Origin of the sequence: Hymenobacter antarcticus, from assembly GCF_039539545.1 — a bacterium.
GTDB lineage: Bacteria > Bacteroidota > Bacteroidia > Cytophagales > Hymenobacteraceae > Hymenobacter > Hymenobacter antarcticus.
Window position 1 is genome coordinate 1 of sequence record NZ_BAABDI010000007.1, and the last position, 56,800, is coordinate 56,800.

Consider the following 56,800-nt stretch of genomic DNA (forward strand, 5'->3'; position numbering starts at 1 on the left):
CAACTCACGGCCCGCTTTCCCAAGCAAATTCATGCCGTTACGGCCCAAGGTTTCTTCCTCAAAATCGTCCTCTTCATCTTTGTGCACGCCCTCGACCAAGCCGGCATATAGTCCGCAACTTGGGTTAAGTAGGTCGTGGGAATTAGTTTGACTTAATAGCACGTCATGCTGAGCCCGTCGAAGCATCTCTACCGCTTCGCTGAACGGCCCTACTGAAGCGGTAGAGATGCTTCGACTGCGCGGACGCCAGATAGGCATGACGTTCTTTTTTATTGCAAAGTAATTTGCCTGACCTACTTACCCCCAAGAAAGTAGCGTAGTACTGCCGGCTTGTTACGGCGGTACACACCTGCACAACGAGCGCCGTGCTAATTGCCGCTCCCGGTGCGGTACTTCCAGCGTGATGGGAGGCAGCTGAATGCCTGAACAGGCGCGATAGCCGCGCCGGGCCACGCGGTCGCGGTTGTTGCCCAGGGTAGCGCCGGCTCTCGCCGACCCGGCAAAAAACAGCTGTATAAAGGCTAAAAAGGCGGAAAATCGTAAGAGTACAGCCCTGAAAAGGAAGGGGGAAGCGGTGAAAGTAAAAAATCAGGGGAGCAGATGGCGTAGTAGAGCATTACAGCGGTAATTGATTTTGAACGGGAACGAGGCGGGGAGTTGGGCTTTGGTGTATATAAGAATTGTTTTATAAAATAGCATTCACAATATTTTAATGAAAAGGACAAAATGTTGTAATTGAACAAGGTATATCGTTCTTAACAATTGCGTAATGTTGTAGTAGCGTCGAGGTAATCCAATAAAAGGAATTTTGCGGCACCATTCAACACATTCACGTTTTTACATTTTTTCATGAACTTCACCTTTACCCGCATCAGCAGCCTAGTGCTGCTGGCTGCCGTAGCAGTTTCCTGTTCGCGTGATGAGCAGGGCATTGCCCCCGCGACCCCTACGGCCACCAGCGTGAGCAGCGATGTCGCTTCCCGCGACAACAACCTGGCCATGGGCAACCCCAGCGGGGCCGTGACCGACGCTACCAACTCGCCCAACAATTACCTGATGACCAAAACCCAGTACACCATGTCGTATAGCCGCGACAAGGGGAAGCCCAACTGGGTGAGCTGGCACCTGAGCAGCGCCTGGCTGGGCAGCACCCCCCGCCAGGACAATTTCGCTTCCGACGCTACGCTGCCCTCGGGCTGGTTCCGCGCCGGCAGCACCAGCTACAGCGGCTCGGGTTTCGACCGCGGCCACGTGTGCCCCAGCGCTGACCGTACTGGCTCGGTGGCCGACAACTCGGCTACGTTCCTCATGACCAACATGATGCCCCAGGCCCCCACTAATAACCAGCAAACCTGGGCCGGCCTCGAAAACTACGCCCGCACGCTGGTAGGCCAGGGCTACGAGTGCTACATCGTGGCCGGCAGCTACGGCAGCGGCGGCACCGGCACCAACGGCTACGCCACCACCATCAGCAGCGGGCGCATTGCCGTGCCCAGCAACTGCTGGAAAGTACTGGTAGTGCTGCCCGAAGGCACCGGCGACGCCAGCCGCGTGACTACCGCTACCCGCATCATCGCCGTGAATATGCCCAACACCAATTCCATTGGCACGGCCTGGGGCGCGTACCGCACTTCGGTGGACGCCATCGAGGCGGCCACGGGCTACAACATCCTCTCGGCCGTGAGCAGCACCGTGCAAAGCACCATCGAGTCGCGCGTGGACAGCGGCCCGACTTCCTGAGCAGCGCCGGGGCCCTGAAAGCCAGCACTACATGAAAAAAGCCCGTGGTACTCAGTCGAGTGCCACGGGCTTTTTTGTGGCTGGAAGAAGCGAGTGCTTCGGTAGCCGAATAAACAGTCAAAGTTACGGCTGCATCCGAATGCGGAGCAAGCGCAAAATTTTGTTAGAAAAAGATTATCAAGCGTATACAGGGTAAAAATCACGGCTATCTCTTTCAAATCGCAGAAAATAGTAGGTGAAATATTTCTCAAAAAAAACGCCAACAAAAAGGTAACATTACCAATGTTTGTCCGGCGTAAACATTCCGTAATTTTGCATCGTGCTTCAACCAAAAAACTTGTTGATGAAGCGCGGGACACTCCTCAGCAGTGACCCGCGAGAGGACCGGAAGGTCTTCACCGCCATCGGTTTTTCCGATTTTGCCTCCGGTATTTCCGCTGTTTTTTCTGGTTGTTGCCCTGCCACCGTTTCGGATTCCGAAACGGTTTTTTTGTGCCCGTGCTGGTCGGATGGATAAGTCATTCTGCGCTTAGGCGCCGCTCAATCACCCGGTCACTCATTCACTCCCAATGGACACCTACACCCTCGCCCCAACCGTAGCCGCTGCTACCCTTGCCTCGGCTCACGCCGGCAACCGCAACCTGAGTACCGACCCCAGGCGCATGGCGGTAATCAAAGTATGGGACGCCATGATGCGCGGCGCCCGCAAGTACTGCGAGCAGGAAGGCTTCGTGACCATCCACAACATGCCCCACATCGTGGGCGTGACCGGTGCCTGCGAGAACACCGACACGCTGTTCACCCTCGACTGGTACGACGGCCGCAAGATGTTCCTGCCCCAGAGCAACCAGCTCTACATTGAGATGCTGACCCAGGCCGTGGAAGGCGGCCGCGTGTGCGGCGAAATCCAGAGCTTCCGCAAGGAGCTGAACGCTGATAACCGCCGCCTGGCGCAGTTCACCCTGTTCGAAATTGAGCACCTCGGCGACCTCGACGAGCTGCTGGGCCACCTGAGCGGCATCGTGCGCACGGTGGCCAACGAAGTAGCCACCAAGTGCGCCAAGGAGCTGGCCCTGTTCGGCCGCGACGCGGAGGACATCAAAGACCTTACCTTCAAGCGGATGACTTATGCCGACGCCATTGAGCGGCTCAAGCCCGAGGGCTTCCCCGACCTGCAGTGGGGCGACGACCTGGGCGCGACCGAGGAGAACCGCCTCACCGAGCTGGAGGGCCCGATTTTCATCACCCACTACCCCGCCGACATCAAGTTCTTCAACATGCGCAACAACGATGAGGACCCGCGCGTGGTGAACTCCTCCGACCTGCTGCTGCCGCTGGCCGGCGAGTCGGCCGGTTCGGCCGAGCGTGAGTTCGACGGGGCCAAGCTGCGCCACAAGCTGGAAACCAGCTCGATGCTGGCCGGCCTCATCCGCCAGGGCATGAAGTTGGAAGACTTCGAATGGTACCTTGGCTTCCATGAGGAGCACGACGTGAAGCTGCACTCGGGTGCTGGGGTGGGCATGGCCCGCGTGGCCCAGTTCATCCTAGGTCAGACGGACATCCGCGACTGCGTGCCCTTCCTGATTAACCGCGACAACGTTATTTAATTGTCGTTATCAGCTGCTGGTTGTCAGTTGTTAGTGAGTGAGTTGGGCATGGCCCGGCTCAAGACTGGCGACTGACAACCAGCAATTGTTTTCCCGCTGTGTTAACTTCAGGAAGCGGAATTTCCCGGTTGAACGCGCTAGTAATAGCCTGACAACTAACAACGAGCAACTGACAACCAGATACTATGAAACTCGGCGCCATTACGTTACAGAATTCGGTGTGCCTGGCCACCGCTCCGTGGGACCTCGACGGGGCCGGCTACGAGCAGCTGGGCGCGATTTTTACCAAAACCGTGACCATGGAGCCCCGCGCCGGCCTGCCCGACGACGACGGCATTCTGCAAGTGGCCGACCAAACCCTGCTCAACCGCACCGACATGCGCACCGAGGGGGCCGAGCTGCTGGTGCAGGAGCACCTGCCGCGCCTGCGCCGTTTCGGCGTGCCGGTATTTGTGAGCATTACGGCACCCGGCGTGCCGGGCTTCCGCAAGATTGCGCGCTATTTGCAGCGCGAAGCGGGTGAGCAGCTGGCCGGGCTGGAAGTATACATCACCGTGCCGCCCGGCGGCTCGGGGGCCGACGTGACGGCCCGCTTCGTGCGCGAAGCCACCGAGGCCGTGCGCAACGAGCTGCACGACGAGGCGGCCGTGATTGTGAAGCTACCGCCGTGGCCCGACCACATCCGGGGCCTGGCCCTGGGTGCCCAGGAGGGCGGGGCTACGGCCCTGGCGGCTACCAATACGCTGAAGGTGCTGCACCTGCCTACTGACCGCAACGCTGCTCCGCTGGTGGGCGGGCTCTCGGGCGAGGCACTACGGCCGCTGGCTTTGCGTTGCGTGTGGGAGCTGGCGCACGATGAGCTGCTAACGCTGCCCATCTTCGGCACCGGTGGTATTTTCACGCTGCGCGACGTGGAGGATTACCTGCGCGTCGGGGCCCAGGCCGTGCAGGTGGCGAGTGGCGAATGGCTCTCGCCGGGCCTGTCGGCGCGGCTGGCGTCGGAAGTCGCCCGGAATGCTTCAGTAACTCATTAACTTTTGACTACCCGGAACGTCATGCAGAGCGCAGCGAAGCATCTTTACCTCGACACTAATCAATGGTAATTCAACGAAGCGGTAAAGATGCTTCGCTGCGCTCTGCATGACGTTCTAAGATGCAGTTAATTACCTCGTTTCTTCTCTTTTTATCTAGTCCTGTCGGCCGCTATGCAAAAGCTCCTCACCCGCGTTCAAACCGCTAATTCTCTGCTCTGTGTGGGCCTGGACCCCACGGGCGACGATGCTACCGTGGCCCGGCGGCTGCGCGAAGTAATTGCCGAGACGGCACCCTTCGCCGCCGCTTTCAAACCCAACCTTGCGTTCTTTCTGAGTCGTGAAAACGGCGTGGCGCTGCTCCAGGAAACCGTGCGCAGCATTCCGGCCGACATCCCCGTGATTCTGGATGGCAAATTCGGCGACATCGCCAACACCGCCGAGCAGTACGCCCGCTTCGCCTACGACGTGGTGGGCGCCGACGGCGTGACCGTGAACCCCTACATGGGCGACGACACCATCCGGCCTTTCGCCCGGCCCGGCAAGCTGGTATTCTCGCTGGCAAAAACCTCCAACAAGCCCCAGCACGGCCTGCAGGACGCAGCCATGACCCGCGGCGGCTCCATCAGCGACTGGGCCGCCCGGCTGGCCCGGCTCGTGGATGAGGAAATGCCAGAGTCCACCGTGGGCCTCGTGGTGGGAGCCACCGAGCCCGCCACGGTGGCCAAGCTCCGGGCCGCCTGCCCCGACCAGTGGTTTCTGGTGCCGGGCATTGGGGTGCAGGGTGGCGACTTGTCGGCCACGCTCCGGGCCGGGCTGCGGGCTGATGGCAGCGGGCTGCTCATCAACTCCTCACGGGGAATCTGGCAGGCCCAGGATGCCGGCGCGGAAGCCCGGAAATTGATGGAGCAGATAAACGAGCACCGCACCGTAACGCACTCAGCCCACGCCTGAACAAAAAAGCCGCCTCACCGCGGCTTTTTGCATTCTAGCCTCTTAAAAAATGCCTGATTCTGAAGTACCAATGGCTTCTCCCGTTCGTGGTCGATTTCAAGCAATCGACAGCTTCGCGATAAGGCGGAGAAATGAGTTTTACATCATCGGCCTTCTGCAGGAAGGAGAAGTGCAGGAGCAATGGTTCGCTCATATTGCCCTAAATCCTGGCTTTGCCATTACGTTCAGAATCACTCAGATTGAAACGGTGCAAATAGCTAATGAGACACAGGAATACCAACTGCTCATTGTTGCTGGGGATGCCGAAAGTATCGATTTGATGCTGGGCTTAAACATCGGCTTAGAACCTATAGTGATTTCGACTGAAGGAGAAGACTAGAAAATGACTAATATGACCCCCGAAACCCATTTGCCCATTGCCCTCGATGCCGAGTTGCTGGAGCAGCAATTGCTTCAGGAAGACGCGCTGCTGCGTGGGCACTTCCGGCTGTCGTCGGGCCTGCACTCCGATACCTATGTGCAGTGCGCCCGCTACCTGCGCCGGCCGGAGCTGGCCGCGCCCGCTGCGGCTGCGCTGGCAGCTCAGATTCAGGCGGCCGGCTTGCAGCCCGATGTGGTAGTCGGCCCCGCCATGGGCGGCGTAGTCATTGGCTACGAGCTGGCCCGGCAGCTGGGCGTGCCCGGTATTTTCACGGAGCGCGACGCTGATGGGCAGATGAGCCTGCGGCGCGGTTTCACCATCGAGCCCGGCGAAAAAGTCATTATTGCCGAAGACGTGGTGACGACTGGCAAAAGCACGTTGGAAGTAGCGAAAGTGCTGCGCAGTATGGGTGCGGAGGTTTTGGCCGTGGCCTCGCTCATCGACCGCACGGGCGGGAAAGGCGGACTGGATTTCCCGCATTTCGCGCTGCTTCCGGTCGTGGCCGCGACCTTTGCGCCTCAGAGCTGCCCCCTGTGCGCCGCCGGCGTGCCGGTAGTGAAGCCCGGCAGCCGGCCTGAAAAAGTGTTTTGATTAAGCAGGTGAAAAGCCAAAGAGCCCAGCCTGAACGTCATGCTGAGCGCAGCCGAAGCATCTCTACCGCTTCGTCGCAATTGATAAGATTTACTAATGAGGTAGAGATGCTTCGACTCCGCTGCGCGCCGCTCAGCATGACGTTGTTTCTCTGACGTTCTGAATATCATCAATGCCCGATAACACCACCCACACCATCCAGCTCACGCTGAAACCCGGCCAGCACGACGGCGACGGCCAGCGCGTGGCCGAGGCCGCCGCCCGCCACCTGGGCCTGACCACCGGCCGCGTACGCAGCGCCGCCGTCTACACGGTGCGCTACCCGCTCAGCGCAACCCAGCTGAGTGATTTTGCCACCCGCTGCCTCGCCGACCCGGTGCTGCACGAGGTGCGCCTGAATGAGCTGACCGCCGCGCCCGGCTTCGCCACCTACATCCTCGTTGCCCGCCGCCCCGGCGTGACCGACGACGAAGGCACCTCGGCCCAAAATGCGCTGGCCGATATTCTGAATGAGCCGCTGGACGTGCATACGCAGCATATTTTCAGCAAGAAACTCTACCTGCTCGAAAACGACCTGCCTGAAGCCGACCTGCGCCGCATCGCCGAAGAATTGCTCGGCAACAAGCTTATCAACTGGCTGGAAGTGGGCCGCGTGGCCGACGGCATCCGCGACTACACGCCGCGCCCCGGCGGCGGGGCCGAGGCCATTACCGAAGTTATTTCGCTGACCGGCCGCAGCGATGCGGAGCTGCTTCAGCTCTCGAAGGAGAATATCTACGCGCTGAACCTGGAGGAAATGCGGGCCGTGCGTGACTACTTCGCCGCCGCTGATACGCAGGCCGAGCGGCAGGCCGCGGGCTCACCCGTTGACCCCACGGATTGCGAGCTGGAAATCATCGCGCAAACGTGGTCGGAGCACTGCAAGCACAAGGAATTTTCGGCGCTCATCAACTACAAAGACCTGGAAACGGGCGAGGAAAAGCAGGTCGATTCGCTCTTCAAAACCTACATCAAAGACGCCACTTCCGAAGTAGACCGCCAGCTGCGGGCCAACGGCAACGACTGGCTGGTGAAAGTCTTTTCCGACAACGCGGGGGCGGTGCGCATCAACGCCGACTCTCTGTTTGTGTGGAAGGTGGAAACGCACAACTCGCCCAGTGCCATCGACCCGTACGGCGGGGCAATTACGGGCATTTTAGGGAATAACCGCGACCCGCTGGCCACTGGCATTGGCGGGGCGCGGCTGCTGTTCAATACCAACGTGCTGTGCTTCGGCAACCCGGAGTACGACGGGCCGCTGCTGACCGGGCAGCTGCACCCGCGCCGCATTCTGGAAGGTGTGCGCAAGGGCATCGAGGACGGCGGCAATAAATCGGGGGTTCCTACCGTGAACGGGGCCATCGTGTTTGATGACCGGTACGCCGGCAAGCCGCTGGTGTACTGCGGCACCGGCGCGGTGATGCCCATGCAATTTGCCGGGCTGGACTCGTGGGAAAAGAAGATTGACGCCGGCGACCGTATCGTCATGGCCGGTGGCCGGGTGGGCAAGGACGGTATCCACGGTGCCACGTTTTCGAGCATCGAGCTCGATGAGACCGCGCCCGCCACGGCCGTGCAAATCGGCTCGCCCATCACCCAGAAGCTGGCGATGGATTTCCTGCTACTGGCCGCCCGCCGGGGCCTGCTGAAATGCAGCACCGACAACGGCGCGGGTGGCCTCTCATCGTCCGTGGGCGAGCTGGCCGGCATTTCGGGGGGCGCGGTGGTTGAGCTGGAAAAAGTGCCCCTGAAATACCCCGGTCTGCGGCCCTGGGAGATTTTCGTTAGCGAGTCGCAGGAGCGGTTTACGCTGGTGGTGGAGCCCGGCAAAATGGCCGAAATTACGGCGCTGGGCCAGGAAATGGAAGTGGAGCTGACCGATATCGGCCACTTCACCGCCGACGGTTTCCTGGACGTGCGCTTTGATGGCGCGCCGGTGGCCCGGCTCAATATGGAGTTTCTGCACGAAGGCGTGCCGCGCAAAATCCTGGAGGCGGAGTGGACGCGGCCGGCGCTGGTGGAGCCGGTGCTAACCCCATCCCCTAGCCCCTTCCCCGATGGGGAAGGGGGACTAGTTTCTAGCGCTAATTCTAATCTTGATGTGGATTCTAATCTAAAATTAGAATCTAGTTCCCCTTCCCCATCGGGGAAGGGGCTAGGGGATGGGGTTTCCATCGAAGTGCCGCTGGACCTGACGGAGACGCTGACGCGGCTGCTGGGCTCGCTCAATATCTGCTCGCGAGAGTCCGTCATTCGCCAGTACGACCACGAGGTGAAAGGCCGCACGATTGTGAAGCCTTTGATGGGCGCGACCGGGCAGGCCCCGCAGGACGCGGCCGTGGTGCGCTTCAATTTCGAGAGCTGGGAAGGCGTGGCGGTGAGCAACGGCATCATCCCGCGCTACGGCGATTTGGACGCCTACCACATGTCGGCCGGCGCATTTGACGAGGCCGTGCGCCAGATTATCGCAGTGGGAGGGAAGCTCCCCAACCTGACGCCGGGTGACGGGATTTTCTGGTCGGTGAACGACAACTTCTGCGTGCCTGATTCGGTGTATGACCCCGCGACGAACCCCGATGGCAAGCAGAAGCTGGCCAAGCTGGTGCGCATGTGCGAGGCCCTGCGCGACGCCACGGCCGCCTACTGCATCCCGCTCACCAGCGGGAAAGACAGCATGAAAAACGACTTCAAGGCCGACGGCGTGAAGATTTCGGTGCCGCCCACCGTGCTCTACTCGATGACGGCCAAAATGGAGGACGTGCGCCGCGCCGTAACCAGCGACTTCAAGCAGAACGACGACGTAGTGTACCTACTCGGCGAAACCCACGACGAGCTGGGCGGCTCCGAGTTCTACGCCCTGCACGGCCAGCTGGGGGCCAATGTGCCGAAGGTGGATTTTGCCAGAGCCAAGGAGCTGTACACGCTCATCGGCAACGCTAACGACCAGAGCCTCATCCAGTCCTGCCACGACCTGAGCGACGGCGGCCTCGCCGTGGCGCTGGCCGAAACGACGTTTGGCTACGGCTACGGGGCCGAAATCGAGCTGCCCGCTGGCGGCTTGCCACTGGCTACGCAGCTGTTCTCGGAGTCGCACTCCCGTTTCTTAGCAACCGTAGCGCCGGAAGACGTAGTGGCGTTTGAGCAGCTGCTCGGCAACCGCGCCACCCGCCTGGGCCGCGTAACGCTGGATGGCCAGCTGACCGCGCGCCACGCCGGCCAAACCGTTGTTTCGGCCAGCACCGCCACCCTGCGCGCCGCCTGGACTAACGGGCCGGTGAATCGATTACTCGGCGTAGTTTCCAGGGACAACCTAAGCCACTCAAATTCGCTCTAAAAGCACAAGACCCTTTTCCATTGGCCCAAAAGACTTTTGAAATGGTACAAGAAGCTGCTCAAGGAGCACATAAAGTTCAATCGGAGGCACAAGCCGAGGGTTCGGAACCGGCGGGCGCGGTGCGGGCGCTGATTCTGACCGGATTCGGCATCAACTGCGAGGAGGAATTCGCCGCAGCTTACCGCCTGGCCGGGGCCGAAGCCACCATTGTGCACCTCAACCAGGTGCTGCACGGGCAGGTGAGCATCCACGATTTCGACATCCTGAATTTTCCCGGCGGCTTTTCGTTTGGCGATGATTTGGGCTCGGGCGTGGTGCTGGCCAATAAGCTGCGCTACCGCCAGAACGGCCCCGACGGCCGCACGCTGCTCGACGACATCAAGCAGTTCATCGCCGATGGCAAGTTCGTGTTTGGCATCTGCAACGGCTTTCAGGTGCTGGTAAAGCTGGGGCTGCTGCCCAACCTGGGCGGCAGCGTGACGCCCGAAGTCACGCTCACCCACAACGCCAGCGGCCGCTACGAGGACAGGTGGGTGACGCTGCGCGTGAATCCGTTGTCGAGCACACCATTTCTGAAAGGAATCGACACGCTGGAAGTGCCCGTGCGCCATGGCGAAGGCCGGCTGGTAATTCCCGATGCCGCAACTCAGGCGGCCATCGAAGCGGCCGGGCTGAATTGCCTGACCTACGCCGATTTCGACGGCGGTGCAACGGATGTTTATCCCTTCAATCCCAACGGCGCGGCGCTGAACTGCGCTGGTCTGACGGATACCACCGGGCAGGTGTTCGGGCTGATGCCGCACCCCGAGGCGTTTTTATCGGCTTATAACCACCCCGACTGGGCGCGGCGGCGGCGCGCCGGGCAAACCGATGAGGAGGGGCAGGGGTTGCAGATTTTTAGGAATATTGTGGCGCACGTGGCACTGTGCCGCGCACCCCACCCCCCGGCCCCCTCCCCGATGGGGAGGGGGAGCCTGACGACTGCTGAAGAGCCGACGGGGTTTTATGGAGGTGATGGTGAAAAGAGGATGCGACCTGCTCGGGAGCGACGGGCTGACTTAGATGAAAAAGGCGGCACGGTGCAGGATGATGTTTTTACCACCTCTGGTAAAAATTGGGAGTACCTGAAAGAGTTTGGCCGGGCCATGCGCAAAGTGCCAACCGAGGCGGAAGAACTATTATGGAACGAGCTTCGGGGGCAAAAAACCGGGGCTAAATTCCGTCGGCAGCATGCCATTGATTCCTTTATTGTGGACTTCGTGAGCATTCCCGACAAGCTGGTTGTTGAAGTAGACGGTGGAATCCACGACGAAGCCAACCAAAGAGAATATGATGCCGGACGGACAGAAATTTTGCAGGAATTAGGCTACAAAGTCCTGCGCTTCTCCAACTACCAGGTACTACATGAAACCCAAACGGTAGTGCGCGAAATCCAGAGAAACCTGCTGCAAATCAACCCCAAAGACTAACTCTCCAAACCAGCTCATCGTCGTCAGGCTCCCCCTCCCCATCGGGGAGGGGGCCGGGGGGGTGGGGTTATAACGCATGAATACGCTCACCCACTTCGCCTCCCCCCAACTCCCCCTGCTGCACCGCGGCAAAGTGCGCGACAGCCTGCGCGCGCCCAGCGGCGACCGCCTCATCATCGTCACCGACCGTCTTTCGGCGTTCGATTCGGTGCTCGAAACCGCCATCTCGCACAAAGGCGCGGTGCTGAACGGCCTGGCCAATTTCTGGTTCGACAAGACCCAGCACATCATCCCGAACCACGTCATCAAGCTTGTGGATGCCAACGCCATGCTGGTGAAAGAGGCCGAGCCCATCAAGGTGGAAATGATTGTGCGCCAGTACCTCACTGGCTCGATGTGGCGCGGGTACCAAGCCGGGCAGCGCACGTTTTCGGGCGTGACGGTGCCCGACGGACTGACCAAAAACCATCCCTTCCCGCAGGCTATTGTCACGCCCACCACCAAGGAAGAATCGGACCGCGAAATCACGCCCGACAACCTGGTGAGCGAGGGTTGGGTGACCAAAGAGCTGTACGACCAGATGGCCGTGAAGTCGCTGATGCTGTTTGCCGTGGGTTCGCAGCTGCTGGCCGAGAAGGGCATTGTCCTGGTGGATACCAAGTATGAGTTTGGCCTGCTCAACGGCAAGCTGATTCTCATTGATGAGATGCACACGCCCGATTCGTCGCGCTTCTGGAGCGCCGAGGACTATGCCCGCAACCCCGAAACGGCCGAGCAGATGGACAAGGAGTACGTCCGCCAGTGGCTTATAGCCAACAAAAAAGACGGCCAGTACCCCCGCGCCCTCACCCCGGAAGTAGCCCGCGAAGCCAGCCGCCGCTACCTCGACATCTACCAGCGCATCACGGGCGAGGCCCTGCCCACCGCCGAGCCCGAAACCACCGATGCCCCCGGTTCCGGCCGCCACGATGCCCGCGCCCGCCTGCTGGCCAACCTCGTGGCCGCCGGCCTGATTAAGGATGCCTGGGTGAACATCGTGATGGGCTCGCCCGCCGACAAGGAGCACTGCGAGAAAATCCGTCAGCAGTTCGAAGGCTACGACGTCTTCACGCAGCTGCGCGTGACCTCGGCCCACAAAAACGGCGAAGCCATCGTCGGCATGGCCGAAATCTGGAACAACAGCATCGAGCCCGGCGTCATCATCGCCGTGGCCGACCTGAGCAACGGCCTTGGCGGCGCGCTGGCGGCCAACGTGAACGTGCCCGTCATCTCCTGCCCGCTCTACCAGGACTACGCCGAGCTGGCGATGAACCTGAACTCCTCGGTCGTCATGCCCAGCGGCACGCCCAACCTGACGGTAGTGCGCCCCGATAACGCTGCCCAAGGTGCCCTCCGCGCCCTTAACCTGCCCCGCCTGCGCGAGCGCCTGAGCCAGGATATTCTCACCACCAAAGCCAAGCTGCGCGCCGCCGACGAGGAATTTAAACAACTATAATCCGCGCCGCCTCGGCTCCCCCTCTCCACGGGAGAGGGGGCCGGGGGGTGAGGTTATGCCAGAACGATGTCAAATACTAAAACCCTTCTCCTCCTCGGCTCCGGCGCGCGCGAGCACGCCCTGGCCGAAAAGCTGACCCGCGACGGGGCCACGGTGCTCGTGCTGCCCGGCAACGCCGGCATCCCCAACAGCCACCCCGAAGTCAACCCGCTGGATTTTGAGGCGGTGAAAAACTTCGCCCAGGCCCACGAAGCCAGGCTGATTGTGGTGGGGCCCGAAGCGCCGCTGGCGGCCGGCATCACCGACTTTTTCGCGGATTCCGACATCCAGGTTTTCGGCCCTACCCGTGCGGCGGCGCGGCTGGAAAGCTCCAAGGTGTGGAGCAAGGAATTCATGCGCCGCCACGGCGTGGCGACGGCGCAGGCCTGGCCTTTCCGGAGCGATAACATTGCCGATGCCCGCGCCAAAGCCGCCGAGCTGGGCGGGCACGTGGTGGTGAAATACGATGGCCTGGCCGCCGGCAAAGGCGTGTACGTGTGCTCGTCGCCGGAAGAAGCCGAGGCGGCTTTCGACGACCTGCAAACAAGCTACTCCGGCTGGTTTTCCTTCCTGCTCGAAGAAAAGCTGACCGGCCCCGAAATCAGCATCATCGGCCTCACCGATGGCCACGTTATTCGCCTGCTGGCTACCTCGCAGGACCACAAGCAGCTGCTCGCCGGCGACCGCGGCCCCAACACCGGCGGCATGGGCGCCTACTGCCCCGTGCCCTTCGCCGATGGCAATGTGCTGGCCGCTATTGCCCGCGACATCGTGGACCCCACCCTGCGCGGCCTGCAAAATGAGCAGTTCGAGTTCCGGGGCTTCCTGTATTTCGGCATCATGCTCACGCCCATCGGCCCCAGGCTGCTGGAATACAACGTGCGCTTGGGTGACCCCGAAGCTGAAGTCCTGCTCCCCGCCCTGGACAGCAGCCTGCTCGATTTGATTGAAGCCACCCTGGATGGCACGCTGGCCCAGCAGGGCGTGCGGCAGCGGCCGGGGGCATTCGTGGGTGTGGTGCTGGCTTCGGGCGGCTACCCGGCCCCGAAATTCCCCATCGGCTTTCCCATCTCCGGCCTCGATAATCTACCGGCCGGCGTGCGGGCCTACCACGGGGCCACCCGCCGCGACGAAGCCGGCCAGCTGGTGACCAACGGCGGCCGCGTCCTCGTCCTCACCGCCCACGGATACGACCTGGAAGAAGCCACCGCCCTGGCCTACGAAGCCTGCGCCCGCGTCACGTTCCAGGAGTCGTATTTCCGAACCGACATCGCCCAGCGTCCGGCCCCGGTTCTGACGGCCAGCGTTGTAAATTGAAGCCAGAAGCTCAGCCCTACCAAATGAACGTCCTCACCTCCCTCGAGCAATTTCGTCAGGCTCCCCTCTCTTTTGGCGAGGGGCTGGGAGGGAGAGCAGCCCGCCTGGCCATCCTGCTTTCGGGCCGGGGTTCCAACATGATGGCCCTGGTCGAAGCGACAAAAACGGGCGTGTTAAAAGGCCTTGCCGAAGTGGCCGTGGTATTCAGCAACAAGCCCGATGCTTTTGGCCTCGAAACGGCGGCGGCCCTTGGGTGCCCCGTAGCGGCGCTGCCCAGCCAGGGCCGCAAGCGCGAAGTTTTTGATGCCGAAGCGGCCCAGCTGCTCCAGCAGTATCAGCCCGATTTTGTGGTGCTGGCGGGGTATATGCGCATTTTGTCGCCGGCGTTCATTCAGCCTTTTGCGGGCCGAATTCTCAATATTCATCCCGCTGACACTCATCAGCACCAGGGCTTGCACGCTTACGAGTGGGCCTTTGACAACAAGCTGACCGAAACCAAAATCACTGTGCATTTGGTGGATGAAGGCCTGGATACCGGCCCCATCCTCGCCCAGCAAACGGTGGATTTGCGCGGGGCCGATACGCTGGCGGAAGTAGAGCGGCGCGGGCTGGCCGTGGAGCATGAGTTATACGCGTGGGCTTTGGTCGAATTAATTAAAAGCAAACAGCCCGTCATGTCGAGCGCAGCCGAGACATCTCGCGTGCTGAAGTAATTAAACCGTTGCGACGAAGCAAGCGAGATGCCTCGACTGCGCTCGGCATGACGTTCCTATTGACAAGTAAAAAATCGAAGCTTATGTGCGGAATAGTAGGTTTTCACGGTCCCGATAATGTTGCGGCCGATATGATTGTCGGCCTCACCGCCCTCCAGCACCGGGGGCAGGATGCGGCCGGCATCGCCACGTTCGACGATTCTTTCCACTTGCACAAAGGGCAGGGGCTCGTCAACGACGTGTTCAAGCCCAAGCATGTGAAGAAGCTGAAGGGCCACACCGGCATCGGCCACGTGCGCTACACCACGCAGGGGGCGAATGACTCGGACCTCGCCCAGCCCTTCACCACCAGCTACCCGTTTGGCCTGGCCATGGTGCATAATGGCAACGTCATCAACTTCCGCGAGGTGGCCAAGCGCCTGCATGAGAAGTACCACGTGCTGCCCAAAACCACCAACGACCTGGAGCTTATCATGTACACCTTCGCCTCGGAGCTGCGCGTGAAAGACCTCGACCACCTCTCGGTGGTGGATATTTTCGATGCCGTGGAAACCACCCAGGAGCTGGTGAAGGGGGCCTACGCCACCATCACCATCATCGCCGGGCACGGCCTGCTGGCTTTCACCGACCCGCTGGGCATCCGGCCGCTGGTGCTGGGCCGTCGCGACACGCCCGCCGGCCCGGTGTTCGCCTTCGTCTCGGAAAGCACCTGCTTCGATTACCTTGACTTTAAGTTCATCAAGAACGTGGGGCCGGGCCAGGCCATCTTTATCGACAACAACTTCCAGGTGCATTACAAAAACCCGTACGCGGTGCCGAAGCACTTCTGCGCGTTTGAGCACATCTATTTTGCCCGCGAAGACTCCGTGATTCACGGCCGGCTGGTGGCCCGCGAGCGGGTGCGCCTGGGCAAGCGCCTGGCCCGCAAGGTGGCCGATGCCGGCCTGAAGCCCGACATGGTGATTGACGTGCCCAGCAGCGGCTACTTCGCCGCTTCCGGCCTGGCCGAGGCCATTGGGGTGCCCTACCGCCGCGCCCTGGTGAAAAACAACCACATGGGCCGCTCGTTCATCGTGCCCACCCAGGCCGGGCGCGAGGACGTGGTGAAGAAAAAGCTCAACCCCATCCGTGAGTTTGTGGAGGGCAAAAAAGTGGCCGTGGTGGATGACAGCATCGTGCGCGGCACCACCTCGCGCCGCATTGTGCGGCTGCTGCGCGAGGCCGGGGCCACCGAGGTGTACTTCATTTCCAGCGCCCCGCCCATCGTGTCGCCCTGCATCTACGGCATCGACATGGCCATGAGCACCGAGCTCATCGCGGCCAACTACACGGAGGACGAAATCTGCCGCTACATCGAAGCCGACAAGGTTATCTACCAGGATTTGGAAGATTTGGAGGAGCTGTTTGCCGAAGACCAGGACCACGGCGGCAGCTGCTTCGCCTGCTTCTCGGGCAAATACCCGACGGGCGACGTGACCCACTACCTGCGCCACGTGCAGGAGGAGCGGGCCAGCCACCGGGGCGATAAAAAAGGTAAGAAAAACCTGTCGGTGAGCGCCAAGGCACCCGAGCCGACGGAGCATTAAGCAGAACGAAACTCCCCTCCTCAGATGAGGAGGGGACGTGGCCGCGAGGCGGACGCTGGGGTGGTTGACGCCGTCCGCGCCGTCAGGGGCCGTTGTTTGTGCTGTATCGTTTCGCCATCGTTCAACGAATTCAACCACCCCCGTTCGCGCTAAAGCGCGAACATCCCCTCCTCATCTGAGGAGGGGAGTTGTCGTTCCAACATCATGTCCACTTCCCCCGCCAACCCCGCCGGCTACTCCATCGAAGAAGGCAACGCCGCCTCCCGCAACGCCTACAGCTGGTCGAAAAAAACCTTCGCCAACCGCGCCGGCAAGCCCGGCGAGCCCGCTCAGGACCTCGACGGCGGCTTCTCCAACGAAATCCGCTTCGGCAGCGAGCGCCTCGGCATCAGCTCCGACGGCATCGGGACCAAGATTGAAGTGGCCGAGCGCCTCAATAAGTACGATACCCTCGGCTACGACCTCATCGCCATGACGGCCGACGACCTCATCGCCGCCGGCTTCGTGCCCACCAACCTCTCCAACATCATCGACGTGAACCACCTCGACTACGACGTGGTGGACCAACTGATGCGCGGCCTGCACGACGCCGCCAACTTTACCCAAATCGCCATCACCGGCGGTGAAATCGCGGAGCTGGGCAACCGCATCGGCGGCTGGCCGGGCGCGAAGATGAACTTCAACTGGTGCTCCACGGCCATCGGGGTGCTGCACCCCAGCCTGGCCCAGCCCCTGAGCGGCAAAACCGCCCGGGCCGGCCACGTCGTGGTGGCCCTGCGCTCGCCCTCGTTTCGCTCCAACGGCTACTCGCTGGCCCGCAAAACCCTGCAAAAGGTATTTGGCGATGACTGGCACGAAGCTCCGTTTGAGTTAAAAGTTAAAAGTGAAGAGTTAAAAGGCCACGATGAGCTTTTAACTTTTAACTCTTCACTTTTAACTGAACCCAAAACCTGGGGCGAGGCCCTGCTCGCGCCTTCGCTCATCTATTCGCCCGGCATCACGGCCCTGCTCGATGCGGGTTTGCCGCTGCACGGCATCGCCCACATCACCGGCGGCGGCGTGGCCGATAACTTCTCGCGGGTGCTCAAAAACGGCCTCGGCGCGGTGCTCGACAACCTCTTCGAGCCCCTGCCCGCCATGCAGCGCCTGATGGAAATCGGCGACATCAGCCCCGAAACCGCCTATCTCTACTGGAACATGGGCACCGGTATGCTCATTGTGACGGAAGAAGCTTCGGCCGCTGGCGTGGTGGCCTCGCTGCAAGCCAGCGGCTACGATACCCAAGTGGCCGGCCGCCTCACCGCCGAACCCGGCGTGACGCTGCGCGTGGGCGCGGGCGAGCTGCGGTACGCGTAGAGCACTGCTGATTCACAAATTCGACCCAAAACCCGGCCAGGATGATACATCGGGCCGGGTTTTAGGTATGATTTCGATAAAGGGCAGTACATTCAGTGCAGGCAGCAGACTATCAATAACTAAAGCAGAGCTACTTATGCGATTAAGTAGTCTGACAAGAAAACAGATAGGTCCCCAACTGGCAATTAGTAGCCTATTGCCAATGCAGTCTGGAACATTGTAAGCGTTAAGTAGTACATCGGCAGAAAAAGCAGGCATATCTTAGCACTGCCGAACCTGACCCAAAGCCCTGCCCGATGAAAGAACCCGCTGTGACTACCGTCGAGCCCTTGCTGGAAGGCCTGGCGGCCCGTATTGCCCGGCGCGACCTGCCGCCCGCCGCTGCCGATGCCAATCGGTTTGAGCCCGGCCAGGTACTGCGCCGCCTCGATGACTACCTCGCCCCCCTGCTGCCCGGCCGCAACCGCCTGAGCCGCGCCAGTCGGGTACGAATGCTCTACCAGTTTATGCAGCACGAAGCCCAAACGGCCCACGACCTGGCCCGCGCCGCCGGTGTAGCGCGGGTAGCGGGCAGCCGTGCCCACGCCGAGCTGGTCCGCATCGGCCTGCTGCGCGGAGCCTACGAAGGCCCACGCCGGGTATACCGCCTCACCCGCTGGGGCGAGGATTGGCTGCTGGCCATCGGCCGCTGCGAGGTGCCGACCACGCGGCTGGCGTAAGTGTTTGGACGGGGTAGGTAGGGGCGGGGCTTGCCCCCGCCCGTCGTTCGCGCCGTTGCCACGATTCCCGTTCAACGGGGGGCGGGGACAAGCCCCGCCCCTACGCCCCGCGCACCGGGCGCTTCTCCAGAATCAGCTGGGTGCGGTACTCGTAGAGGCTCATTTCGAGGCCCACGGGGAAGGTGTGCGGGTTGAGGAAGCGGCGGATGCCGGGGTCGAGGCTCTGCACTTCGCGCTGGGCGAGGGCGCGGCTTTCGGTCAGGGTCGGCAGGTCGAGCACGCGCTTACCGCGCTGAAATACGGGCTCCAGCAGCTCGCGAAACCTGGTTTCGGGCTTGATGGTCAGGCGGCGGGTGAGGTCAAGCGGGTCGACGATGGTGAGGTGGTCGGGGAGGGGCTCGGCGGTGTTGTAGAGCATGTCGGCGCGGGGCTTGCCGTACTCGTTCAGGTAGCGGCGCACCTGCAGGATGCCGGGGATGCTGGTTTTGGCCACCTGCTCGGAGAGCTTGAGGGTGAAATCCCAGCCCGAATCGTCGGCCTTGCGCAGGGCGGCCAGCTTGTACACGCCCCCCAGCGCGGCCTGGTTGTAGGCCGTCACGAGCTGGGTGCCCACGCCCCAGGTATCGATGCGGGCCCCCTGCTGCTTGAGGCTGGTGATGAGGTTTTCCTCCAAATCGTTGCTGGCCACGATGCGCGTTTCCGTGAAGCCGGCCTCGTCGAGCACCGCCCGCGCCTCCCGACTGAGGTAGGCCAAATCACCCGAATCGAGCCGGATGCCAGCCAGCTCGTGGCCGTTGGCGCGCATGCCGCGGGCCACCTTAATGGCCTGGCGCACGCCCTCAATGGTATCGTAAGTATCGACCAGAAACACCGAGTCGTCGGGGAAAGCCTGCGCGTAGGCCGAAAACGCCTGCGCTTCATCGCCAAACGCCTGCACCCAGCTGTGGGCGTGGGTGCCGCGCACCGGAATGCCGAAACGCTGCCCGGCCAGCACGTTGCTGGTGGCATCGGCCCCGCCGAGGTAGGCGGCCCGGCTGGCCCCCAGGCCGCCATCGAAGCCCTGGGCGCGGCGCAGTCCGAACTCCAGAATCTGGTCGGCCGGGCCAGTGGCTTCGCGGATGCGGGCCGCCTTGGTGGCCACCAGGGTTTGGAAGTTGATGAGCGTGAGCAGGGCCGTTTCCAGCAGCTGGGCTTGCAGCAGCGGCCCGCGCACCCGCAGCAGCGGCTCGTTGCCGAATACCACGGTGCCTTCCGGAATGGCATCGATGTCGCAGGTGAATGTCAGCTGGCGCAGGTATTCCAGGAACTCGGGCGGGAACATGGCCGTGCCTTTGCTGCCGCGCAGGCTGCCGAGGTAGGCCAGGTCATCGTCGGAAAAATGCAGGTTTTCGACCCAGTCCACGGCCAGCGCCAGCCCGGCCGCCACCGCGTAGCCGCCCTGAAAAGGCGCTTTGCGGAAGTACAGGTGAAACACGGCCTCCCGGTCCTGCATGCCCTGCTGCCAGTAGCCGTAAGCCATCGTGAGCTGATACAAATCGGTAACGAGGGCGAGCGACGGCGCGTAGAGGCCGGAGAGCGGGGCTGAATTCATGAGCAAAGGCGGGCGGGCCGGTAGTTAAGTGCCACAAAGGAAGCCCCCGCCGCAGGATAAGTCTTTACCTTTCCCGGCTTTCTCCATCCCTTTTCTCGTGTTCGTGCCATCAACGCCCGCTTCTTCCGCGCTTTTTCGCCTCGTTCACCGCGTGGGCCAGCTTTCGGCCCGGTACCGGCTGCTGATGGGCGTTGCGCTGGGGGCGGTGGCCTGGGTGCTGGCCCCGCCCGACGCGGGGCTCATCAGCCGCTGGGTAGCGGCCTGGGATGTGTACGCGGCCAGCACGCTGCTGCTCATCGGGGCCGGCATTTTCACGGCCGATGCCGACAGCATCCGCAAAGTGGCCAACAACGAGGACCCCAGCCGGCTACTGGCCTTCATCTTCGTGCTGGTGGCGGCCCTGGCCAGCCTGCTGGCCGTGGTCGCCCTGATGGGGACCATGAAAACCCTGTCGGGCGGGCTGCTGGCCCGGCATGTCACCCTGAGCATCGCGGCCGTGTTCGAATCGTGGATACTGGTGCATACCGTGTTCACGCTGCACTACGCCCACATTTACTACGACCAGGACGAACGATACGGCGGCGACACCGGCGGCCTGGAGTTCCCCGGCGACGACCCCGAGCCCGATTACCTCGATTTTGCCTACTTCGCCTTCACCATCGGCATGGCCGCCCAAACCGCCGATGTCACCATTCCCGGCAAGCGCCAGCGCCGCACCACCCTGCTGCACGCCATCATCTCGTTCGGCTTCAACACCGCCATCGTCGCTCTCAGTATCAGCGCCCTGAGCGGGCTTATTTGAGTTAAGAGTTAAGAGTTACGAGTTAAGAGTTGGGGGTTGGCAAAACAGTAACCCTTAACTCTCAACTCTTAACTCTTTTAAGAAATCAGTCCCTGGCTCACGGCCAGCTTGATGAGGGCCGCCGTATTCTTGGCCTGGGTCTTGGCGATGATGTTCTGGCGGTGGGTTTCGATGGTGCGCTTGCTGATGAAGAGCTTGTCGGAAATCTCGCCGTTGGTCATTCCTTCGGCGATGAGCTTGAGCACTTCCAGCTCGCGGGCGGTGAGGTCGGCCCCGGTGTGGCCGCCGGCTTCGTCGGTTTGGCTGGCCGACTGGCTCACGGCTTTGTACAGCATATTGAGCCCGATTTCGGTGCACAGGAAAGTGTTGCCGGCCGATACCGTCCGAATAGCGTGCGTGATTTCGCTGATGGTCGCGTTTTTCAGCACGTAGCCCAGCGCGCCGGCTTCCATCATGCGGGCCACGTAGTTCTCGTGGTCGAGCATGGTGAGCACCAGCACCCGCACCTCGGGAAAGCGGCGGCGCAGCTCGGGCATGGTGGCAAAGCCGTCGAGCACGGGCATTTGCACGTCCATCAGCACCACGTCTACCGGTGTCGTTTCGAGAATATGCAGCACCTCGGCCCCGTTGCTGGCCTCGCCCACCACTTCCAGGTCAGGCTCAGCCGAAAGCAGCGCCCGGATGCCGTCGCGCAGAATAGTGTGGTCATCAGCCAGAAGTAAGCGAGTCATGGTGCAAAGAAGAACAGAAGAACATTGGTGACGAAACGGGCAGTAGCCAACAAAGTTGGCCCCCCCCAATAGGTACGTGCACACCCCCTCCGTATTTGTACCAAACAGGGAGAGACGTTCCCGCTTTTTGAAGGGATTTATACGGCTTTTATGGTCGGGCCTACTCCTGAGCTTGCTCGTGCCTGTACTTTCGGGGCTCGCAAGATAAGTGGTGATTTTCCCGGTTTATAAATTGATATCTTCGACACAACGGCCCGCTTTACCCGCAACTATAATTCGATTACTCCTCACCGACGGCCACGCCCTTACGCGGGAGGCGTTGCGTACCGGGCTGGGCGCGCACGGCTACCTCACCAAAAACTCGCTTCTGACCGAGCTGGTCCACGGCCTGACTACCGTGGCGGGCGGGCGGCCGTTTCTGGGCTCCGCTATCGGGCTGGCCCTGCTCAGGCGGTACTACACCACCAGCTCCGTGGTCGGCGATGCCGCCCGCGCCACCCTGGGCCCGAGCAAGGGCGAAACGGAAGTGCTCAGCCTGGTGGCCGATGGCCTGACCAATGCCGAAATCGCCAGCAAGCTTTTCACCAGTAAGCGCACCATCGAAACCCACCGCCAGAACATCATGGACAAAACCCATACCCGCAACACCGCCGCGCTGATTAAGCTGGCCGTGCGCCAGGGCCTGCTGCCGGAGTAGGTGGCGGAATATTTTTAAAAACCGAACGTCATGCTGAGCGGAGTCGAAGCATCTCTGCTGCGCAAGTAATCCATTTACTGATGCGGTAGAGATGCTTCGGCTCCGCTCAGCATGACGTGCCGTAGGCTACTTACTCACCACTCTGCGCGGCAATGATGAATTCGGCCAGCTCGCGGAAACAGCCGTGACCGCCCGGTGTCTGGCAGTGAAAGTCGGCTACTGCCCGGGCAAAGGACGTGGCATCGCCGGGGCAGGCCGAAAAGCCCACCAGACTCAGGATTTCGACATCGTTGGTATCGTCGCCGATGAAGGCGACTTCCTCGGCTGTGAGCCCGGTGCGGGCCAGGATTTCGTGCAGGCAGGCCGGCTTGTCCTTAATGCCCAGGTGCAGCTCTTCAATCTTTAGCTTGGCGGCGCGGGTGCGCACCGACGGTGAAAGCTCGCCCGTCATAATGCCCGTGGCAATGCCGTGGTGGCGCAGCCGCTCCACGCCCATGCCATCCCGAATGTTGAAGCGCTTCATTTCCTCGCCCCGCTCCGAATAGTACACGCCGCCGTCGGTGAGCACGCCGTCGCAATCGGTCAGTACCAGGCGGATTCGGCGGGCGCGGGCAGTGAGGTTGGATAATTTCATAAAGGCAAATGTGGAGCTGGGCGAGCGAAAAGAGGTGAATTTTCGATAATAGTTACCGAATCATGGTGCAAGAACGGCATAGAACGCCAAACGAAAATTGGATTGGAATTATGATTATCCCGTAATGTGTATCTTAGCTTAATCAATCCCTTTTGCTTGTATCCTATGAAGAATCAGTTGACTATCGGGGTGGCCCTGGCCTGTTTATTACCAGGCGTGTCCAAGGCGCAGTCGGCACGGGCCGCCGTAGAAGCAGCCGAAACTTCTTTTGCCGCGCAAGCCGCGCAGGCTGGTACGGCGGCGGCATTCGTGGCCAATAGCGCCCCCAATGGCCTGGTAGCGGAACAAGGCAAGCTGGTGAATGCCCAGGAGCTGTGGACCGGCCGCCCAGCCAAGCCCGGCCAGCGCCTGGCCTGGTACCCGGTGCTGGCCGATGTGTCCCAGACGGGCGACCTCGGCTACACCACCGGCCCCTGGACGACCTTCCAGAACAACCGGCCGCAGGCCGCGGGCGAGTACGTGACCGTGTGGCGCAAGCAGCCCGATGGCAAGTTTAAGTTCGTGGTCGACATGGGTATTGAGCGCGTGGGTACCGCGCCGGCCGCGGCCACCGTGGCCCAGCCGCGCCTGCTGGCCGCTGTCGCTACGCCCAGTGCCGCGCCGTCTAACATCCTGCTCGACCTCGACCGCAAGTTTGCGGCCGCCGAACTGCTCAAGCCCGGCGCTACCTACCAGCAATACCTTAGCGCCGAGGCCCGCCTCTACCGTCCCGGCCTGTCGGTGATGCAGGGCGCGGCGGCTTCGGCCAACATGAAAAACCTGGATGGCAGCTACCTCTTCACCGCCACTACCTGCTACCTGGCCGCTGCCGGCGACCTGGGCTATGTGGTGGGCACCCTGCGCCGCGCCGCTGCCGGGGCCAAGCATCCCGAAGAAAATGGCAGCTACCTGCGCATCTGGCGCCGCGAAGCCGTCGCCGGTTGGCGCCTGGTGGTCGAGGTATTCAACCTGACTCCGGGCTCGATGGCTCCCGCCGCGGCCTCCACCCCCGAGGGCACTGCCGGCCAGTTGCCGGCTGCCAAGTCGGGGCAGTAGTCTCGGTACGTATTTCCTGCAAATAGTAAGGAAGGCCTCGCTGGTTGCAGTGAGGCCTTTTTTTATGCCTTTGCCAGGTCAATACGGGGGGGGGCAGTGTAAGGCTGAGCCACCGGGGGCGTCTGGTAGGAGGTGGGTGGCAGCGGCGCCGGCCCATCGGTTTTCACCTGTTACTTCTTCCTGCTTATGAAAGCGCTATTGTTTCTGACCATGTCTCTCATGGGCTTGCTGGCCGTGTTGGTCGCGGCCCGGCCAGCGGCCAAATCCCGGCCGGTCGTGGCCGGGCGCGTGCCGGTGGTAGTGGAGCTATTCACGTCCGAAGGCTGCTCCAGCTGCCCGGCGGCTGATGCCACCCTGCGCGAGCTGGCCGCGGCTCAGTCGGTGCCCGGGGTCGAAGTCATCGCCCTCGGCGAGCACGTCGACTACTGGAACCGCTTGGGCTGGAAGGACGGCTTCTCGTCGCCGGCCTACACCGCGCGCCAGCGCCAGTACGCCGCTGGGTTTGGCACGGGTTCCTACACGCCCCAAGCCGTGGTGAGCGGCCGCTACGAGTTGGTGGGGAGCCGCACCGGCGAGCTGGCCGCCATCGTGGCCAAAGCCGCCAAGGCTCCGCAGGCCGTGCTGACCGTGGCCACCAGCGGCAGCGCGGCGCAGGTGCGCGTGAGCAGCGTGCCCACCGGCACGCCCGCCACCGAAGTGCTGCTGGCCATCACCGAAAGCGGCCTGGCCTCCCAGGTTGGGCGGGGCGAAAACGCGGGCCTACTGTTGCAGCACGCGGCCGTGGTGCGCCAGCTGCTGTCCCTGGGCCACGTAGGGGCCGATGGCACCTTCAGCGCCAGCCCACCGCTAGCGCTGCACACCAGCTGGAAGCGCGCCAACCTGCGGGCGGTGGCCCTGGTGCAGGAAGTTGCCTCGCGCCGTATTGTAGGGGCGGCCGCTGTTGCCTTAAAGAGCGAATAATGAATGCGCAACGTGACAAGCCGCTTTCATTCCTCGCTGAGCGAAGCGTAATATTGCGAGGCGATTTTCATCGCCCAGTTGCCGCTCCGCATGACCCCATCAATCCCTGTGCCGGCCCAGTGGCCCGACCGCTACGGCGACGAGCTCTACCGTTTTGCCCTGAGCCGCGTGAGCGATGCCGACATAGCCGAGGAAGTAGTGCAGGATACCTTCTTGAGCGCCCTCGATGGCCTGGCCACCTTCCGGGCCGAGGCGTCGGAGCGCACGTGGTTATTCATCATCCTGCGCCGCAAAATTATCGACCACTACCGGCGGCAGGCCCGCGCCACTCATGTCGGGCTCGACGAAATCAGCGACGGTGGCTCAGCCGAAGCCGATTATTTTACTCCCGAAAATGGCCATTGGAACGGCCAGCAAGTCCCGGCCAGCTGGTTTCGGGCCGATGCTGCGCTCGAACAGCAGGAGCTGCACGAGATTCTGCAGCGCTGCCAGGAGCGGCTGCCGCCTCAGCAGGGGGCAGTGTTTGCACTGCGCTTCGTGGAGGAATTATCGGCCGAAGAAATTTGTCAGGAGCTCGGCTTGAGCTCGGCTAACTACTGGGTTATCGTGCATCGGGCCAAGCTGCAACTGCGCCGCTGCCTCGAAAAGCACGGCCTGGGCAAGAATTAACTATTGGATATGCTACGTCTTATCACCTGTCAAAACGCGACGATGCTGCTGGAAAAGCAGGCCGACCAGCCCATGGCCCGCGCCCTGCGGGCCAGCCTGTGGCTGCACCTGCACTATTGCCCCTACTGCAACCGCTACGCCAAACAAACCGTGCTCATTGCCGAATGGGCGCGGGCCTCGGCCGCGTCGCGCGCCAGTTCCAAGGTCGTGTTATCTGATAATGCCAAGCAGCGGATGCGCGAACGGCTGGCCGCCGCGGGGTAAATCGCAGGTCGTTGCGAGCATCCCGCGAATCAAGCGGCGACGACGCAGTCCTTCCTGTTTCCAGCTACTCATCCAAAAACGAGACAACCGAAAGCCAGCGAAGCTGAGCCCTGGTACTGTGCGGTACTGGGGCTTAGCTTCGCTGGCTTTCGATTGTCACGTTATAAAAGGGGGTGGTTTTGAGAGGGCGGATTGACGCCGCTTGATTCGCGGGATGTCGGGCCTCCTCGCAATGACAGTTACGCGCCGGTGGGGGCCAGGCGTACCACCAGCCCATCGGTGCGGGGCGTGAGGCGAATCTGGCAGCTCAGGCGCGAGCCTTCGTGCACCACGGGCAGGGTTTCGAGCATGTCGAGCTCGTCGTCGCCGGGCTCGGGCAGGGCGGGGCCGGCCAGCACCTCCACGTGGCAGGTGGCGCAGAGCGCCATGCCGCCGCAGGTAGCCTGAATGTCGTAGTCGCTGGCTTTCAATAGCTCCATCAGGCTCAGGCCCATGTCGGTGGGGCCGATGAGCTCAGTGCGTTGGCCGGCGTCGTCTTCGACGTAGATGCGGATATCTTCTTCCATAATAACAGTTGGGTGCTTGCCTGAAACAAAAGAACGTCATGCTGAGCGGAGTCGAAGCATCTCGCCTGTGGTAATAACTCAATCGCAAGGAAAGAATTAATGGCAGCACGCGAGATGCTTCGGCTCCGCTCAGCATGACGTTCGGCTTTTCAGCCTACATACTAGGTGCCCCGTTGACAGTGGTGTACTTGAGGGTGTACTTCTTATCGGGGTAAATGTACTTGAATGCGCCCTGGCACATGAGCGCGGCCTCGTGGAAGCCGCAGAGAATGAGCTTCAGCTTGCCGGGGTAGGTGTTGATGTCGCCAATGGCGAACACGCCCGGCAGGGAGGTGCTGTAATCGAGGGTATCTACTTTCACGGCATCGTTTTCCAGCTCCAGGCCCCACTCGCCGATGGGGCCGAGCTTGGGCGTGAGGCCGAACAGCGGAATGAAATGGTCGAGCGGCACGGTTTCGGCCCGGCCGTCGTTGCCGGTGATGGTTACTTCGGCCAGCTTGCCGTTGCCGTGCAGGTGCGTCACGTTGGAGCTCAGCACCAGCTTGATTTTGCCGGATTCGTGCAGCTTCTGCACTTTCTCGGCCGAGTCGGCCGCGCCGCGGAAGGTGGTGCCGCGGTGCACGAGCGTAACATCAGCGGCTACGTTGGCGAGGAAATTAGTCCAGTCGAGGGCCGAGTCGCCGCCGCCGGCAATCACGATTTTCTTGTCGCGGAAGTGCTCGGGGTCGCGCACCATGTAGTGCACGCCCTTGCCGCCCTCAAACCGCTCCAGGTTTTCCACGGCGGGCTTGCGGGGCTCGAAGGAGCCCAGGCCGCCGGCAATGGCCACGGCTTTGCACTGGATTTCGGTGCCGTCGGTGGTGTAGAGCTGGAACGAGCCGTCGTCGAGCTTGGCAAACCGCTCCACCCGCTCGCCCAGCGTGAAGGTGGGGTGGAAGGGCTCAATCTGCTTCATCAGGTTGTCCACAAGGTCGCCGGCCAGGATTTCGGGGAAACCCGGAATGTCGTAAATCGGCTTCTTGGGGTAGATTTCGGAGAGCTGGCCGCCCGGCTGGGGCAGCGCATCCACCACGTGGCAGCGGAGCTTGAGCAGGCCGGCTTCAAAAACAGCAAACAAACCCACCGGACCGGCCCCGATGATGCAGATATCAGTTGAAATAATATTGGACATAAACGCAGTAGGTGCCTGAAGAAAAGCGGCCGCAAAGGTACGCCTCGGGGCCGGTGCCGCCAACGACGCCCGGATTTATAACAGTTGGCAGGGCAAAAACGTTGGCCCGGATTCGCTTATCCTATAGATAGTCCAGAAAGTGCGCGGCCTCCCAGATGCTCAGGAACTGGCGCACGGGCATGGCCCGGCTGGTCGTTACCTCGTCGGTGAGGCGGCGGGTAGGAAGGCCAGGCACATGCACTTCGGCTACTATATGCACGCCGTGGGCCACAATCAGGCGTTCGACGGCCTGAAAATGGGCAAGCAGGGCACTGTTGGTCTGGTTTACCACCTGCATGTCACTGAGAATCTGGAATTCCGGGCGCATTTCGGCCAGCGCGGCTGCCCAGTCGGCCTCGTAGTGGGGCAGGTCGGTAGCGGTCTGCATCGGCCCAAAGTTTTGGTAGAAAACGCGGTTGCGGGCTGGCTCTACCATTAGTTGGTATTCAGGACGGAGCGCGATGAGGTGCATAGCAAAGCTGGACTAATCCATTACCTATGACTAAAATTCATAAGTGGTTTATAGCTCACCATCAATACGCATTGGCTGCGACTTGGGACGGGTGGAAGTCTCAAAGGTACTCTTGCGAGGGGACGAGAAGGTTGGCCGGAACTATTTGGTTTGGGCCAGGCAGCGCGATAATTTTTCGCCTGCTGCCTATTGCCAGGTACCACCAGCCCGGTGGGTGCGTTTAGCTGGCATGATTTCGGCCGGAGGGCAGTTCCGCTACGTAATGACTATACTTCGCCCCAAATCCTTGCCAAGCGCTTACTCTATGCCGATTTCCGTTTCCGTGGGCTTGCCCGCGTCGTGCCTTTTTCGTCGTTTCCGGCTGGCCGGAGTATTCTTCGGGACGATTTCACTGCTGAGTGCCTGCACTTCCGAGCCCGCCGAGACTACCGCCAGCAAGCCCGCCAAGGGGGCCAAAGTAGTAGCTGAAGTTCCGGCTGCCACTGAAATGGCTCCGCTTAAGGTCAGTGTTTTTCTGGAATATTCGGGCGGGATGAAGGGCTTTGTACCGCGTGGCGGGGCCGACAAGCCGGCCACGGAGTTCCAGCAGCGCATCGGCGCGCTCATCACCGAAACCCAGGTGAGCGGGGCCGTGGCCGAGCGTAAGTTCTACCTCTGCGAAAATGCCGCGCCCCGGGCCGTGCCGTTTCAGCAGCTGCGCGACGTGGTGCAGGGCGAGGTGAACCAGGCCGCCCTGGGCACCGAGCTGCCCCAGATGCTGGAGGGCATTCTGGCCATGCCGCAGGCCACGCAACGAGTGAGCGTGGTGATTTCCGATTTTATCTACGGCCCGGCGCGCAAATCGGACTTCTCGCAGCTGCCCAACCTCATTCGCACCGCCATCGCGCCCGTGAGCCAGCAGCAGCTGGCTGTGGCCGTGTTTGGCGAAACGTCGCATTTCTACGGTACCTACCACCCGGCTGTGAAAACGCCCATGCCCAAGCGCCCGCTCAACGGCGAGAAAGTGCCGTACTACGTGTGGGTGATTGGGCCGCCCGCGCAGGTGGCCCGCTTCGCCGCCGAAGTGTTTAAGAATGCGCCGGCCCAGCAGGCATTTTTCGGCTTGAAAACCAGCCAGCCAGCTTTTGCACCCTTGCTCACCAAGCTCACCGACCCCAAATTAAAGTCGAGCGGCGGCACCGTCTACGCCGAAAACAACGGCCTGACCCTGAACCCCTCCGACGACCCAGTGGACTTTTCGGTGGGAATGAATTTGAAGGAATTGCCCGCCGCGTGGCAGAAACCCGCATTTCTGGCCCAACATCTGCAGGTGCGCCTGCCCAACGGCCAGGCCAGCCTGTTGCCCAACTCGGTGCGTCCGCTCACCGAAGAGGAGCAGAGCGGCCAGCCGGTGCTGGCCCCCTACACCCATGTAGCGCGCCTGCGGGTGAGCAAGCTGGCCAGCCCCACGGCCACGCTCACCATTGCGCTGCCCGCCCCGGAAACGCCGGAATGGGTAGCGGCCTGGTCTACCACCAATGACAATACGCCGGCCGCTCGCACGTTCGGCCTCGACCAGGTACTGGCCGGCGTCCGCCAATCGTATCCAACGCCGCTGCCAGCCGTATTTACGGTTCAGCTTCCTCTCAAAAACGATAAATAACCCGCCCTGCTTTCTATGCAAACCTTCTTCACCAGCCTGTACTCGGCCCTGATTTCCATTTTCCAAAGCCAGCGCCCGGCCGATTACGGCTTGTATAAAACCGACCTGTTTTCGCTGGTGGGCTGGAGCACGCTGGGCGTGGCCCTGCTGCTGGTGGTAGCCTTCTACTACGTCTTTAATTCGGCCATACGCACGGGCCTGTTCCGCACGCCGCACTGGGCCCTCACGCTGGCGCTGGCCGCCGGCCTGGGGGTTTTCCTCGCCAACAGCCTCAGCAAAAGCCACGGCGCGGAAGGCAGCAGCTACCTCGGCTACTTTATGGTGGTGAACATGCTGGTGGCGGCGCTGTGGTTCCTGCTGTTCTCGGTGCTGCTGAAGCGTTGGAGCACGTATGCGCGCACCACGCCGTTTGTGGGGCCTTTTTAATAGTTAATGATTAACGGTTAGTGGTTAATGGCATACCTACGTTTGGTCCTGCTTGTTAATTGTTAGCCGTTGAGAATTAACCACTAACCATTAATCACTAACCACTAAAAATGAAATTATTCATCTTCGCCGTGGGCGGCACCGGGGCCCGCGTGCTGCGCTCCCTCACCATGCTGCTGGCCTCGGGTGTGCGCATTCCGAACTGCGACCAGGTGGTACCCGTCCTCATCGACCCCGACACCCAGAACGGCGACGTGACGCGCACCGTGGCGCTGCTCAAGCGCTACGCCCGCATTCACGAAGCGCTGTACGGCGATGGCCAGAAGGAAAAAACCGGCTTCTTCAGCCAGCCCATGAACACGCTGGCCCACCTGAACACCAGCGGCGGCGGCGAGGAGCTGCGCGACTCGTTCGTATACGATTTCGGCGGCATCAGTCAGCCGTTTCGGGACTACCTGAAATACAACGACCTCTCGGTGGAAACGCAGGGCCTGGTCGATTTGCTGTTTACGCAGGACAGCCTCGCGGCCAACCTCGACGTGGGCTTCCGGGGCTCGCCCAACGTGGGCTCGGTGGTGCTGAACGCCGTGGTGCAATCCAAGGAAATGCGCTACCTCGCCCAGAGCCTGCAGGACGGCGACCGGGCGTTCTTTATCAGCTCGATTTTTGGCGGGACCGGCGCGGCCGGCTTCCCGCTGCTGGTGAAAAACCTGCGCGACCCCAACTCCGCCCTGGCCCACCCGGAGGTGCGCCGCCGCCTCAAAGCCGGGGCTTTGGTGATGCTGCCGTACTTCAAGTTGCAGGAGCCTTCGGCCGATGAGAAGTCAGCCGGGCAGGATTTTATCGACTCCAACACCTTCGTTACGAAGACCAAAACGGCCCTTTCGTACTACGCCGATAATTTGCAGGGCCTGGAGGCCATGTATTACCTTGGCGACCAGCCCGGCCAGCCCCTGGCCAACCACCCCGGCCGCGCCGAGCAGCGCAACCAGGCGCATTTGCTGGAATTACTGGGGGCCCTGGCCGTACCGCACTTCATGGAGGTGCCCGACAACCAACTCGACGGCAACCAGCCGCTTTACCACGAATACGGCCTCAAGGCGGACTCGGCGGATATCGACTTCGGCCAGCTGCCCGCCGATATGCGCCAGGAAGTGGCCCGCCCGCTGATTCAGCTGCACTATTTCGCCCGCTACTTCCTCAAGCACACTCCCGACGACGCCAAGGCGCCCTACTATGAGGCCGGCGACCTCGCGGCCCAGCTGCGGAATAACCGCGCCCTGCGCGAGCTAACTGACTTTTTTGGCGAATACAACGAGTGGCTGCGCGAGCTGGGCGTGAACCAGCGTCGCTACACGGCCATCCGCGCCGATGAAAGCGACTTCAACAAGATGGTGGCCGACAAAACGGTCGAAACCGGCATTTTCAGCAAAGGCATCACGCCGGGCTTCTTCCGTGATGAGCTGACGAAGGCGGTGGGCAAGGCCACGCTGAGCAACCCCACGGAGAACGAGGCGTTGCGCTGGGTGGTGAAGGCCTTTGAGGAGGCTACGGGGGAGATTCTGGATAAGAAGCTTCAGTACTCGTAGCCGCTCACCTCACCCCCCAGCCCCCTCTCCCGCGGAGAGGGGGAGCCTGACGGCATTCTTTCAAAAAACAAACTTGAATTAACAATAGAGGCCTATTTCAACCAGCATCTCCGCGCCGCCGTGGCTCCCCTCTCCACGGGAGAGGGGCCGGGGGTGAGGTGAACCGGCCGCGCCTCTTGCAACTCACAACATGGCTAAAATCCTGCGCTTACACGACACCGGCTCCAGCACCCACGAGGGCTGGGGGCCGACTGGTAAAATTGGCCCCCACGAAGTGGAGCGCCTGCTGGACCCGCAAGGCGGCCGCGCCGCCAAGGTGGCGGTTTCCATTCCATCGCCGTTTGCGCGGATGCACTTGGTGGAAACGGCCTTGCGCTTCGTGACCCAGGGCGGCACCAGCCAGGACTCGGTGTACCACCAGCTGGTGAGTCACTTCTGGGACGTGTGGGAGATGATGTTCAACTTCCACCAGCGCAAGCTGGCCAGCCAGCGCCTGCAGCTGCGGGCTTGGCGCAAGGACGAGGAACTGACCAAGCTGCGCGCCAACCCCGCCACCCGGCCCCTGGCCGACGTGTTGAGTCTATACCTCGATGGTCGCTTTACGAAGCTGACCGAGATGCACCTTATCTATTTCCCAGGTGCCAATGGCGTGCCGCAGCTCATCGGCGGTACTTCGCCGCTCACGCTGTTTTTTCCGGCTCCGAATATCAAGCCGCTGCCGGTGCAACGGCCTCAGGGCGGTGGCTATTATTTCGATAACCTGTACGTGCCGCTGGCCAACCGCGAAGCCGCTTTCCGCGACTACGTGTACCAGGAGTTCGTGGGCGACCCGACCCTGACCGCCCTCGCTCCGCTCGTGCGCGATACCCTCGACCGGGGGCTGCTGCAGAAATGGGCCATGGATGGCAACGCCAGCCTCAGCAATTTTCCGGTCCTGACGGATGCCTCGAACAACCAGATTGACGTGGCCGGCGTGCTGCTGCGCGTGCGTCCCGACGAAGGCACCGTGCGCGGTTCCGACCTATTTATCCGGCCCACGCGGGCCGGCGTGGCGGGGCCGCTGCCCATTGTGCTGCGTCCGGGCCTGAAAGCAGTCGGCAAGAAATACTATAACGAAACGCTGTTTGCCGACAGTGGAGCCATTGTGCCGGCCATCGACCCCCGGCCCTTGAAGGAGCGGACACTGCCTGGTCCGGAGCTGCCGTATCCATATCTGACCGTTAATGACCTGCTGGAAGAAACCCTGCTGGCCGTGCCCTACGAGGTAGATGAAACCCGTTTTTTCTGCGGGAATCTGAAAATTGCGCCCGGCTTCCGGCCCAGCAGCTGGCCGCTGCTGCCAATCAAGCCCGCGTATTTCGACTACTTCACCACCCACGAACTAGCCGAGCACCTGACGCTGGAGCTCGACCCGGCCTGCGTGCGCGTGAAGCTGCGCGTGCCCGTTAGCGGTGGCGATTTCGTGGATTATGAGCGCGCCTACTACGCCAACCCGCAGGGCGACGGCGTGGGCCGCTTGCGCGTGACCAACGTGGCGCTGTCGGTATTCCCCTTCGTGAAAGTGGCCGACGCGGCCCAGTATAATGACTTCTACAAAGTCATGCTGGTGGATGCCAATAACATCGACCCGAGCATGGTGACCAAGAAAGTCGACCTGAAATTCTGGGCCAACGGCCACCTGCTCAGCGAAACCGGCACCGACCAGAGCGCCACCCGCTACGAGCGCACCCCCAAAACCAGCCAGGACGAAGGCAGCACGTACTACGAGGTGCGCGGCACCCATTTCGACTACCTCGAAGTGCTGAACCCGGCCCCGGCCGAAGGGCGTGCTCTCATCATCCCGCGCTGGCCTGAACAGCGTCAGGGCACCAAGGAGTACCGTTTTGCCATCGACTTTGGCACCACGAACACCCACGTGGCCATGCAGGACAGCCCTGGCCAGGAGCCTAAGCCGTTCAGCTTCGGCCTGAGTGATACGCCCGTGGCCCTGCTCAAAAAGAGCACGACTGAGCCCGACCGCAGCGTGTACGAGCGCCTGTACCGCGGCATCGACGACGACCCGGCCAACTTCGTGCAAATCAAGCGCTGGCAGCAGTACCAGGAGCGCGAGTTCGTGCCGCCCATCATCGGGGCCGATAACTCGCCCTACGCCTTCCCCGCCCGCACCGCCACCTACGAAGCGGCCAACTATGCCACCCAGGAGCTGAGCGTATTGGGCAATATTAACGTGGCCTTCGGCATCATCACCGAGGAGCAGCGTCGGCCCAACTACCACACCAATCTGAAGTGGGATAATTCGCTGAACATTGCCAATACCAACCGCGTGCGGGCGTTTTTTGCGGAGATATTGCTGCTGTGCCGCGCTAAGGTGGCGCTGAATGGCGGCAACCTGGCGGCCACGCAAATCACTTGGTTTGCCCCGCTTAGTTTCTCGACTTACCAGCGCAATTTGTACCAGCGCGAGTGGGATACGCTGTTTCACCGCATCTTCCACACCACGAACTCCATGCCCTGCATGGTGGAATCGACGGCGCCGTACTACTACCTCACCCGCCGCAACATCGTGACGTTGGGGCCGGGCGAAAACGCGGCCTTCATCGACATTGGTGGCGGTACCACCGACGTGCTGCTCTACGCCGACCGCAAGCCGGTGCTCAGCACCTCTTTCCGCTTCGCCGGCAACGACCTCTGGGGCGATGGCGGGGCCGAAGTGCGTGGCTCGAAAGACAACGGCCTCGTGCGTTTCGGCGTGGCCGGGGTGCAGAGCGCCGTGCTTTCACCCGCTGCCCGCCGGGCCCGCGAATACGTGCTGGTGGCCGAAGGAACCGATAATTTCGGCTCCGAGGACGTGGCCAGCTTCCTGTTTAACTACGACCAGCTGCTGGGCTTCAGCGAACGACTGCTGCGGGCCGAGCACCTTCGGGTACTGTTCTACCTGCACTTCGGGGCCTTGATTTACCACGTGGCGCAGGTGACGGTGGCCAACGGCCAGCAGCTGCCGCGCTACCTCTGCTTCACGGGGCGCGGCAGCCTGTACGTGCGCCTGCTGGCGGCGGGCTCCAACCTGCAGCCGGTGGAAAAGCTGGCTCGCCTTATTATGGAAAAAGCTACTGGCCAGACCGTGCCGGCTGATTTCCGCATCAAGCTGGCCGATGACCCCAAGCAAACCACCGCCAACGGCGGCGTGCTCGCCACCGGCCAGATTCCGCAGGACCCGCCCCTGGTACGGCCCGTGGGCGTGCTGCCCGATGCCGACAACCCGCAGGCTGACAAAGGCGAACACCACCTCGAAGCCACGGCCGTGACCGATGAAATCAAGCAGGCGGTGCTGGCCAACGCCCGCGCCTGCCTCAAGCTGCTGCTCGAAGACCCCGAGCTGAAGCGTTTGCAGGCCGACTTGGGCGTGAAAAACGACCAGGGACTGGTGATGAGCACGCTGGAGCGCAGCCTCGGCGACTCTTTCAATCTCTACCGCCAGCAGTACGCCGACGTGCTGCGCGACGGTGACACCGTGCCCGAAACGCTGTTCTTTCTGCCGTTCAAAAACGCCCTGTATGAGCTATCCAAGGTGCTTCATGACGCGCAACCGCTCAACTAGCCGCCGGGGCTGGTGGGCCCTGCTGCTCCTGCTGGCCCTGGCCAGCGGGCCGCGGGCGCAGGCCCAGCCGACTGCCGGCGATTCATCGGTGCGGGTGCCGATTCCCGCCGAGCCGGCTTCCAACTGGCCGTGGATGCTGGGGCTGCTGGTGGGCGGCATTGCGCTCGGTGTACTGGGGGCGCGGCTGCTGGGCCGTAAATCGCAACCAGTGGCCAGCGGGGCAGCTGCCCCAGCGGCTTCCGACCCGCTGGCCGTACCCGCAACCGCGCTGAAGCGGCCCGCTGAAAACGTGGTGGTTCGTCCACCCGTGGTGCAGTCGCTCCGCGGAGTGCAGGGCAACCAACCTGTGCCTCCGCTGCCAAATCAGCCGCCCCGGCCACCCGCTCCGGGCAGCAAGCCTAAGCAGAGTCCGCCGAAGCAGAATTCCAAGAAAACCCCTTCGTCGCGCCAGGCCCAGTCCTGGCCGGCCAACGTTCCGCACCGCCCATCCGCTATGAACCCCACGCAACCACCCGTACCTGCCGCTTCCGAAGACCAGCCCCTGGAAACCGGCCAGACCGTGGAATGGGCAGCACCTACGTCCACCCCGCCGGCCATTCAGGAGATGCTGGACGCCAGCGCGGCCGAGACTGCGGTGCCCGCCGCGCCCGCTACGGAAGCCGCCGCGACTGCGCCGGCCGTGGCTTCCGGCCCCGTTCATTATTATGCACCGGCCCCGGACGTGCCCAGCATCGAGCACCGCAAGCTCAGCCCTAACCCGCTGCCGCAGATGCCGCTGATCATCACGCTGCCGCACGGCGAGGCGAATACGGCACAATTCTCCTTCAGCCCGCAGGCCGACCAGTCGCGCATCATCGGCAACGGCGTGCGTGAGTTGAAGGAGTTTTTTGCCTTTGAGCTCCCGCCTACGGAGCAGTTTACGACCATTAAGAACCTGACGCCCGGCAAGCTCGAAAAGCGCGACGACGCCTGGCACGTGGTGCAGAAGGCCGAAATCGCGCTGAGCTAACCCCACCCCTAGCCCCTCCCCGGTGGGGAGGGGGACTATTTTCTAATTATTCTAATCGTTGATTTTTCTGGTTTGTAAAAAGCTAGAGCTAGTCCCCCTCCCCACCGGGGAGGGGCTAGGGGTGGGGCTCACGTACCTTCGCTTACATTTTTAGCCCCTATGCTCCTAATTGAGATTTTACTGATTCTGGCCCTGGTGGCCTGGCAGGCGGTGGTTTTTGTCCGCAATCGCCAGCTCACCAGCCGGGTGGAGGCGATGTATCCGGCGTCCGGCGCGATAGCCGTGCAGCCCATCACGTTCACCGCCGCGCAGCCTGAGAAGAACTTTGATATCCAGTACGATGCCCTGATGGCCCGCGATGCCTCGCCGGAGTTCGGCCAGATTGTCACCGACACCAACGAATACCTGCTGAACAACCGGGGTGCGGCGGCCGATTTCGGCATTCTGAAAGACATTTCTGAGCGCCACGCCGAAGCGCTTGACGAGGAGATTCAGGCGCAGGTGGCGACGCCGCTGTACCTGGGGTTGCTGGGCACGTTCACGGGCGCTATTCTGGGCCTGGTGTCGCTGGTGGGCAACCCGTTTGCCGACGTGGAGGCCGACCCGGCCAAGGACACGTCGTTCAGCAACGGCGACGTGCAGCACTTCCTCGGCGGCGTGCTCATTGCCATGATTGGCAGCTTGTTTGGCCTGGCTTTCACGCTGGCCGGCAACCAGCTGCTGAAGCAGGCCCGCGCCGCCCGCGACCGCAACAAAAACGCCTACTACACCTTCCTGCAAAAGGCCCTGCTGCCCAAGCTGAACTCGGACATGCAGGCCGGCATGAGCAACCTGAAATCGGTGCTGGACACGTTCAATACCGATTTTTTTAGCCAGATTCAGAACGACTTTTTCAGCAAAATCCACGAGTTTACGCCGCTCATTGCCAGCATCACGGAGAACGTGAGCGTGCAGAAGAATTTCCTGGAGCAGCTGGAGAAAATCGGTTACTCGGAGCTGGCCAATGCTACCATCAAGGTGTTCGATAGGGTGGACGAAAGCGCCCAGACGTTTGAGAAATTCCTCGGCTACCAGCAGGCCCTGAACACCACCGTGACCCACAGCACCGAAGCCGCCCAGACTATTGGGGCGCTGCTCAACCGCCTCACCGCCCTGGAGCAGGGCCTGGCCAGCGTGCCGCAGTACCTGCAGCAGCACGACGACGCCCTGCGGCAGCAGGTGGCGTTTTTCAGCCAGCACGGCAAGCTGCTGGCCGATTTGGGCGCGCAAATTCGGCAGGGCGTGAGCGAGGGCGTGCACCGCATGGATACCGAGCTCGACGGCCGCTTGCAGGAGTTGCAAAAGGAAGCCAGCGCCGCCCACGAGCAGTGGCAGCAGCACTTCCGCCGCCTCAACCAGGATAATATCTACCAGAAAATCACGGAGTACCTTAATCCCTTCACCCAACTCCCCGCCCAGCAAAAGGACCTCAACGTGCTGCAGGAGCGCCAGGCTGCCCTGGCCGCCCAGGCTTTGCAGCGCATGGAAGCCCGCCTGCTGACCGATGCCCAGCTGCAACAGCAGCTCTTGCAGCAGGTGGACCGCACGAATGCCGTGCTGGAAAAGATTACCCAGCCCAATTGGTTTCAGCGCAACGTGCTGGGCAAGAAGTAGCGGCCGTCAACCTCACCCCCTGACCCCCTCTCCAAAAAAGAGGGGGCACCGGACAAGGGTTGAGAAGTAACTCTTCTCTTTGTTCGATTCCTCTTAAATCATTCGTTATTCATTGAGCGCTACCCACGCATTTCCGGTGCCCCCTCTTTTTTGGAGAGGGGGTCAGGGGGTGAGGTTGACGTTCGCAAAACCACAATATGAAAGAGAGCAAGGACTTCTTCTGGCCCAGCTACGTGGACCTTATGACGGCCTTGTTTCTGACGATGCTCGTGCTGTTCGTGCTCAGCTACAAGCTGTTCAAGGACAAGCAGCGCGACAACGACAAGCTCATCTACGACCTGAAAGTGCAGGTGCAGGAAAAGCGTAAGCTCGATGAGATAAAGGCGGCCCTCAAGCGGCTCGAAAGCAACTACTTCGAATACAACGCCACCTACAAGCGCTACGAGCTGAAATTCCCGGTCACGTTCGCCTCCAAGAGCGATGTGCTGCCGGCCAACGCCCAGGCCCCGCTCATAAAAGCCGGGCGCTTCCTGCTGAATCAGATGCAGGCCCAGGCCCTGAAAACCGACAACGTACAGTACCTAATCGTGGTAGAAGGCCGGGCCGCCAAAGACCTGCGCTACCCGCCCAACGACGTGCACAACCTTGACGGCCCGGCCGTGCGCCAGCTCAGCTACAGCCGCGCTCTGGCCGTAATTCGGCTTTGGGAGCAGGCGGGGCTGCGCTTCCCCAGCAACCTGGAAGTGGTGGCGGCCGGTAGCGGCTTCCGCGGGGCCGGCCGCTACACCGGCAGCCAGGAAGCGTTGAACAAGCGCTTTATCATCCAGATTCAGCCCAAGATTGGGTCGATTGGGAAGTAGGTATAACGGACAAAAAAGAACGTCATGCTGAGCTTGCCGAAGCATCTCTACCGCGAAGAGTAATTAGTTACTTCCCCGGTAGAGATGCTTCGGCAAGCTCAGCATGACGTTCTTTTTCTTTTCAATAAGCGCTAGAAGCGGCGGTTTACGCAGTTCAAATCCTCAAAGGCCTGCTTCAAACGGGCCACGAAGGTCTCCTCGCCTTTGCGCAGCCACACGCGCGGGTCGTAGTACTTCTTGTTGGGCGAATCGGCCCCGCCGGGGTTGCCAATCTGGCCCTGCAGGAAGCCTTCGTTCTTCACGTAGTAGTCCTTGATGCCTTCCCACAGCGCCCATTGCAGGTCGGTGTCGATGTTCATCTTAATGGCCCCGTAGCTGATGGCCTCGCGGATTTCCTCCTGCGAAGAGCCCGAGCCGCCGTGAAATACGAAGTCGATGGGCAGCGCCTCCGCGATGTTGTGCTTCTGGCGCAGGTGCTCCTGCGAGTTGTGCAGGATTTTGGGCTCGAGCTTCACGTTGCCGGGCTTGTACACGCCGTGCACGTTGCCGAACGCGGCCGCGATGGTGAAGCGCGGGCTGATGGCGCTGAGCTGCTCGTAGGCGTAGGCCACTTCCTCGGGCTGGGTGTAGAGCTTGGAGCTGTCCACGTCGGAGTTGTCCACGCCGTCTTCCTCGCCGCCGGTCACGCCGAGCTCGATTTCGAGCGTCATGCCGATTTTGGCCATGCGCTCGAGGTAGCGCTTGCAGATTTCGATGTTCTCCTCAATCGGCTCTTCCGACAAGTCCAGCATGTGCGAGCTGTAGAGCGGCTGGCCGTGCGTCTGGTAGTATTTCTCGCCGGCATCGAGCAGGCCGTCAATCCAGGGCAGGAGCTTTTTGGCGGCGTGGTCGGTGTGCAGCACCACGGGCACGTCGTAGAGGGCGGCCATGTGGTGCACGTGGTAGGCCCCCGAAATACCGCCCGCGATGCTGGCCCGCTGGCCGTCGTTGGGCACCGACTTGCCGGCGAAGAACTGCGCGCCGCCGTTCGAAAACTGAACCATCACCGGCGAATTCACCGCTTTGGCGGTTTCGAGCACGGCGTTCACGGTGTTGGTGCCGGTCACGTTCACGGCGGGCAGCGCGTAGGCGTGGGCCTTGGCGTGCTGGAAGAGGGCCTGCACTTCGTCGCCGTGCAGCACGCCGGCCCGAAGGCCGGTAAGGGTTTGGTCAGCCATAAAAAAAAGTTGTGCGGCGGGGCCGCGGTGGTCAAGAGAAAGCGGGGAAAAGCCAGGCCACCCAATGCGGGTGCCCGGCTCACAAAGTACGGGCGGCGCTGCCTAACCTGAAAGGCGCGGGCCAAACGAGTGTCGCCGGGCCGGCCAAAACCCACGCGGCCGGGCAAAAAAAGAGGCTGACCGTTGCAGCGGTCAGCCTCGGGCTGCACAGTTCTCCCACCTTTTTCGGAGTCAACGCTACACGGTGCTCATTCGTTTCGATTGCCGGTATACGCCGCGTTTAGTAGTGGCTTCCAGCTGATACACGTACTCGCCGGGGGGCAGGCCCAGGCCCGCCAGATTCAGCTTAATGCTCTGTGGACCTGGGCTGCGTGCTTTGTGCATCACGCCGGCCACGTTGCGGCCCCGCTCGTCCAGAATGGTGAGGCGCACATCGGCGGTGGTGGTCAGGATGAAGGGCACGCTGGTTTCGCCAGCGTGGGGGTTCGGGTAGTTCTGCCCCAGCTCAAGTAGGCTGGTCGGCCGGGTGGGCACCGATGATAGGTCGGGCGAAAAAGCGCAACCGCTAACCGGCGTAGTGCCGTAGCCAAGAAATTCAGTCATCATGCCAGGGGAGCAGTAGGGTGAAGTGGTGGCGGTGTAAGTGGTTGAGAAGATGTAAGTAAGTAACTTTTTTCTGAAGTTGGAAATTGCCGGCTCATTATGAGAGGGCTAATCGATGGTTAGGTTTAAAAAGTCGCTGAGTTCACGCTTTTCCGCGGCCAGTATCCCGAAAGAGGTGGGGTACGGGTTGCGGCTGGTCGTCGGGCTGTGGGTGGCCGAATAATCGAAGGGGTACAGATTCACGACCCGCTCGAAGTAGCGGGCGGCCGGGGAACAGGCCTTGCGCTTGAGGTAGACGCCGCCGGTCCAGGAGTTGGCCGGGGTATTCTGCGCGTCGATTTTGAGGATAGCGGGGGTAGGTGCCCAGCATTTTCCCGACCCGGCCCGGCGCGTTCAATGGCTTCACGAGTCCGGTCGGGGCTCGATGGGGTAGGGGCGCTGCGCTATCGTTTTCTGGTGGTGGGCAGCGGCGGCGATGGTGTAGTTTTTGGCTACCCCGTTCCCTAGTCCGCCGAGGGGCTCGCGTCGGAGCGCAAGCTGAAGGTGTGGGCCGTGCTCAATGCCGTGGAACAAGGGATGCTGAGCCGGGCCGACGCGCTCAGTGCCTACGGCATCGGCCCGGCCGAGCCGGAGGAGTACCGCGCCGGCTGGCTCGATTTCGCCGCCGGCAGCCGATAACCCGGCGGCCATTTTAGCGTTTAGGCATGCAAGATTCTAAATCCCTCCTGCATGCCTGTGCTAACCCCATCCGCAGCCCCGCCTTTACCCCAGCTACCCAAGGCCCCGACCGGCATCGACGGTTTGGATGAAATTACCGAAGGCGGCCTGCCGCTGGGCCGGTCCACCCTGATTTGCGGCATTCAGGACTTCAACGAGCCGGGCGTGCTCATGGCCTTCGAGGAAACGGGCGAAGAGCTGGCCGCCAACGTGGCCTCGCTGGGCTTCGACCTGAAGGACTTGCAGGCCCGCCAGCTGCTGCGCGTCGACCACGTCCACCGCTCCGAGATTGAGGAAACCGGCGAGTACGACCTCGACGGGCTGTTCATCCGCCTGGGCTACGCCATCGATTCAATCGGGGCCAGGCGCGTGGTGCCCGATACCATTGAGGCGCTGTTTTCGGGGTTTCCAAACCAGAGCGTGCTGCGCTCGGAAATCCGCCGGCTGTTTCGCTGGCTCAAGGATAAGGGCGTGACCACCCTCACCGCGGCCGAGCGGGGCGAAGGCACGCTCACCCGCCACGAAAGCGGCCAATAATTCGTACGACCCGCGGTGCGCCTGCACACCTGCCCGCATTTTTTCCATGATGAATACAATCGACGAAGAAACCCGGGCATTGCGCCTTTACGTGGCCGGGCAAACGCCCAAATCGGTGGCCGCGCCGACCAACCTGAGCAGGTACTGCGAGCAGCATCTCAAGGGGCGCTACAAGCTGGAAGTAATCGACCTGCTGGTGCACCCGCAGCTGGCCGAGGGCAACCAGATTCTGGCCATCCCCGGGCTGGTGCGCCGGCTGGTGGGCGACCTTTCGGACCGCGAGCGGGTGCTGAAAGCCCTGGGTATTTCCGCCGCGGTCCATAACGGAATCAGCTATGAATGAGCCCCAACCAACGGCTGCGGCCCTGGCCCAGGAAAACGAGGAGCTGCGCGCGCAGCTGGAGGAAGCCCGGGAGCTGATTCACGCCATCCGGACCGGGGCCGTGGATGCGCTGGCCGTGCAGGGCCCCGAGGGGCCGCGCATCTTCACGCCGCAAGGGGCCGACCAGGGCTACCGCACCCTCATCGAGCAGATGAACGAAGGGGCCCTGCTGCTCGGCGAAGAGGCCACGGTGCTCTACTGCAACGCCTGCCTGGCGGGCCTGCTGGGCCGCCCCCTGGCCGGGATAATGGGGAGTGCTTTCGATGATTTTGTGCCGCCGGCCTACAAGGCCTACTGGGCCAGCCTGCTGCTGGAAGGCTGGCAGGGCCGCAGCAAGGGCGAGCTGCCGCTGCAAACCGAGGCCGGGGAGCTGGTGCCGTTTTCGGTGGCCCTGAACGTGCTGCGGTTCAACCAAACGTCCGCCCTGGCGGTCATTGTCACGGGTTTGTCGGCCCGCCGCGAAATTACGGCCATCCGGGCCCGCGTGGCCGAGCAAAATGCGCTGCTGGACCGCAAATCCGAAGAGCTGAAGCACGAAGAATCGGCCCGCCAGGTTGGGGAACGCGCCGCCGCCGCCGCCAACCGCCTGCTGGAAGGCATTCCCCACATTGCCTGGACGGCCACCCCGGATGGCCACAATTCCTACCTCAATGGCCGCTGGTTCGACTACATCGGCCAGGAAAATGCCGCTGGGTTCGACCACGGCTGGTCCCTGCACCTGCACCCCGACGATGGTGCCGCGGCCGGGACCCGCTGGCAGCAATGCCTGCGGACCGGCGAGGTCTTCGAAGTGGAATATCGGTTTCGCAACCGTGCCGGCGACTACCGCTGGATGCTGGGCCGCGCCCTGCCCTCGCGCGACGAGCACGGCACTATCGTCCAGTGGATTGGTACCTGTACCGACATTCACGAGCACAAGCTGGCGCTGGTCCGCATCGACGAAGGCCAGCGCGAGCTGCGCGACAACAACGAGCAGCTGACCCGGGCCAACGTGGACCTCGACAACTTCATCTACACGGCCTCGCACGACCTCAAAGCGCCCATCAGCAACATTGAGGGCCTGCTCGATGCCCTGCTGAGCGAGCTGCCCGCCGCCACGGCCCAGAGCGCCGAGGTGCGGCCCATTCTGGCGCTGATGGAGGAATCCGTGAACCGTTTCAAGCGCACTATTGAGCACCTGACCGAGGTGTCGAAGCTGCAAAAGGAACACGGCCGGCCCATCGAGCCGGTGAATCTGGCGGCCGTTATTCGCGACGTGTGCCTCGATTTGGAGCCACTTATCCAAAGCACCGGGGCGGTGCTGGATGTGGACGTGGCCGCCGCGCCCACGGTGCTGTTTGCCGAGAAAAACCTGCGCAGCGTGGTTTTCAACCTGCTCAGCAACGCCCTGAAATACCGGGCTCCGGGCCGCCCTCCGCAGCTGCGGCTGCGCGCCCGGCCCGAGGGTGCGTCTGTCGTGCTGGAAGTGCAGGACAACGGCCTGGGCTTTGATGCCACGCAGGAAACGCGGCTTTTTGGCTTGTTTCAGCGCTTTCACGACCATGTGGAGGGCTCCGGCATTGGCCTCTACATGGTGAAGCGGATGCTGGAAAACGCGGGTGGGCGCATCGAAGCCCGGTCTGAAGTGGGCAGCGGCAGCACGTTTCTGGTCTACTTCATCGGGTAGACGAAAGGGTACCGGTGGCGGCTGGCCGGGCCGTTGCCGCCGCCGCCTGTACCTTGGCGGCATGTCCGATTTTCGCCTTCGCGTATTCCAGGCCGTGGCCCAGCACCTGAGCTTCACCAAAGCCGCGCAAGGGCTGTTTATCACGCAGCCAGCCGTCACCAAGCACATTCGGGAGCTGGAAACCCAGTACGGCCAGCGCCTGCTGGAACGGCGCGGCAACCGCGTGGCCCTCACCGAAGCCGGCCGGCTGCTGCAGGCCCACGCCGAAGCCGTGGCCGCCGCCGCCCAGCAGCTCGAAGACCAGCTCCACGCCCTGCGCGACCCCGACGAAGCCGCCGGCCGCCTGCGCCTGGGGGCCAGCACCACCCTGGCCCAGTACGTGCTGCCCGGCCTGCTACCCGCCTTCCAGGCCCGCCACCCCAGGGTGCAGCTCTCGCTGCTCAACGCCAATTCGGAGCACATTGCCGAAGCCCTGCTGCGCGGCGAGCTGGACCTGGGCTTCGTGGAAGGCCGCTCGAAAAGCCGCGACCTGCACTACGAATTACTATTGCCCGATGAGCTGGTGGCCGTGCGCCGCGCCACCCCGGCCGGCCCACCCAGGCAGCCCCTGCCGCTGGCCGAGGCCCTGGCCTGCCCGCTGGTGCTGCGGGAGCGCGGCTCGGGCACGCTGGAAGTGCTGGAGTTCGCCCTGCGTGCCTTCAAAATCAAGCTCAGCGAGTTGCGGGTGGTGTTTTACTTCGATAACACCGAAGCCATCAAGGCCTACCTCGAAGCCTCGCCCACGGCGTTGGGCTTCGTGTCACGCCGGGCCCTGGTGCGGGAGCTGGCCGCCGGGGCGCTGGAAATAGTGCCCGTGGCCGGCCTGCACCTGCCGCGCCAGTTCGAGGCCGTGTGGGTGCAGGGGCAGCCGCTCTCGCGCTTGGCCCAGCGGTTTCTCAGCTTCGCGCAGGGCCACTTTGCGGCTTCACTATAACTTCTGGTAATTTCGAATAACCTTTTAGGATTACCCCCTGGCAGGGGAGGGCCGTAAATTTGGGGTGCTAAAACCCTGCTGCCGTGTCCCACCCCGTCCTTCCTCCCCCCGCTCCAGACACCGCCGTCGCGAAGGCTGCTGACCAGCCCGAAATCACCGGCTTCCGGCGGCATTTTCACGCGCCGCGGGTGGTGCTGGGGCGCGAGTTTACGGGGCGGCAGGTAGTGTTTGGGCTGCTGCTGGTGTTCTGCCTCACGCCGTGGGCTTCGCCGCCCGTGGCGCTGGCCTTGGGGCTGGTGCTGGCGCAGGTGCTGGGTAATCCCTTCGCTGCGCAAACCAAAAGGCTCACGGCCAAGCTGCTGCAATACTCGGTGGTGGGGCTGGGCTTCGGTATGAATGCCCACGCCGCCATGGCGGCCGGCAAGGAGGGCATTCTGTTCACGGTGGTGTCCATTTTTGGCACCCTGATTTTGGGGTATTTCGTGGGCAAGTGGCTGGGTCTGGGCCGCCACGTCGTCCACCTGATTTCCTGCGGCACCGCCATTTGCGGGGGCAGCGCCATTGCGGCCGTGGGGCCGGTGCTGCGGGCCAAAGACGAAGAAATGTCGGTGGCGCTGGGCACGGTGTTCGTGCTCAATGCCATTGCGCTGTTTGCGTTTCCGCCCATCGGCCACGCCCTGGCTATGACGCAGAACCAGTTTGGCCTGTGGTGCGCCATTGCTATTCACGACACCTCGTCGGTGGTAGGGGCAGCGGCGGCCTACGGCGACCAGGCCCTGCAAGTGGCCACCACCGTGAAACTGGCCCGCGCCCTCTGGATAATCCCGATTTCCATCGGCACGGCCATGCTCTTTAAGCAGCAGGACGTGAAGGTGAAGCTGCCTTATTTCATCTTCGGCTTCATTCTGGCCATGCTGGTCAATACCTTCCCGCTGGCCCCGTGGCTAGTGGCCCTGGCCAAAATCGGCCTCACGGTGACGCTTTTTTTCATCGGCGCGGGCTTATCGGCCGCCGTGCTGAAGGCGGTGGGGGCCCGGCCCTTCGTGCTGGGCGTAGTGCTGTGGGTGGTGATTTCGACGGCTTCGCTCTACGTGATTTTGCACACGGTATAGCCGAAAAGCCAGCCAACAACCCAAAGCCGTTGAAGTTGGCAGACCGAGTACCCCGAATTTCCAATTCGGCTGTTTGAACGACATCCCAACAACTCGTTCAGGCGGCCGAATTGGAAATTCGGGGTACTCGTTTAGGCGGCCGGCTGGGGCTCGCTGCCCCGCAGGCCGTACCACACGATGTATAGGTAGCACAGCACGGGCAGCACGAAAGCCACCCGCAGGGCGTGTACGCCGCCACCGCCAAGGGTGCTATCGGCAATGATGCCGAACAGCGGCGGAATGACGGCTCCGCCCACGATAGCCGCCGACAGCAGCCCGGAGGCATCTTCGGTGTGGCGGCCCAGGCCGGCCACGGCCAGCGTGAAGATGACCGGGAACATAATCGAGTTCATCAGGCCCACGGCCAGCAGGCTCCACATAGCTACCGCGCCGGTAGAATTCACCGAAATCAGGACGAGTATTACCGACATGACGGCATTAAAGGCGAGCACCCGGCCCGGCTTAACCTTGCGCAGGATGGCGATGCCCAGGAAGCGGCCCACCATGGCCCCGCCCCAGTAGAAGGCCACTTGCACGCCCGCGTCCCGGGCGGCCATATTCATTACTTCCGACTGGCCCAGGTAGCTCACGATGTGCGAGCCGATGGCCACTTCGGCCCCCACGTAGCAGAAAATGCCCACCAGGCCCAGCAGCAGGTGGCGGTAGTTCCAAGCGCGTTGCGTGTCGCCGGCCGGGGCGGGCTCGTGCGCAATGTGCGGCAGCTTGATAAAGCTCAGCACCAGGCTAATGAACACTAATACCGCTCCGATGCCCAAATACAGGTACTGCACCGCCGTTACATCGAGCGAGGCCGTCTGCGCGGGAGTCAGGGTTTTGAGGTCGGGCAGGTGCGAAAGAATCAGCCACGAGCCTGCGATGGGGGCGATGAACGTGGCCAACGAGTTGAACGCCTGCGTCAGGGTGAGGCGCGACGAAGCCGTTTCGGGCGGGCCCAGGATGGATACGTAGGGGTTGCCGGCCACTTGCAGCATCACAATACCGGTAGCCAGCACGAACAAAGCGCCCAGAAACAGCTCAAAGGTGCGGCTTTCGGCGGCCGGATAAAACAGGAAGCAACCCAGGGCCGCTACCAGAAAGCCCACCAGCATCCCGCGCTTGTAACCAATGCGCGTAACCAGACGCCCGGCCGGCACCCCCATCACCAGATAAGCCCCGAAAAAGCAGAAGTTCACCAGGTTAACCTTGGCATAGCTGAGCGTGAACAGGCCCTTGAGATAGGGAATCAGGATGTCGTTCAGGCAGGTGATGAACCCCATCATGAAAAACAGCACCGTGAGTGAGGCCAGCGCCGAGGTGTAGCGCGGCGAGGCTCCACCGGGCTCGGTGGTGGCAAGGGGAGTGGAAGTGGAAAAAGCGGGAACAGCCATAGGGGTAAAAGTGGGTCAGCGAGCGTAAAAACAGTGTAAGCTACGCGTCAAAACGCGAATATTATGCAGCGGCCAGGCTGCGGCTGATGCCCGGTTCCGGGCCGCGCAGCTCGGCCAGCCCGCGCAGGCGGCTGATGGCGGAGTAGCCGGGGTTGGTTTTTTTGGGCAGGTCGTCGAGCATCTGGTGGCCGCGGTCGGGGTGCATGGGCAGGCTGATGCCGCGCCGGCGCATGGCCTGAATTGGATTAGCGCGCGCAGCACGGCGTACATGTCCACGTCGCCTTCCAGGTGGTTGACTTCGTAGAAATTGCCAGCGGCATCGCGCCGGGTGCTGCGCAGGTGGATGAAGTGAATGCGGTCGGCAAACCGGCGCACCATCTGCGGCAGGTCGTTATCGGCCCGCACCCCGAAGGAGCCGTGCTTTCCAGCCAAAGCCTCGTGCTCGAATCCACGCTGTTCGAGCGCAAGTCGACTGCCCGGGAATAAGGGTAGCGCAATAATGCCCTGTGCGACAGCTGGATAATAAAGCGGCGGTGGGCGCTGGTTTCCTGTTCGGTACGTGCGTGTCGCCTCGTAAGGGAAAAAGCCCGTGTTGGCCGGCTCTCAAAGGGTGGGCTGTGTCGGCGGTACAACCCTGAGCGGCCTCACCCGTTGGAGTTGGACAAACCTTAGCCCGCGGTGGCTGCAAGCAAACCACTTTGCGGCCGGCAGCCGGTACTCCACTTTCCACTCTTAATCAGAAAACAACATGATTCCTCCCTCCCAGCTCACGCCGCCCCCGTTGGGGCCCGGCACCACCCCGCCGCTGCTCGAAGCCGTGCCCCGGCGCTCCTTTCTGAAATTTTCGGGCCTCGGCGCAGTGGGGGTGGTTTTGGCCTCGGCCGGCTGCCGCATCAACAAAGACGAGGAGACCAACACCGTCAACGTGGGCAAGCACGATTTGGCCATTCTGAACTACGCCTTCGCGCTGGAACAGCTGGAGGGTGCTTTCTATGAGAAAGTGACTGCCGGTTTCTATGCCGGGGCCAGCGCGATGGAAAAAGACCTGCTCACCGACATCCGCAATGATGAAATCGCGCACCGCGAATGGTTCCGCGATGTGCTGACGCTGAAAAAGGTGCCCAAGCTGGAGTTCGACTTTTCGTCCATCAACTTCACCGACCGCCGCAGCGTGCTCACTACGGCCCGCACGTTCGAAGACCTGGGCGTATCGGCCTACAACGGAGCCGGCCAGCTGCTGGCCCTGTCGCCGTTCCTGAACCACGCCGGCAAGATTGTGTCGGTCGAAGCCCGCCACGCTGCCACCATTCGCAACCTGCTCAGCTTCGGCAGCTTCGCCGACAGCGACGTGGCCGATGCCAACGGCCTCGACGTGGTGCGTACGCCCCCGCAAGTAATGGCGCTGGCCGATAAATACTTCGTTACCAAAGTAAAGGTCGACGAGCTCCCCACCCACTAGTAACTCCCGGATACCATGAATCTGTCTAACCTATTTAACGAAATTGAGAGCGTTGACCCCGAGATTTACGACCGGATGGATGCGCGCCGGGGCGTAATCAACCGCTTTGCGCGGGTGGGTACCCGCCTGGCCACCGCTGCCGTGCCCGTGGCCCTGGGCGGCTTGTTCAACAAAGCCTACGGCCAGAAAGTATCCAGTGACGTGCTGGAAGTGCTGAACTTCGCCCTCACCCTGGAGCACCTCGAAAGCCGCTTTTACCAGACTGCCGTGGGCACGCCCGGGCTACTGCCGGCGAAGGATAAAATCAACGTCATCCGCGACCACGAGGTGCAACACGTAAAGTTCCTCCAGCAGACCATCACCTCGGCCGGCGGCACACCGGTAGCCGAAGGCAAGTACGATTTTACCGGCAAAGGCACATTTCCGGCCGTTTTCAGCGACTACAAGCAGTTTTTGCAGGTGGCCCAGGCGTTTGAGGACACCGGCGTGGGCGCCTACAAAGGCCAGGCCAGCGAGCTGAAATCGTCGAACGACATTCTCACCGCCGCCCTGCGCATCCATTCTATGGAAGCCCGGCACGCGGCCCACATCCGCTTCATCCGGATGGTGAACGGCTACGCCAAAATAAAGCCCTGGATTGTGGGCGATGACAACTCGAAAGGCACCCCGTTCGAACGCATTTACCAGCGCGAGTCGGACCACCGCCAGGTCGTCATCAACATCGAAGGCATTGGCGGCTACAACGTGGGCAACGCCGCCACTTCCAGCTTCGACGAGCCCCTGCACAAGGACGAAGTGATGGCAATTGTGAAGCCCTTCCTGGCATAGGCCAGCGGCTGCAACAGCCAGGCTTTCCGCATACAAAAACGGCTAACCAGCAGCGAATAGCCTGCGGTTGGCCGTTTTTGTATGCGGAAAGCCTGGCTTTTTGCGCAACGGGAGCGCCACTCCAGTACCACCCGCTTCGTTAATACCTGGCCTTCGGCCTGTGGCCGTAACGTGTACATGCCCACCGCCAGACGCTGGATGCTAAACTTGGCCATACCCCCGGCCGCGTTCAGCGCGATGCTGCGATTTAGCACTGCCTGCCCCAGCGCGTCGAAGAGCGTGGCGCGCACCTCGCGCTGCCCCGCCAGCGGCGGCGGCAGCACCTTGAAGCGGCCGTGGGCGGGGTTGGTTACCAGGTTGGATTTCAAGCCGTTGCTGCCGATGCGAATCATCTTCACCTTCGACTGCTTCACCAGCGGCCAAAGCTGGTCGAGTTGCCCGTTGAAAACCCGCGTGCCCGGGGCGGTGGACAGCCAGGCATTCCGGCCGGCGAAGTAGGGCGAAATGGCCTGGCCGAAACCAGCGGTAAGCGTGCGGCCGCTGAGCAGGAGAAACAGTAGCAGTTTCTTCCTGGATGGGAATTGGTTTGAATTGGGATAGCGCGAGAAGTTGCCGGGCGGCCCATACCGGGGGGGGGGCTGCCACAGCCGGTAGCAGCCCGCAGGACTTTGGGAGGAAACGGGCCTCGAAGCAGGCTCCTGACAAGGTCCCGGAGCCTGCTTCGAAGCCGGATTCAGACCCGGCCAACCGCCGCTGCGCCCCACTCGATTATGACGGTAGTCGTGGATTAAATCCGGTAGAATTGTTGGCCGCCTCACTACCCGGGCTCGAGGTGCTGATGCAGCTGGAGCAATTGAACTCCTTGCGGAGGCGCTGAGGCGGCAATTGGTCTGGTGCGCTACTGGCCCCTTACACCAGGCTCAGTTTCGCATGTCTATTTTGCAAGTTGGCACGCCCCGGCCTCGCGGCTGAGGCAAATCCTTATTGTCCGATATTCTGTCCCAGGTAAAAGCAAAAACCCCATTCACAGGCTGTGGATGGGGTTTTTCGTGGTCGTGTAAGGAATAAAGCACCCCGCCCTTAACCGACCCTAAAAATGCCAAAACGCCTTCAATTAAGTTGAAACGGGCTTTTGCAAAATTCAAAAGTCAGTCTTTGTCGGTTAACCTCCGATAGAATCGGCTTTTTTGTCCCAGATTCCGTCCCAGGTGGGACAGCATTGATTATATTTGGAAAGGCAACTAATTCCCCTTTTCGATGGCAAAAATACGCTTTTCACTGGTCGAACCCAAACTCGACAAACCAACTCCGCTGTTCGCTTTCCTCAGTTTTTCGGGGAAGCGCGTGAAGGTGTATGCCGGCCGCTCCATTCACCCCAAGCAATGGGACGCCAGCGAACAGAAAGCCCTGACCCGCGGCTACCCCAGCAACGGCGCGCTCAACGATTGGCTGGATTTGATGAGAATGCGGCTAACCAAATGCTACGACACCCACGCCGCCGCCGGCACCATGCCCACCGCCGATGAATTGCGCGCGCTGGCCCTACCCGAAGACACTGAAGCCGCCGCGCCTGAGCCAACCCCCGAACCAACCCCCGCCCGCCCGGACCTGCTCACCACCTTCTCTAACTGGATTGAGAACCGCGGCCTCACCCAAAGCCCCAACACCGTTCGCACGTACCGCACCTGCCTACGGCACCTACGCGACATGCAGCGCATCGAACGCTACGCCATCGACTTCGATACCGTGAGCCACGGCTTCGGCGAAAAGTTCGCCCGCTACCTGCTCACCAAGCGCAACCTCATTGACAGCGTCATCAATAAAAACCTGTTTCGCATCAAGCACTTTTTGGTGTGGGCCCAGGAGAACGGCTACCCCGTCGTAGTCGAGCCCAAGCAATTCCGCTGGCAGCACCAGGAGCCGGAAATTCTAACCCTGACCCGCGCCGAGGTGCAGCGCCTGGCCGACCTCGACCTGAACAGTCACCCCGCCCTCGACAACGCCCGCGCCCTGTTCCTGATTGGCGTATACACCGGCCTGCGCTTCTCCGACGTGGCCGCGTTGAAGCCCGAGCACATCCAGCCCGACCGCCTGCGCCTGACCACCCAGAAAACCCGCACCACCCTCACCGTGCCGGTGCGTCCCGAGGCCCAGCCGCTGCTGGCCCGCGTCATCGCTGGCACCCTGCGCCCCATCGCCAACCAGAAGCTAAACGGCCACCTCAAAGAGCTGGCGCAGCTGGCTGGCATCGAGGCCCCCACCGAGCGGGTGCGCTATGCCGGCGGCCAGCGCCGCGCCCACACCGCCCCCAAGTATGAGTTCGTGACCACGCACACGGCCCGCCGCACCTTCGTCACACTGGCCCTGGAGGCCGGGGTACGGCCCGAAGTCGTCATGCGCATTACCGGCTACAAAAGCCTGGCCGCCTTCCGGCGCTACGTCAATGTGAGCGAGGACACGATGCTTGACGAATTCTCCCGCGCCTTCGCTTAGACTCCACCGCTCCATTTTCTACCCTCAAGAGTCGGCTCCGTGGCAGTCATTAAACAATACCCGATACCAGTAGACACCTTACCCGAAGCAGTTAGCAGCGCCCTGCTGGATTGGCTCACGGAGACGCCTACCTGGCTCACTATTTCACACCTTGATGATTCCCCCAACCTCATCGACTATTTTGAATTGGACCTCGCAGCCTGCGAAACGCCCGAAATCCGACTCAGGTACCTCAGCCGCCTCAGTCTGCAGGGCGGAATAAACCGAGAGCCTTACCCGCGAGCCGCAGAAGAATTGAAGCGAGTGCAGGCCGAGGTTGACTTGTTCCGGCCGTTGCAGTACGATAAATCGGAAGCTTACTATCCTTATCATCGACGAGAGCCCTTTCACGATGGTCACTTTCACGGGTGGCTCGCCGTCCGCCTCACAGAGGCTTGTTGCGCCTACATCGGCAATTCTGCCTTGCGAGGTGCCCGCCAGAACTTATGGGCAGAGTGGGAAAATGAGCAGCACAACGTCCAGCGCCACCAAGTAGCAGACGAAACAACCTCCCAACTATTTCTTTATTTGTTCGGCGTTTTAGTGCCCTTTGCAAATGGTAGCCGCACCCGCAGCCTCGGCAACGTGGCCGAGCAGTTCCGGCAGTCGGTGCCGCGCCCGGCCCCTGGTCCGCGCCCGCCGGCCCCACCACCCGAGCCGCTGCCCCAAACCTTGCAGATGCTTTGCCAAAACGGCCTCACGCCCGCCAACGTGCGCGAGCTGCTGGCGCAGCTCGGGGCCGTCGACGCCAAAACCGGCCGCTGGCACCTCGGCGACCTCACCGGCCGCCCAGCTGAAATGAAAAGCACGTTCCCGGCCGTGTACCGGGCCCTGGCCGACCTCAAACTACTGAAGAAGCTGGAGGGCCCTGTTTGGCTCAAAATATTCATTGCCGAGTTCGACGTGAAACTCAGCTCCCGCATGGGCAATTACGACACCAAAGGCCAGGTCAGCAAGAAATTCCACGAAGCCTACGATGAAACCGTGCGGTGGGCGAAGCTGTGGCGGGCCCGGCAGGAGGCCGAACAATAAACAGTACCCACGAGTACGCCCGCGGTGCCTCCCGCAAGAACCTATTTTTTCCGCCACCAATTCGGCCGGCCGCGCAGTCTTTTCAGCGCGTAGCCGACGCCGCCAGCCAGCAGCAAGGCCGAGCCGCCATCAATGGGAATGGAAGTGGGTGCTGCCCCCGGCGTGGGGCCGCCCGAGCCGGGCTGGGCCTTTGCGGCGGCGGCTGCCAGGAGGCATACGCCGCCCGCCAGAATTATCATTGTGAGCAAATTTTTCATAGGAAGTAGTGGAGGAAGAAGCTGACGGGGCGGGCCTGGTTTAGAACCCGCCCGTCAGTTTCAGATGGGAGTTTATTGTAACACCACCCGCTTGGTTACCAGGGTAGCCCCAGCCTGCAGGCGCAGCAGGTACACCCCCTGAGCCAGCCCAACCGCGTCGACGGAGAGCAGGGCCCCCGCCGCTGATAGGGCCGCCGTTTGGTACCGCACTACCTGGCCCAATATATTCAGCAGCTCGGCCCGGACTACGGTCGCCCCGGTCACGGCCGGCACTTGCACCGTGAAGGTCTCGTGGGCCGGGTTTGGATAGAGCGTAACCGCTGCGGCCGTCAGGCCCGTCCCGGTTGCCAGCGCCCCAGCCCTGAATTGCACACTGAACCGCCCCACTAGTGTCGCTGCCGCCTGGGCCGTTGTCACCGTAAAGGAGTAGCCCGGCTGCAAGCGCAGGTTCATCGTCTGGCCCGTGGCGGCGTCTATCAGGTAGGCATCCAGGCCAGCCGGCAGGTTATGCAGGTCAGCAGCGGTTAGCGAGTATGTGCCGGCAGCAGGCACGCCCACGTTCAGCGGTAGCACGGTGGCGGCGTCAAACGCGGGGCGGCCGTCAATGGCCAGGTGCTGGCCCGAGGTGGCGGTGCTGCCCAGGTTCAGGCCGCTGGGGTTGGCCAGCTTTTCAGCATCGAACTGGTTGTCGAAGGCGGGCGTGGCCCCGGCCTGGGCGTAGGTGTAGAACGCATCGGCCGGGCCGGTGGCACCGCGGAGGTCGAGCTGCACCAGCGGGCGCGGGTCGGCGGTGGTGCGCTGAAAGGCCGTGGCGTTGGGCGTGGTCAGGCGCTGGCTGTTGCGGAAAGTGAGCGAGCCGCTGGTCTGGCCGGCGCTCACGCGGGCGAAGAAGCCCTGGGCCAGTGGAATCACCGGGTTGCCGCCGACCCCATTGGCGTAGCTGCGGTACTGGCCCGCGTACTGCCCGGTGCTGCTGTACACGTAGATGGCGGCGTCCAGGTTCGCCCGGTCGGCCAGAGCCACCAGCGAATAGTCGAGCGGGGCCGGGTAGGGGTTGCCCACCAGCTGCCAGCCGGCATCGGGATTGCCGTTCACGCGGCTCAGGGTCCGCATCTGGTCGCCATTGGTCAGCGAACCCACGAAATCGACCAGTTGCGAGGCCGGGATGTTGACGGCGTAGCCCTGCCCCACCACCAGGGGCGTCGTCAGGGCGGCCGGTACCACGAAGCCGCGGTCAAACGGGGTGTAGCTGTTGGTCAGCGTCACCCGGCTCTGGTCGTAGCCAAACACGGTGGGGAAGGGCGTGGTGGTGCCCGGTGTCGTCGAAGCGTTGTAAACCGTGGCCTGGCTCACCTCGGGGGCAAAACCGGCCGTGGCCAGGTCGGCCACGGTGGTATTGCTCACCGGGGCGCTGAAGTGGCGGTAGCCGGCCCCGGCGTTTAGGCTGGGGTCGATGTAGCGCTGCACGGTGGCCGTGCCGCTCACCACGCCGGTGCTGGCGTTCACGGCCAGGGCCGTGCCGGCCGCCGAGGAGAGTAGCGTGAGCGCCCGGCCGTTGAGGACCAGGTTGCCCGCCCCGCCCACGGTGAGCACCTGCGTCACGCTGGTGGGAGCCGAAAGCGTTAAGGCGTTGCTGTTGGTCGTACTCAAGTTGCGCACCTGGGCGGGTAGGCCGCTGCCGGTGGCCTGCGCCGCTATGCCGTTGTAGAGGTAGCTGGCATCGGTGGAGAACGCGCGGGAGCCGTTAGTTTGCACGGCCCCCGTCGCGCCACTGGCCGCAATGCCGGCCGGGTCGCAGATGCCGAGCGTGCCGCCGGCCACTAGCGTGAAGCTGCCCGCGCCGGTCAGCGACTGGCAGTTGGTGAGCAAGGTTCCGTTCACGGTCACGCTGGTATTCACCGTCGTGTTGCCGCTGAGCTGGGCCACGCCCGTGCCGGTCACGGTGATGGAGTTGTAGGCGCCCGCCGCCACGGCCGTGGGACTAGCGGTGCTGCCGGTACTTACTACCAGGTCGGGCAGGGCCGCATTTTGGTTGAAGCGGACGCTCACCGTGTTGCTGCCTTGATTGGCGGCCAGCAAGTCGAGGTCGCCGTCGCCGTCTAGGTCGGCTACCGTCGCGAGGTAGGGATTGCTGCCCACGCCGAGGTCAGCGCCACCCGCGAAGCTGCCGCTGCCGTTGTTGAGGCGCACACTGACAGTGCCGGCGCTGTAGTTCACGGTGAGCAGGTCGGGGTCACCGTCGCCGTCCACATCGCCCACCGCCACGCTGCGCGCGCCGCTGCCTACGCTGGGGTCGGTGCCCCCACCAAAAGCGCCACTGCCGTTATTGAGCCGTATGCTTACGGTGCTGCTGCTCTCGTTGGCCGTGAGCAGGTCCAGGTCGCCATCGCCGTCCACATCGGCTACGGCTATCGTGCGGGGGTTGCTGCCCACCGCCACCTGCGTACCGCCGCCGAAGCTGCCGCTGCCGTTGTTGAAGCGGATACTGGCTGTGCCGCTGGCGTTGGCATTGGCCGTGAGCAAGTCCAGGTCGCCGTCACCGTCCACGTCGCCCACCGCTACGCCGGAGGCATTGCTCCCCACGGTTACGCTTTGAAAGCCGCCGAACACGCCGCCGCCATTGTTGAAGCCAATGCTCACTGTACCGTCACCTTCGTTAGCGGTGAGCAGGTCCAGGTCGCCGTCGCCGTCCACGTCGGCCAGAGTTATGCTGCGGGGTTGGCTCCCGACAGTCGCTTGCGAACCGCCCGCGAAGGTGCCGCTGCCATTGTTGAGGCGCACACTCACCGTGCCGGATAAGCTGGCGGTAAGAAGGTCAATATCCCCGTCCCCATCCACATCGCCAACTGCCAACGTGCGGGGGCCGCTGCTTACGCTGGGGTCGGAGCCACCCCCGAAGGTGCCGTTGCCGCTGTTCAAGCGCACACTCACTGTGCTGCTGTTGTAGTTCACGGTAAGCAGGTCGCCATCCCCGTCGCCGTCCACATCGGCTACCACCACACTTTCCGGACCAGTGCCCACGGCCGGGTTGGAACCGCCGCTAAACGTACCCGGTCCCGCCCCCGCCCCCGCCGTGAACTGATACACGCGCGGCGCCGCCAGACTGCCCCCGGCCGAAGCCGTAGCGGCCGTGGTTACGGTGGCCTGCACCGTTTCGCCGGGCCGGAAGGCAAAGGTGG

Annotated in this window: 50 protein-coding genes and 2 pseudogenes (1 of these 52 cut by a window edge); 38 read left to right on the forward strand and 14 right to left on the reverse strand. The window is 62.3% G+C overall.

Going from position 1 to position 56,800, the window contains the following annotated elements:
- Together ABD819_RS21510 and ABD819_RS06925 are read left to right on the forward strand one after the other, a co-directional pair.
- A pseudogene (locus ABD819_RS21510) lies at nt 1–111 on the forward strand (IS982 family transposase); the annotation flags it as partial.
- 738 nt (nt 112–849) lie between these two features.
- Nucleotides 850–1,740, forward strand: a complete 891-nt coding sequence (locus ABD819_RS06925; RefSeq protein ID WP_345122437.1) for a DNA/RNA non-specific endonuclease — start codon at nt 850–852, stop codon at nt 1,738–1,740.
- A gap of 324 nt (nt 1,741–2,064) precedes the next feature.
- Here ABD819_RS06925 and ABD819_RS06930 read toward each other — a convergent pair whose 3' ends face one another.
- Nucleotides 2,065–2,262 (reverse strand): hypothetical protein, encoded by a 198-nt coding sequence (locus ABD819_RS06930; RefSeq protein ID WP_345122439.1) that lies wholly within the window; start codon nt 2,260–2,262, stop codon nt 2,065–2,067.
- A gap of 47 nt (nt 2,263–2,309) precedes the next feature.
- Here ABD819_RS06930 and ABD819_RS06935 point away from each other — a divergent pair, with 47 nt between their 5' ends.
- The 13 genes from ABD819_RS06935 (at nt 2,310) to ABD819_RS06995 (ending at nt 18,411) form a co-directional block, all read left to right on the forward strand.
- The gene (locus ABD819_RS06935) at nt 2,310–3,347 is read left to right on the forward strand and encodes an amino acid--tRNA ligase-related protein (RefSeq protein ID WP_345122441.1); all 1,038 of its coding nucleotides are present in this window, start codon (nt 2,310–2,312) and stop codon (nt 3,345–3,347) included.
- 185 nt (nt 3,348–3,532) lie between these two features.
- Nucleotides 3,533–4,381: a dihydroorotate dehydrogenase gene (locus ABD819_RS06940; protein ID WP_345122443.1), complete on the forward strand. Its 849-nt coding sequence runs from the start codon at nt 3,533–3,535 to the stop codon at nt 4,379–4,381.
- 171 nt (nt 4,382–4,552) lie between these two features.
- A complete protein-coding gene (gene pyrF, locus ABD819_RS06945) occupies nt 4,553–5,332 on the forward strand; it encodes an orotidine-5'-phosphate decarboxylase (protein WP_345122445.1) in 780 nt (259 codons plus the stop codon).
- A gap of 49 nt (nt 5,333–5,381) precedes the next feature.
- Nucleotides 5,382–5,711, forward strand: a complete 330-nt coding sequence (locus ABD819_RS06950; RefSeq protein ID WP_345122446.1) for a hypothetical protein — start codon at nt 5,382–5,384, stop codon at nt 5,709–5,711.
- 12 nt (nt 5,712–5,723) lie between these two features.
- Nucleotides 5,724–6,344, forward strand: a complete 621-nt coding sequence (pyrE, locus tag ABD819_RS06955; protein WP_345122448.1) for an orotate phosphoribosyltransferase — start codon at nt 5,724–5,726, stop codon at nt 6,342–6,344.
- Nucleotides 6,345–6,516: 172 nt separating this feature from the next.
- A complete protein-coding gene (locus ABD819_RS06960; protein WP_345122450.1) occupies nt 6,517–9,717 on the forward strand; it encodes an AIR synthase-related protein in 3,201 nt (1,066 codons plus the stop codon).
- A gap of 41 nt (nt 9,718–9,758) precedes the next feature.
- Nucleotides 9,759–11,186 carry a phosphoribosylformylglycinamidine synthase subunit PurQ gene (locus tag ABD819_RS06965; protein WP_345122452.1) on the forward strand — a complete coding sequence of 476 codons (1,428 nt, stop codon included), beginning with the start codon at nt 9,759–9,761 and terminating at the stop codon, nt 11,184–11,186.
- Between the two features lie 76 nt (nt 11,187–11,262).
- Complete coding sequence (locus ABD819_RS06970) at nt 11,263–12,681, forward strand: phosphoribosylaminoimidazolesuccinocarboxamide synthase (protein WP_345122454.1); 1,419 nt, start codon at nt 11,263–11,265, stop codon at nt 12,679–12,681.
- Nucleotides 12,682–12,747: 66 nt separating this feature from the next.
- Nucleotides 12,748–14,037 (forward strand): phosphoribosylamine--glycine ligase, encoded by a 1,290-nt coding sequence (gene purD, locus ABD819_RS06975; RefSeq protein ID WP_345122456.1) that lies wholly within the window; start codon nt 12,748–12,750, stop codon nt 14,035–14,037.
- Nucleotides 14,038–14,060: 23 nt separating this feature from the next.
- Entirely contained in the window at nt 14,061–14,750 is a 690-nt protein-coding gene (gene purN / locus ABD819_RS06980) for a phosphoribosylglycinamide formyltransferase (protein ID WP_345122458.1), read from the forward strand.
- Nucleotides 14,751–14,833: 83 nt separating this feature from the next.
- Nucleotides 14,834–16,336 carry an amidophosphoribosyltransferase gene (gene purF / locus ABD819_RS06985; protein WP_345122460.1) on the forward strand — a complete coding sequence of 501 codons (1,503 nt, stop codon included), beginning with the start codon at nt 14,834–14,836 and terminating at the stop codon, nt 16,334–16,336.
- Between the two features lie 204 nt (nt 16,337–16,540).
- On the forward strand, nt 16,541–17,692 hold the full coding sequence (locus ABD819_RS06990) for an AIR synthase-related protein (protein ID WP_345122462.1): 1,152 nt from the start codon (nt 16,541–16,543) through the stop codon (nt 17,690–17,692).
- Between the two features lie 296 nt (nt 17,693–17,988).
- Nucleotides 17,989–18,411: a hypothetical protein gene (locus tag ABD819_RS06995; protein WP_345122464.1), complete on the forward strand. Its 423-nt coding sequence runs from the start codon at nt 17,989–17,991 to the stop codon at nt 18,409–18,411.
- A gap of 100 nt (nt 18,412–18,511) precedes the next feature.
- Here the strand turns inward: ABD819_RS06995 and ABD819_RS07000 are convergent, their stop codons facing one another.
- Nucleotides 18,512–20,002, reverse strand: a complete 1,491-nt coding sequence (locus ABD819_RS07000) for a nicotinate phosphoribosyltransferase (RefSeq protein ID WP_345122465.1) — start codon at nt 20,000–20,002, stop codon at nt 18,512–18,514.
- A 97-nt stretch (nt 20,003–20,099) separates the two neighbouring features.
- On the opposite strand from ABD819_RS07000, the gene ABD819_RS07005 reads away from it, so the two are divergent.
- On the forward strand, nt 20,100–20,804 hold the full coding sequence (locus ABD819_RS07005; RefSeq protein WP_345122467.1) for a DUF1345 domain-containing protein: 705 nt from the start codon (nt 20,100–20,102) through the stop codon (nt 20,802–20,804).
- 77 nt (nt 20,805–20,881) lie between these two features.
- Here the strand turns inward: ABD819_RS07005 and ABD819_RS07010 are convergent, their stop codons facing one another.
- Nucleotides 20,882–21,535, reverse strand: a complete 654-nt coding sequence (locus ABD819_RS07010; RefSeq protein WP_345122469.1) for a response regulator — start codon at nt 21,533–21,535, stop codon at nt 20,882–20,884.
- Nucleotides 21,536–21,767: 232 nt separating this feature from the next.
- Between ABD819_RS07010 and ABD819_RS07015 the strand changes: the two genes are divergently transcribed.
- Complete coding sequence (locus tag ABD819_RS07015; RefSeq protein ID WP_345122471.1) at nt 21,768–22,232, forward strand: response regulator transcription factor; 465 nt, start codon at nt 21,768–21,770, stop codon at nt 22,230–22,232.
- Between the two features lie 130 nt (nt 22,233–22,362).
- Here the strand turns inward: ABD819_RS07015 and ABD819_RS07020 are convergent, their stop codons facing one another.
- The gene (locus ABD819_RS07020) at nt 22,363–22,866 is read right to left on the reverse strand and encodes a KdsC family phosphatase (protein ID WP_345122473.1); all 504 of its coding nucleotides are present in this window, start codon (nt 22,864–22,866) and stop codon (nt 22,363–22,365) included.
- 165 nt (nt 22,867–23,031) lie between these two features.
- Between ABD819_RS07020 and ABD819_RS07025 the strand changes: the two genes are divergently transcribed.
- From ABD819_RS07025 to ABD819_RS07040, 4 genes are all read left to right on the forward strand, one after another.
- Complete coding sequence (locus ABD819_RS07025; protein WP_345122475.1) at nt 23,032–23,961, forward strand: DUF4440 domain-containing protein; 930 nt, start codon at nt 23,032–23,034, stop codon at nt 23,959–23,961.
- A 186-nt stretch (nt 23,962–24,147) separates the two neighbouring features.
- Nucleotides 24,148–24,921, forward strand: a complete 774-nt coding sequence (locus tag ABD819_RS07030) for a DUF1223 domain-containing protein (protein ID WP_345122477.1) — start codon at nt 24,148–24,150, stop codon at nt 24,919–24,921.
- Nucleotides 24,922–25,011: 90 nt separating this feature from the next.
- The gene (locus ABD819_RS07035; RefSeq protein WP_345122479.1) at nt 25,012–25,590 is read left to right on the forward strand and encodes a sigma-70 family RNA polymerase sigma factor; all 579 of its coding nucleotides are present in this window, start codon (nt 25,012–25,014) and stop codon (nt 25,588–25,590) included.
- A 9-nt stretch (nt 25,591–25,599) separates the two neighbouring features.
- Nucleotides 25,600–25,854: an anti-sigma factor family protein gene (locus tag ABD819_RS07040; protein WP_345122482.1), complete on the forward strand. Its 255-nt coding sequence runs from the start codon at nt 25,600–25,602 to the stop codon at nt 25,852–25,854.
- Between the two features lie 239 nt (nt 25,855–26,093).
- On the opposite strand, the gene ABD819_RS07045 is transcribed toward ABD819_RS07040, so the two are convergent.
- From ABD819_RS07045 to ABD819_RS07055, 3 genes are all read right to left on the reverse strand, one after another.
- On the reverse strand, nt 26,094–26,420 hold the full coding sequence (locus ABD819_RS07045; protein WP_345122484.1) for a 2Fe-2S iron-sulfur cluster-binding protein: 327 nt from the start codon (nt 26,418–26,420) through the stop codon (nt 26,094–26,096).
- 154 nt (nt 26,421–26,574) lie between these two features.
- Nucleotides 26,575–27,582, reverse strand: a complete 1,008-nt coding sequence (locus ABD819_RS07050) for an NAD(P)/FAD-dependent oxidoreductase (protein WP_345122691.1) — start codon at nt 27,580–27,582, stop codon at nt 26,575–26,577.
- A gap of 130 nt (nt 27,583–27,712) precedes the next feature.
- Nucleotides 27,713–28,018, reverse strand: coding sequence for a hypothetical protein (locus ABD819_RS07055; protein ID WP_345122486.1), 306 nt, complete (start codon nt 28,016–28,018; stop codon nt 27,713–27,715).
- Nucleotides 28,019–28,406: 388 nt separating this feature from the next.
- Between ABD819_RS07055 and ABD819_RS07060 the strand changes: the two genes are divergently transcribed.
- The 7 genes from ABD819_RS07060 (at nt 28,407) to ABD819_RS07090 (ending at nt 38,879) form a co-directional block, all read left to right on the forward strand.
- Entirely contained in the window at nt 28,407–29,744 is a 1,338-nt protein-coding gene (locus ABD819_RS07060) for a hypothetical protein (protein WP_345122488.1), read from the forward strand.
- Nucleotides 29,745–29,759: 15 nt separating this feature from the next.
- Entirely contained in the window at nt 29,760–30,170 is a 411-nt protein-coding gene (locus ABD819_RS07065; protein WP_345122490.1) for a hypothetical protein, read from the forward strand.
- A gap of 110 nt (nt 30,171–30,280) precedes the next feature.
- On the forward strand, nt 30,281–31,759 hold the full coding sequence (locus ABD819_RS07070; protein WP_345122492.1) for a hypothetical protein: 1,479 nt from the start codon (nt 30,281–30,283) through the stop codon (nt 31,757–31,759).
- A gap of 190 nt (nt 31,760–31,949) precedes the next feature.
- Nucleotides 31,950–35,357 (forward strand): hypothetical protein, encoded by a 3,408-nt coding sequence (locus tag ABD819_RS07075; RefSeq protein ID WP_345122494.1) that lies wholly within the window; start codon nt 31,950–31,952, stop codon nt 35,355–35,357.
- Nucleotides 35,335–36,366, forward strand: a complete 1,032-nt coding sequence (locus ABD819_RS07080) for a hypothetical protein (protein ID WP_345122496.1) — start codon at nt 35,335–35,337, stop codon at nt 36,364–36,366. The genes ABD819_RS07075 and ABD819_RS07080 overlap by 23 nt, the downstream gene beginning before the upstream one ends.
- 159 nt (nt 36,367–36,525) lie before the next feature.
- Nucleotides 36,526–38,019, forward strand: coding sequence for a hypothetical protein (locus ABD819_RS07085; protein ID WP_345122498.1), 1,494 nt, complete (start codon nt 36,526–36,528; stop codon nt 38,017–38,019).
- A gap of 197 nt (nt 38,020–38,216) precedes the next feature.
- Nucleotides 38,217–38,879, forward strand: a complete 663-nt coding sequence (locus ABD819_RS07090; RefSeq protein ID WP_345122500.1) for a hypothetical protein — start codon at nt 38,217–38,219, stop codon at nt 38,877–38,879.
- A 131-nt stretch (nt 38,880–39,010) separates the two neighbouring features.
- Here ABD819_RS07090 and fbaA read toward each other — a convergent pair whose 3' ends face one another.
- Nucleotides 39,011–40,096, reverse strand: coding sequence for a class II fructose-bisphosphate aldolase (gene fbaA, locus ABD819_RS07095; protein WP_345122502.1), 1,086 nt, complete (start codon nt 40,094–40,096; stop codon nt 39,011–39,013).
- Nucleotides 40,097–40,333: 237 nt separating this feature from the next.
- Nucleotides 40,334–40,702: a hypothetical protein gene (locus ABD819_RS07100; protein ID WP_345122504.1), complete on the reverse strand. Its 369-nt coding sequence runs from the start codon at nt 40,700–40,702 to the stop codon at nt 40,334–40,336.
- Between the two features lie 540 nt (nt 40,703–41,242).
- Between ABD819_RS07100 and ABD819_RS07105 the strand changes: the two genes are divergently transcribed.
- The 6 genes from ABD819_RS07105 to ABD819_RS07130 all read left to right on the forward strand — a co-directional run bounded on the left by ABD819_RS07105 (nt 41,243) and on the right by ABD819_RS07130 (nt 46,086).
- Complete coding sequence (locus ABD819_RS07105; RefSeq protein WP_345122506.1) at nt 41,243–41,377, forward strand: hypothetical protein; 135 nt, start codon at nt 41,243–41,245, stop codon at nt 41,375–41,377.
- Nucleotides 41,378–41,428: 51 nt separating this feature from the next.
- Nucleotides 41,429–41,953: an ATPase domain-containing protein gene (locus tag ABD819_RS07110; RefSeq protein WP_345122508.1), complete on the forward strand. Its 525-nt coding sequence runs from the start codon at nt 41,429–41,431 to the stop codon at nt 41,951–41,953.
- Between the two features lie 46 nt (nt 41,954–41,999).
- A complete protein-coding gene (locus tag ABD819_RS07115) occupies nt 42,000–42,296 on the forward strand; it encodes a circadian clock KaiB family protein (protein WP_425553944.1) in 297 nt (98 codons plus the stop codon).
- Nucleotides 42,289–44,001: an ATP-binding protein gene (locus ABD819_RS07120; RefSeq protein WP_345122510.1), complete on the forward strand. Its 1,713-nt coding sequence runs from the start codon at nt 42,289–42,291 to the stop codon at nt 43,999–44,001. The genes ABD819_RS07115 and ABD819_RS07120 overlap by 8 nt, the downstream gene beginning before the upstream one ends.
- Nucleotides 44,002–44,062: 61 nt before the next feature.
- The gene (locus tag ABD819_RS07125; protein WP_345122512.1) at nt 44,063–44,974 is read left to right on the forward strand and encodes a LysR substrate-binding domain-containing protein; all 912 of its coding nucleotides are present in this window, start codon (nt 44,063–44,065) and stop codon (nt 44,972–44,974) included.
- 83 nt (nt 44,975–45,057) lie between these two features.
- Nucleotides 45,058–46,086: a YeiH family protein gene (locus ABD819_RS07130; protein WP_345122514.1), complete on the forward strand. Its 1,029-nt coding sequence runs from the start codon at nt 45,058–45,060 to the stop codon at nt 46,084–46,086.
- 131 nt (nt 46,087–46,217) lie between these two features.
- Here the strand turns inward: ABD819_RS07130 and ABD819_RS07135 are convergent, their stop codons facing one another.
- Nucleotides 46,218–47,513, reverse strand: a complete 1,296-nt coding sequence (locus tag ABD819_RS07135; protein WP_345122515.1) for a sugar MFS transporter — start codon at nt 47,511–47,513, stop codon at nt 46,218–46,220.
- A 61-nt stretch (nt 47,514–47,574) separates the two neighbouring features.
- A pseudogene (locus tag ABD819_RS07140) lies at nt 47,575–47,930 on the reverse strand (mannonate dehydratase); the annotation flags it as partial.
- A 331-nt stretch (nt 47,931–48,261) separates the two neighbouring features.
- Here ABD819_RS07140 and ABD819_RS07145 point away from each other — a divergent pair.
- Both ABD819_RS07145 and ABD819_RS07150 read left to right on the forward strand, forming a co-directional pair.
- Nucleotides 48,262–48,972, forward strand: coding sequence for a ferritin-like domain-containing protein (locus tag ABD819_RS07145; RefSeq protein WP_345122517.1), 711 nt, complete (start codon nt 48,262–48,264; stop codon nt 48,970–48,972).
- Between the two features lie 15 nt (nt 48,973–48,987).
- Entirely contained in the window at nt 48,988–49,800 is an 813-nt protein-coding gene (locus ABD819_RS07150; RefSeq protein ID WP_345122519.1) for a ferritin-like domain-containing protein, read from the forward strand.
- On the opposite strand, the gene ABD819_RS07155 is transcribed toward ABD819_RS07150, so the two are convergent.
- Complete coding sequence (locus ABD819_RS07155) at nt 49,710–50,192, reverse strand: T9SS type A sorting domain-containing protein (RefSeq protein WP_345122521.1); 483 nt, start codon at nt 50,190–50,192, stop codon at nt 49,710–49,712. The genes ABD819_RS07150 and ABD819_RS07155 overlap by 91 nt on opposite strands.
- Nucleotides 50,193–51,057: 865 nt before the next feature.
- Here ABD819_RS07155 and ABD819_RS07160 point away from each other — a divergent pair.
- On the forward strand, nt 51,058–52,293 hold the full coding sequence (locus ABD819_RS07160) for a site-specific integrase (protein ID WP_345122523.1): 1,236 nt from the start codon (nt 51,058–51,060) through the stop codon (nt 52,291–52,293).
- A 567-nt stretch (nt 52,294–52,860) separates the two neighbouring features.
- A complete protein-coding gene (locus ABD819_RS07165) occupies nt 52,861–53,364 on the forward strand; it encodes a hypothetical protein (RefSeq protein ID WP_345122525.1) in 504 nt (167 codons plus the stop codon).
- Between the two features lie 41 nt (nt 53,365–53,405).
- Here ABD819_RS07165 and ABD819_RS07170 read toward each other — a convergent pair whose 3' ends face one another.
- Together ABD819_RS07170 and ABD819_RS07175 are read right to left on the reverse strand one after the other, a co-directional pair.
- Nucleotides 53,406–53,621 (reverse strand): PID-CTERM protein-sorting domain-containing protein, encoded by a 216-nt coding sequence (locus ABD819_RS07170; protein WP_345122527.1) that lies wholly within the window; start codon nt 53,619–53,621, stop codon nt 53,406–53,408.
- 72 nt (nt 53,622–53,693) lie between these two features.
- Nucleotides 53,694–56,800, reverse strand: partial view of an FG-GAP-like repeat-containing protein gene (locus ABD819_RS07175; RefSeq protein WP_345122529.1) — the 3' portion only. 3,757 nt of this gene lie beyond the right edge of the window; only the last 3,107 of its 6,864 coding nucleotides appear in the window; the start codon falls outside the window, past its right edge — the gene reads right to left on this strand; it ends in the stop codon at nt 53,694–53,696.

What these genes read in the sequence shown, in the direction of transcription:
- ABD819_RS07120 (WP_345122510.1), top strand. Translation starts at nt 42,289, where the DNA reads ATGAATGAGCCCCAACCAACGGCTGCGGCCCTGGCCCAGGAAAACGAG.
- ABD819_RS06950 (WP_345122446.1), top strand. Translation starts at nt 5,382, where the DNA reads ATGCCTGATTCTGAAGTACCAATGGCTTCTCCCGTTCGTGGTCGATTT.
- ABD819_RS07125 (WP_345122512.1), top strand. Translation starts at nt 44,063, where the DNA reads ATGTCCGATTTTCGCCTTCGCGTATTCCAGGCCGTGGCCCAGCACCTG.
- ABD819_RS06925 (WP_345122437.1), top strand. Translation starts at nt 850, where the DNA reads ATGAACTTCACCTTTACCCGCATCAGCAGCCTAGTGCTGCTGGCTGCC.
- ABD819_RS07010 (WP_345122469.1), bottom strand. Translation starts at nt 21,535, where the DNA reads ATGACTCGCTTACTTCTGGCTGATGACCACACTATTCTGCGCGACGGC.
- ABD819_RS07035 (WP_345122479.1), top strand. Translation starts at nt 25,012, where the DNA reads ATGACCCCATCAATCCCTGTGCCGGCCCAGTGGCCCGACCGCTACGGC.
- purN (WP_345122458.1), top strand. Translation starts at nt 14,061, where the DNA reads ATGAACGTCCTCACCTCCCTCGAGCAATTTCGTCAGGCTCCCCTCTCT.
- fbaA (WP_345122502.1), bottom strand. Translation starts at nt 40,096, where the DNA reads ATGGCTGACCAAACCCTTACCGGCCTTCGGGCCGGCGTGCTGCACGGC.
- ABD819_RS07060 (WP_345122488.1), top strand. Translation starts at nt 28,407, where the DNA reads ATGCCGATTTCCGTTTCCGTGGGCTTGCCCGCGTCGTGCCTTTTTCGT.
- ABD819_RS07000 (WP_345122465.1), bottom strand. Translation starts at nt 20,002, where the DNA reads ATGAATTCAGCCCCGCTCTCCGGCCTCTACGCGCCGTCGCTCGCCCTC.
- ABD819_RS06995 (WP_345122464.1), top strand. Translation starts at nt 17,989, where the DNA reads ATGAAAGAACCCGCTGTGACTACCGTCGAGCCCTTGCTGGAAGGCCTG.
- ABD819_RS06965 (WP_345122452.1), top strand. Translation starts at nt 9,759, where the DNA reads ATGGTACAAGAAGCTGCTCAAGGAGCACATAAAGTTCAATCGGAGGCA.
- ABD819_RS07045 (WP_345122484.1), bottom strand. Translation starts at nt 26,420, where the DNA reads ATGGAAGAAGATATCCGCATCTACGTCGAAGACGACGCCGGCCAACGC.
- ABD819_RS07145 (WP_345122517.1), top strand. Translation starts at nt 48,262, where the DNA reads ATGATTCCTCCCTCCCAGCTCACGCCGCCCCCGTTGGGGCCCGGCACC.
- ABD819_RS07080 (WP_345122496.1), top strand. Translation starts at nt 35,335, where the DNA reads ATGACGCGCAACCGCTCAACTAGCCGCCGGGGCTGGTGGGCCCTGCTG.
- ABD819_RS06970 (WP_345122454.1), top strand. Translation starts at nt 11,263, where the DNA reads ATGAATACGCTCACCCACTTCGCCTCCCCCCAACTCCCCCTGCTGCAC.
- ABD819_RS07020 (WP_345122473.1), bottom strand. Translation starts at nt 22,866, where the DNA reads ATGAAATTATCCAACCTCACTGCCCGCGCCCGCCGAATCCGCCTGGTA.
- ABD819_RS07040 (WP_345122482.1), top strand. Translation starts at nt 25,600, where the DNA reads ATGCTACGTCTTATCACCTGTCAAAACGCGACGATGCTGCTGGAAAAG.
- ABD819_RS07170 (WP_345122527.1), bottom strand. Translation starts at nt 53,621, where the DNA reads ATGAAAAATTTGCTCACAATGATAATTCTGGCGGGCGGCGTATGCCTC.
- purF (WP_345122460.1), top strand. Translation starts at nt 14,834, where the DNA reads ATGTGCGGAATAGTAGGTTTTCACGGTCCCGATAATGTTGCGGCCGAT.
- ABD819_RS07030 (WP_345122477.1), top strand. Translation starts at nt 24,148, where the DNA reads ATGAAAGCGCTATTGTTTCTGACCATGTCTCTCATGGGCTTGCTGGCC.
- ABD819_RS07055 (WP_345122486.1), bottom strand. Translation starts at nt 28,018, where the DNA reads ATGCAGACCGCTACCGACCTGCCCCACTACGAGGCCGACTGGGCAGCC.
- ABD819_RS06940 (WP_345122443.1), top strand. Translation starts at nt 3,533, where the DNA reads ATGAAACTCGGCGCCATTACGTTACAGAATTCGGTGTGCCTGGCCACC.
- purD (WP_345122456.1), top strand. Translation starts at nt 12,748, where the DNA reads ATGTCAAATACTAAAACCCTTCTCCTCCTCGGCTCCGGCGCGCGCGAG.
- ABD819_RS07025 (WP_345122475.1), top strand. Translation starts at nt 23,032, where the DNA reads ATGAAGAATCAGTTGACTATCGGGGTGGCCCTGGCCTGTTTATTACCA.
- ABD819_RS07160 (WP_345122523.1), top strand. Translation starts at nt 51,058, where the DNA reads ATGGCAAAAATACGCTTTTCACTGGTCGAACCCAAACTCGACAAACCA.
- ABD819_RS07070 (WP_345122492.1), top strand. Translation starts at nt 30,281, where the DNA reads ATGAAATTATTCATCTTCGCCGTGGGCGGCACCGGGGCCCGCGTGCTG.
- ABD819_RS06935 (WP_345122441.1), top strand. Translation starts at nt 2,310, where the DNA reads ATGGACACCTACACCCTCGCCCCAACCGTAGCCGCTGCTACCCTTGCC.
- pyrE (WP_345122448.1), top strand. Translation starts at nt 5,724, where the DNA reads ATGACCCCCGAAACCCATTTGCCCATTGCCCTCGATGCCGAGTTGCTG.
- ABD819_RS07085 (WP_345122498.1), top strand. Translation starts at nt 36,526, where the DNA reads ATGCTCCTAATTGAGATTTTACTGATTCTGGCCCTGGTGGCCTGGCAG.
- ABD819_RS06930 (WP_345122439.1), bottom strand. Translation starts at nt 2,262, where the DNA reads ATGACTTATCCATCCGACCAGCACGGGCACAAAAAAACCGTTTCGGAA.
- ABD819_RS07090 (WP_345122500.1), top strand. Translation starts at nt 38,217, where the DNA reads ATGAAAGAGAGCAAGGACTTCTTCTGGCCCAGCTACGTGGACCTTATG.
- ABD819_RS07110 (WP_345122508.1), top strand. Translation starts at nt 41,429, where the DNA reads ATGCCTGTGCTAACCCCATCCGCAGCCCCGCCTTTACCCCAGCTACCC.
- ABD819_RS06960 (WP_345122450.1), top strand. Translation starts at nt 6,517, where the DNA reads ATGCCCGATAACACCACCCACACCATCCAGCTCACGCTGAAACCCGGC.
- ABD819_RS06990 (WP_345122462.1), top strand. Translation starts at nt 16,541, where the DNA reads ATGTCCACTTCCCCCGCCAACCCCGCCGGCTACTCCATCGAAGAAGGC.
- ABD819_RS07135 (WP_345122515.1), bottom strand. Translation starts at nt 47,513, where the DNA reads ATGGCTGTTCCCGCTTTTTCCACTTCCACTCCCCTTGCCACCACCGAG.
- ABD819_RS07155 (WP_345122521.1), bottom strand. Translation starts at nt 50,192, where the DNA reads ATGATTCGCATCGGCAGCAACGGCTTGAAATCCAACCTGGTAACCAAC.
- ABD819_RS07075 (WP_345122494.1), top strand. Translation starts at nt 31,950, where the DNA reads ATGGCTAAAATCCTGCGCTTACACGACACCGGCTCCAGCACCCACGAG.
- pyrF (WP_345122445.1), top strand. Translation starts at nt 4,553, where the DNA reads ATGCAAAAGCTCCTCACCCGCGTTCAAACCGCTAATTCTCTGCTCTGT.
- ABD819_RS07150 (WP_345122519.1), top strand. Translation starts at nt 48,988, where the DNA reads ATGAATCTGTCTAACCTATTTAACGAAATTGAGAGCGTTGACCCCGAG.
- ABD819_RS07100 (WP_345122504.1), bottom strand. Translation starts at nt 40,702, where the DNA reads ATGATGACTGAATTTCTTGGCTACGGCACTACGCCGGTTAGCGGTTGC.
- ABD819_RS07115 (WP_425553944.1), top strand. Translation starts at nt 42,000, where the DNA reads ATGATGAATACAATCGACGAAGAAACCCGGGCATTGCGCCTTTACGTG.
- ABD819_RS07065 (WP_345122490.1), top strand. Translation starts at nt 29,760, where the DNA reads ATGCAAACCTTCTTCACCAGCCTGTACTCGGCCCTGATTTCCATTTTC.